Origin of the sequence: Methylocystis silviterrae, from assembly GCF_013350005.1 — a bacterium.
GTDB lineage: Bacteria > Pseudomonadota > Alphaproteobacteria > Rhizobiales > Beijerinckiaceae > Methylocystis > Methylocystis silviterrae.
The window spans coordinates 111477-167551 of sequence record NZ_JABVWW010000005.1 but is presented as its reverse complement, the minus strand read 5'-3'; the positions used below and the strand labels follow the sequence as shown (position 1 = coordinate 167551).

Annotated in this window: 55 protein-coding genes, 1 tRNA gene and 1 pseudogene (2 of these 57 cut by a window edge); 39 read left to right on the top strand and 18 right to left on the bottom strand. The window is 61.7% G+C overall.

Features of this window, described 5'->3' with window-relative positions:
- Positions 1–573, bottom strand: the 5' portion of a protein-coding gene (locus HUN39_RS07790; RefSeq protein ID WP_175093898.1) for a S24 family peptidase. It extends 72 nt beyond the left edge of the window; only the first 573 of its 645 coding nucleotides appear in the window; it begins with the start codon at positions 571–573; the stop codon falls past the left edge of the window.
- A gap of 168 nt (positions 574–741) precedes the next feature.
- Here HUN39_RS07790 and HUN39_RS07785 point away from each other — a divergent pair, with 168 nt between their 5' ends.
- Positions 742–2124, top strand: a complete 1383-nt coding sequence (locus HUN39_RS07785) for an anion transporter (RefSeq protein WP_175093897.1) — start codon at positions 742–744, stop codon at positions 2122–2124.
- A 21-nt stretch (positions 2125–2145) separates the two neighbouring features.
- Here HUN39_RS07785 and HUN39_RS07780 read toward each other — a convergent pair whose 3' ends face one another.
- The 4 genes from HUN39_RS07780 to HUN39_RS07765 form a co-directional block, all read right to left on the bottom strand.
- Entirely contained in the window at positions 2146–3090 is a 945-nt protein-coding gene (locus HUN39_RS07780; RefSeq protein ID WP_175093896.1) for a lysozyme inhibitor LprI family protein, read from the bottom strand.
- Between the two features lie 41 nt (positions 3091–3131).
- Complete coding sequence (locus HUN39_RS07775; protein WP_175093895.1) at positions 3132–4178, bottom strand: hypothetical protein; 1047 nt, start codon at positions 4176–4178, stop codon at positions 3132–3134.
- A gap of 109 nt (positions 4179–4287) precedes the next feature.
- Positions 4288–6144, bottom strand: coding sequence for a cation:proton antiporter domain-containing protein (locus HUN39_RS07770; protein ID WP_175093894.1), 1857 nt, complete (start codon positions 6142–6144; stop codon positions 4288–4290).
- Positions 6145–6456: 312 nt separating this feature from the next.
- Positions 6457–7659 (bottom strand): glycosyltransferase family 4 protein, encoded by a 1203-nt coding sequence (locus tag HUN39_RS07765; RefSeq protein ID WP_175093893.1) that lies wholly within the window; start codon positions 7657–7659, stop codon positions 6457–6459.
- Between the two features lie 127 nt (positions 7660–7786).
- Between HUN39_RS07765 and HUN39_RS07760 the strand changes: the two genes are divergently transcribed.
- Both HUN39_RS07760 and HUN39_RS07755 read left to right on the top strand, forming a co-directional pair.
- A complete protein-coding gene (locus HUN39_RS07760) occupies positions 7787–8605 on the top strand; it encodes an alpha/beta hydrolase (protein ID WP_175093892.1) in 819 nt (272 codons plus the stop codon).
- A gap of 10 nt (positions 8606–8615) precedes the next feature.
- Positions 8616–8990, top strand: coding sequence for a recombinase family protein (locus HUN39_RS07755; protein WP_210266884.1), 375 nt, complete (start codon positions 8616–8618; stop codon positions 8988–8990).
- Here HUN39_RS07755 and HUN39_RS07750 read toward each other — a convergent pair.
- From HUN39_RS07750 to HUN39_RS07740, 3 genes are read right to left on the bottom strand one after another with little or no spacing between them, the layout of a single operon-like run.
- The gene (locus HUN39_RS07750; protein WP_175093891.1) at positions 8875–9123 is read right to left on the bottom strand and encodes a DUF2188 domain-containing protein; all 249 of its coding nucleotides are present in this window, start codon (positions 9121–9123) and stop codon (positions 8875–8877) included. The genes HUN39_RS07755 and HUN39_RS07750 overlap by 116 nt on opposite strands.
- Positions 9124–9125: 2 nt before the next feature.
- Positions 9126–11399 carry a S8 family peptidase gene (locus HUN39_RS07745; RefSeq protein ID WP_175093890.1) on the bottom strand — a complete coding sequence of 758 codons (2274 nt, stop codon included), beginning with the start codon at positions 11397–11399 and terminating at the stop codon, positions 9126–9128.
- On the bottom strand, positions 11392–12321 hold the full coding sequence (locus tag HUN39_RS07740) for an AAA family ATPase (RefSeq protein WP_232365975.1): 930 nt from the start codon (positions 12319–12321) through the stop codon (positions 11392–11394). Before HUN39_RS07740 ends, HUN39_RS07745 begins: the two co-directional genes overlap by 8 nt.
- A 639-nt stretch (positions 12322–12960) precedes the next feature.
- Between HUN39_RS07740 and metX the strand changes: the two genes are divergently transcribed.
- From metX to HUN39_RS07705, 7 genes are all read left to right on the top strand, one after another.
- Positions 12961–14133 carry a homoserine O-acetyltransferase MetX gene (gene metX / locus HUN39_RS07735; protein WP_175094022.1) on the top strand — a complete coding sequence of 391 codons (1173 nt, stop codon included), beginning with the start codon at positions 12961–12963 and terminating at the stop codon, positions 14131–14133.
- Positions 14130–14798: a methionine biosynthesis protein MetW gene (gene metW / locus HUN39_RS07730; RefSeq protein WP_175093888.1), complete on the top strand. Its 669-nt coding sequence runs from the start codon at positions 14130–14132 to the stop codon at positions 14796–14798. The genes metX and metW overlap by 4 nt, the downstream gene beginning before the upstream one ends.
- Positions 14799–14980: 182 nt before the next feature.
- The gene (locus tag HUN39_RS07725) at positions 14981–15796 is read left to right on the top strand and encodes a Crp/Fnr family transcriptional regulator (protein WP_232365974.1); all 816 of its coding nucleotides are present in this window, start codon (positions 14981–14983) and stop codon (positions 15794–15796) included.
- A 29-nt stretch (positions 15797–15825) separates the two neighbouring features.
- Positions 15826–16563 (top strand): M15 family metallopeptidase, encoded by a 738-nt coding sequence (locus HUN39_RS07720; protein ID WP_175093887.1) that lies wholly within the window; start codon positions 15826–15828, stop codon positions 16561–16563.
- Positions 16564–16617: 54 nt separating this feature from the next.
- Positions 16618–16908: a YARHG domain-containing protein gene (locus tag HUN39_RS07715; protein WP_175093886.1), complete on the top strand. Its 291-nt coding sequence runs from the start codon at positions 16618–16620 to the stop codon at positions 16906–16908.
- A 197-nt stretch (positions 16909–17105) separates the two neighbouring features.
- Positions 17106–17582 carry a hypothetical protein gene (locus HUN39_RS07710; RefSeq protein WP_175093885.1) on the top strand — a complete coding sequence of 159 codons (477 nt, stop codon included), beginning with the start codon at positions 17106–17108 and terminating at the stop codon, positions 17580–17582.
- 182 nt (positions 17583–17764) lie between these two features.
- Positions 17765–18124 carry a DUF1636 family protein gene (locus HUN39_RS07705; protein WP_175093884.1) on the top strand — a complete coding sequence of 120 codons (360 nt, stop codon included), beginning with the start codon at positions 17765–17767 and terminating at the stop codon, positions 18122–18124.
- A 115-nt stretch (positions 18125–18239) separates the two neighbouring features.
- On the opposite strand, the gene ppa is transcribed toward HUN39_RS07705, so the two are convergent.
- Together ppa and HUN39_RS07695 are read right to left on the bottom strand one after the other, a co-directional pair.
- The gene (gene ppa / locus HUN39_RS07700) at positions 18240–18773 is read right to left on the bottom strand and encodes an inorganic diphosphatase (RefSeq protein ID WP_123174392.1); all 534 of its coding nucleotides are present in this window, start codon (positions 18771–18773) and stop codon (positions 18240–18242) included.
- Positions 18774–18927: 154 nt separating this feature from the next.
- Positions 18928–19449, bottom strand: coding sequence for a GNAT family N-acetyltransferase (locus HUN39_RS07695; protein ID WP_175093883.1), 522 nt, complete (start codon positions 19447–19449; stop codon positions 18928–18930).
- A gap of 445 nt (positions 19450–19894) precedes the next feature.
- On the opposite strand from HUN39_RS07695, the gene HUN39_RS07690 reads away from it, so the two are divergent.
- The 4 genes from HUN39_RS07690 to HUN39_RS07670 all read left to right on the top strand — a co-directional run bounded on the left by HUN39_RS07690 (position 19895) and on the right by HUN39_RS07670 (position 26924).
- A complete protein-coding gene (locus HUN39_RS07690; RefSeq protein WP_175093882.1) occupies positions 19895–21472 on the top strand; it encodes a 2-isopropylmalate synthase in 1578 nt (525 codons plus the stop codon).
- Positions 21473–21664: 192 nt separating this feature from the next.
- Complete coding sequence (locus HUN39_RS19215) at positions 21665–23575, top strand: alpha/beta hydrolase fold domain-containing protein (RefSeq protein WP_232365973.1); 1911 nt, start codon at positions 21665–21667, stop codon at positions 23573–23575.
- 154 nt (positions 23576–23729) lie between these two features.
- Positions 23730–25772, top strand: a complete 2043-nt coding sequence (locus HUN39_RS07675; RefSeq protein WP_175093880.1) for a L,D-transpeptidase family protein — start codon at positions 23730–23732, stop codon at positions 25770–25772.
- Between the two features lie 105 nt (positions 25773–25877).
- Entirely contained in the window at positions 25878–26924 is a 1047-nt protein-coding gene (locus HUN39_RS07670; protein ID WP_175093879.1) for a class I SAM-dependent methyltransferase, read from the top strand.
- A 59-nt stretch (positions 26925–26983) separates the two neighbouring features.
- On the opposite strand, the gene HUN39_RS07665 is transcribed toward HUN39_RS07670, so the two are convergent.
- The 4 genes from HUN39_RS07665 to HUN39_RS07650 all read right to left on the bottom strand — a co-directional run bounded on the left by HUN39_RS07665 (position 26984) and on the right by HUN39_RS07650 (position 30846).
- On the bottom strand, positions 26984–27430 hold the full coding sequence (locus HUN39_RS07665; protein WP_175093878.1) for a cupin domain-containing protein: 447 nt from the start codon (positions 27428–27430) through the stop codon (positions 26984–26986).
- Positions 27431–27487: 57 nt separating this feature from the next.
- Positions 27488–28189, bottom strand: coding sequence for a VIT1/CCC1 transporter family protein (locus HUN39_RS07660; RefSeq protein WP_175093877.1), 702 nt, complete (start codon positions 28187–28189; stop codon positions 27488–27490).
- Positions 28186–29304 carry an SbmA/BacA-like family transporter gene (locus HUN39_RS07655; protein ID WP_175093876.1) on the bottom strand — a complete coding sequence of 373 codons (1119 nt, stop codon included), beginning with the start codon at positions 29302–29304 and terminating at the stop codon, positions 28186–28188. The genes HUN39_RS07660 and HUN39_RS07655 overlap by 4 nt, the downstream gene beginning before the upstream one ends.
- A gap of 417 nt (positions 29305–29721) precedes the next feature.
- Positions 29722–30846, bottom strand: a complete 1125-nt coding sequence (locus HUN39_RS07650; protein ID WP_175093875.1) for an NAD(P)/FAD-dependent oxidoreductase — start codon at positions 30844–30846, stop codon at positions 29722–29724.
- Positions 30847–31222: 376 nt separating this feature from the next.
- On the opposite strand from HUN39_RS07650, the gene HUN39_RS07645 reads away from it, so the two are divergent.
- The 20 genes and pseudogenes from HUN39_RS07645 (at position 31223) to HUN39_RS07550 (ending at position 48913) form a co-directional block, all read left to right on the top strand.
- Positions 31223–31786 carry an SIS domain-containing protein gene (locus HUN39_RS07645; RefSeq protein ID WP_175093874.1) on the top strand — a complete coding sequence of 188 codons (564 nt, stop codon included), beginning with the start codon at positions 31223–31225 and terminating at the stop codon, positions 31784–31786.
- Positions 31787–31795: 9 nt separating this feature from the next.
- Positions 31796–32341 carry a D-glycero-alpha-D-manno-heptose-1,7-bisphosphate 7-phosphatase gene (locus tag HUN39_RS07640; RefSeq protein WP_175093873.1) on the top strand — a complete coding sequence of 182 codons (546 nt, stop codon included), beginning with the start codon at positions 31796–31798 and terminating at the stop codon, positions 32339–32341.
- 9 nt (positions 32342–32350) lie between these two features.
- Positions 32351–33124, top strand: a complete 774-nt coding sequence (locus tag HUN39_RS07635) for a transaldolase (protein ID WP_175093872.1) — start codon at positions 32351–32353, stop codon at positions 33122–33124.
- Positions 33121–34134: an NAD-dependent epimerase/dehydratase family protein gene (locus tag HUN39_RS07630; RefSeq protein WP_175093871.1), complete on the top strand. Its 1014-nt coding sequence runs from the start codon at positions 33121–33123 to the stop codon at positions 34132–34134. Before HUN39_RS07635 ends, HUN39_RS07630 begins: the two co-directional genes overlap by 4 nt.
- Positions 34131–35141 (top strand): NAD-dependent epimerase/dehydratase family protein, encoded by a 1011-nt coding sequence (locus HUN39_RS07625; RefSeq protein ID WP_175093870.1) that lies wholly within the window; start codon positions 34131–34133, stop codon positions 35139–35141. The genes HUN39_RS07630 and HUN39_RS07625 overlap by 4 nt, the downstream gene beginning before the upstream one ends.
- Positions 35142–35238: 97 nt before the next feature.
- Entirely contained in the window at positions 35239–36792 is a 1554-nt protein-coding gene (locus HUN39_RS07620; protein WP_175093869.1) for a PfkB family carbohydrate kinase, read from the top strand.
- Between the two features lie 4 nt (positions 36793–36796).
- A complete protein-coding gene (locus HUN39_RS07615; protein WP_175093868.1) occupies positions 36797–37747 on the top strand; it encodes a Gfo/Idh/MocA family protein in 951 nt (316 codons plus the stop codon).
- A complete protein-coding gene (locus HUN39_RS07610) occupies positions 37744–39060 on the top strand; it encodes a nucleotide sugar dehydrogenase (RefSeq protein ID WP_175093867.1) in 1317 nt (438 codons plus the stop codon). Before HUN39_RS07615 ends, HUN39_RS07610 begins: the two co-directional genes overlap by 4 nt.
- The gene (locus HUN39_RS07605) at positions 39060–39941 is read left to right on the top strand and encodes an NAD-dependent epimerase/dehydratase family protein (RefSeq protein WP_123174418.1); all 882 of its coding nucleotides are present in this window, start codon (positions 39060–39062) and stop codon (positions 39939–39941) included. The genes HUN39_RS07610 and HUN39_RS07605 overlap by 1 nt, the downstream gene beginning before the upstream one ends.
- A gap of 3 nt (positions 39942–39944) precedes the next feature.
- Positions 39945–40601: a class I SAM-dependent methyltransferase gene (locus tag HUN39_RS07600; RefSeq protein ID WP_175093866.1), complete on the top strand. Its 657-nt coding sequence runs from the start codon at positions 39945–39947 to the stop codon at positions 40599–40601.
- A gap of 33 nt (positions 40602–40634) precedes the next feature.
- Positions 40635–41630 carry a GDP-mannose 4,6-dehydratase gene (locus HUN39_RS07595; RefSeq protein WP_175093865.1) on the top strand — a complete coding sequence of 332 codons (996 nt, stop codon included), beginning with the start codon at positions 40635–40637 and terminating at the stop codon, positions 41628–41630.
- Positions 41631–41660: 30 nt separating this feature from the next.
- Positions 41661–42527 (top strand): transketolase, encoded by an 867-nt coding sequence (locus HUN39_RS07590; protein WP_175093864.1) that lies wholly within the window; start codon positions 41661–41663, stop codon positions 42525–42527.
- Positions 42524–43444: a transketolase family protein gene (locus HUN39_RS07585; protein WP_175093863.1), complete on the top strand. Its 921-nt coding sequence runs from the start codon at positions 42524–42526 to the stop codon at positions 43442–43444. The genes HUN39_RS07590 and HUN39_RS07585 overlap by 4 nt, the downstream gene beginning before the upstream one ends.
- On the top strand, positions 43437–43967 hold the full coding sequence (locus HUN39_RS07580) for an NUDIX domain-containing protein (protein ID WP_332310733.1): 531 nt from the start codon (positions 43437–43439) through the stop codon (positions 43965–43967). Before HUN39_RS07585 ends, HUN39_RS07580 begins: the two co-directional genes overlap by 8 nt.
- Positions 43964–45127 (top strand): class I SAM-dependent methyltransferase, encoded by a 1164-nt coding sequence (locus HUN39_RS07575; protein ID WP_175093862.1) that lies wholly within the window; start codon positions 43964–43966, stop codon positions 45125–45127. The genes HUN39_RS07580 and HUN39_RS07575 overlap by 4 nt, the downstream gene beginning before the upstream one ends.
- Complete coding sequence (locus HUN39_RS07570) at positions 45124–46056, top strand: SDR family oxidoreductase (protein ID WP_269750309.1); 933 nt, start codon at positions 45124–45126, stop codon at positions 46054–46056. The genes HUN39_RS07575 and HUN39_RS07570 overlap by 4 nt, the downstream gene beginning before the upstream one ends.
- Before the next feature lie 4 nt (positions 46057–46060).
- Complete coding sequence (locus tag HUN39_RS07565) at positions 46061–46756, top strand: class I SAM-dependent methyltransferase (RefSeq protein ID WP_175093860.1); 696 nt, start codon at positions 46061–46063, stop codon at positions 46754–46756.
- A gap of 108 nt (positions 46757–46864) precedes the next feature.
- Positions 46865–48094 carry a TIGR04372 family glycosyltransferase gene (locus tag HUN39_RS07560; protein ID WP_175093859.1) on the top strand — a complete coding sequence of 410 codons (1230 nt, stop codon included), beginning with the start codon at positions 46865–46867 and terminating at the stop codon, positions 48092–48094.
- Positions 48095–48105: 11 nt separating this feature from the next.
- Positions 48106–48222 (top strand): annotated as a pseudogene (locus tag HUN39_RS07555) (IS110 family transposase); the annotation flags it as partial.
- Positions 48223–48733: 511 nt separating this feature from the next.
- Entirely contained in the window at positions 48734–48913 is a 180-nt protein-coding gene (locus tag HUN39_RS07550; RefSeq protein WP_175093858.1) for a hypothetical protein, read from the top strand.
- A 163-nt stretch (positions 48914–49076) separates the two neighbouring features.
- Here the strand turns inward: HUN39_RS07550 and HUN39_RS07545 are convergent, their stop codons facing one another.
- On the bottom strand, positions 49077–49220 hold the full coding sequence (locus tag HUN39_RS07545; RefSeq protein WP_175093857.1) for a hypothetical protein: 144 nt from the start codon (positions 49218–49220) through the stop codon (positions 49077–49079).
- A 1071-nt stretch (positions 49221–50291) separates the two neighbouring features.
- A tRNA-Ser gene (locus HUN39_RS07540) sits at positions 50292–50381 on the bottom strand.
- A gap of 125 nt (positions 50382–50506) precedes the next feature.
- Here HUN39_RS07540 and HUN39_RS07535 point away from each other — a divergent pair.
- Positions 50507–50824, top strand: a complete 318-nt coding sequence (locus HUN39_RS07535; RefSeq protein WP_175093856.1) for a hypothetical protein — start codon at positions 50507–50509, stop codon at positions 50822–50824.
- A 32-nt stretch (positions 50825–50856) separates the two neighbouring features.
- Complete coding sequence (gene msrA, locus HUN39_RS07530) at positions 50857–51504, top strand: peptide-methionine (S)-S-oxide reductase MsrA (protein WP_175093855.1); 648 nt, start codon at positions 50857–50859, stop codon at positions 51502–51504.
- A 3-nt stretch (positions 51505–51507) separates the two neighbouring features.
- On the opposite strand, the gene mepA is transcribed toward msrA, so the two are convergent.
- On the bottom strand, positions 51508–52458 hold the full coding sequence (gene mepA / locus HUN39_RS07525; RefSeq protein WP_175093854.1) for a penicillin-insensitive murein endopeptidase: 951 nt from the start codon (positions 52456–52458) through the stop codon (positions 51508–51510).
- Between the two features lie 158 nt (positions 52459–52616).
- Between mepA and HUN39_RS07520 the strand changes: the two genes are divergently transcribed.
- The 3 genes from HUN39_RS07520 (at position 52617) to HUN39_RS07510 (ending at position 55340) form a co-directional block, all read left to right on the top strand.
- The gene (locus HUN39_RS07520) at positions 52617–53168 is read left to right on the top strand and encodes a L,D-transpeptidase (RefSeq protein WP_175093853.1); all 552 of its coding nucleotides are present in this window, start codon (positions 52617–52619) and stop codon (positions 53166–53168) included.
- Between the two features lie 247 nt (positions 53169–53415).
- Entirely contained in the window at positions 53416–54396 is a 981-nt protein-coding gene (locus HUN39_RS07515) for a hypothetical protein (protein ID WP_210266883.1), read from the top strand.
- Positions 54393–55340 (top strand): heparan-alpha-glucosaminide N-acetyltransferase, encoded by a 948-nt coding sequence (locus tag HUN39_RS07510; RefSeq protein WP_175093852.1) that lies wholly within the window; start codon positions 54393–54395, stop codon positions 55338–55340. Before HUN39_RS07515 ends, HUN39_RS07510 begins: the two co-directional genes overlap by 4 nt.
- A 125-nt stretch (positions 55341–55465) precedes the next feature.
- Here the strand turns inward: HUN39_RS07510 and trpB are convergent, their stop codons facing one another.
- On the bottom strand, positions 55466–56075 hold the end of the coding sequence (gene trpB, locus HUN39_RS07505) for a tryptophan synthase subunit beta (RefSeq protein WP_175093851.1). The gene runs 629 nt beyond the window's last position; only the last 610 of its 1239 coding nucleotides appear in the window; its start codon lies beyond the right edge, outside the window; the stop codon is at positions 55466–55468.

Sequence of the window (56075 nt, the reverse complement as noted above, 5' to 3'; positions counted from 1 at the left end):
GGGGTTGACCGAACGCAGTTCGATCGTTCGCGCCGTCTCGCGCTTCAGCTCCTTGGCCATGATCTCGCCCGAGGTGGTCTTCACCACCACCCGGTCGCCGCGCCGCACCGGCGCGGCCGGCGAGACGATCACCACATCGCCGTCGCGATACAGCGGCGCCATGGAGTCGCCTGAGATCTCCAGCGCGTAGGAATGTTCGTCGGCCTCGGCCAATACGTCGATTTCGTCCCAGCCGGCGCCGGTGGCGAAGCCCGCGTCGTCGAAAAAGCCGCCGACCCCCGCCTGCGCCAGGCCGATCAGCGGCCGCGTATGGCGCAACCGGCCGGCGGCGCTATTCGCCATGACCAAGGACATGAATTCGTCGAGCCCGGCGCCGGTCGCCTGCAACACTTTGGCGATCGATTCGGTCGACGGCCAGCGCTGGCGCCCGCTCGCCGTTTCGCGCTTCGAGCGATTGAAGGTCGTGGGATCGAGGCCGGCCTTGCGCGCCAGGCCCGACGGCGTCATGCCATATCGCTCTCCGAGAGCGTCGATCGCCGCCCAGATCTGAGCATGGGTGAGAATGTCGGACATGGCTGACCGCGGCTCGGAAGAGTTTCCTATTGGATAGGAATATATCTATTAACCATGCCGCACAATAGGAAATCGGCGCTACCGGCTTGGCCCGAACGAGGCCAGGCGCCATAACCTCCTCCTCCCTGCGTAGTCTTCCACGCCGCGCGCTCTAACTTGCCGGGTTGCATGCCCTCCTCGCCCGAGCCCGCGCCAAATCGCCTGCGCCACCCTTTCCTCACACTCTGGCTTGGGATTCTCGTGGCCATCATTGTCGCGGGGAGCGCGGCCTTGGCCGCTGTCGCGATCCTGGGGCTCGGCGAATTTCTGTCCCTCGTCAGCCGCCTGCCGACGCCGACGCCGCAGACGGCGGCCGTCGCAGCGATCTTCGCGGCGACCTATCTCGTGCTCGCGATCGGCAAGCTGCCCTATTATCGGCTCGACCGCGCCGGCGCCGCGCTGCTCGGCGCGAGCCTGATGATCGGCGTTGGCGCTCTGAGCCTCGACGAGGCCTACCGGGCCATCGATTTCGACGCCATCACTTTGCTGCTCGGCATGATGATCGTCGTCGCCAATCTGCGCCTTTCCGGCTTTTTCCGACGGGCCGCCGATTGGCTCGCGGACGTCGCCCGCCGCCCGATCTTCCTGCTCATCGCGGTCGCGGTGGCCACGGGGCTGTTTTCCGCCTTTCTCGTCAATGACGCGATCTGTCTGGTCATGCCGCCGCTGGTCATCGACTTGGCGCAGCGGCTGAAGCGCGATCCGACGCCCTATGTGCTGTCGATCCCGCTCGCCTCCAATGTCGGCAGCGTCGCGACGATCACCGGCAATCCGCAAAATATGATTATCACGACCGCCTCGGGCATTTCCTACGGCGACTTCGCTCAAGCGCTCTGGCCCATCGCACTCGTCGGCGTCGCGCTCACGATCCTTTTTGTGGCGCTCGCTTTTCCGCGCGAATTTTTTTCGCGCGAGAGACTGACGCCGATCGTCTCGGCGCCGCGTGCTTTTCATCGCGCGTTCGCCTCTAAAGCGCTGCTGATCACCGCGGCGATGATCGGGTTCTTTTTCGCCGGCGTTCCGCCCGCCAAAGCGGCGATCGTCGCCGGCGGGCTGCTGCTGCTCACGCGGCGCATAGGCTCGAAGAAAATCTACAACGAAATCGACTGGCCGCTGCTTTTGATGTTCGCCGGACTCTTCATCGTCGTCGGCGCCTTCGACAAGGTCGTGCTGACGCCAGGAGAGATCGCGGACGTCGGGCGGCTCCATCTCGATGACGCATCGACGCTCGCGCTCGTCTCCGCCGTGCTGTCCAATATCGTCAGCAATGTGCCGGCCGTCCTCGCGCTAAAGCCGTTCATCATCGGACTGAGCGATCCGAGGCGCGCCTGGCTGATCGTGGCGATGGCCTCGACGCTCGCCGGCAATTTCACGCTTATCGGCTCGATCGCCAATCTCATCGTCGTCGAGCGGGCGCGAGCGCTAGGTGTGACGATCGGCTTCTGGACCTATTTCAAGGTCGGCGCGCCGCTGACGCTGGCGACGATCGCGCTAGGGCTGTGGAGGCTGTAGAGGCGCGCCCGTTAGCGAGTGTTATATGGAACCCTCTTCCCTCTCCAACCACCATTGCAAACCTGCAATTCGGGTCCGCGTTAGTTCGGTCATCTGGATCGCCCACACCACTGGCTGCATTGAGCCGCCACCCACTAACGATGCGCGTAAGTTCGCGTCGGCCTCAGCGTAGTCGGCCCAGGCATCTTGGCTCGCTTTGAGAAGATCAATATCCGCCTCGCCCCTCTGTCGAATTTCGACGAGCAGTCGCTCCATGGCCACCGTCTCTGAATTTAGCTCTTCGCCGGCAAGGATATTCATGGATGCTTGTGTCTGCGGCACATCCCCCCGTAACTCTCCCGTCAAAAACCAGTCCGTCGCCGACAGGAATTTTCCTGCCGACGCCAAAAAATCAGGGATGTCTTCTGTCGAATAAGGCGCGCTGGACGGCATCTCATGCGTCACAATATGCCGAACCTGAAAGAGTCGCTTAATGCACGCCAAAACATGTTCCACGTCGTCAAGAATGGGGTCACTTGGACCTTGGTCACGATCTTCAATCCAGCGCTCATGCACAGTCGGGAGCGCGCTTCGGTAACCTGGCAAAAGAGTTTCGTATCCGCTGATTATGTGTTCGAGATCGCTAACCGAGATCGAATGAGCGACAATGTCCCCCATCGTCACTCGTCTCCCGTGAAGTTGCTTGGCGAGCAGGAAATCGAATTTCGCGTTCTTTAAAAGGGGCTCCGCTCTATCGAGGTAGGTTGGCGACGAATCAACTACCTCTCGAACAGTTTCGCGCACATAGACCTCGATAATTGTGCACAATCTGACTGGTACGAAGTCGGCGAACCCCTCGTCAGGGTCAATTTTTTCCCATGCGCGAGCTAACTCTTCAACTTTCGATAGAATCTCGCCGCTAAAACTTGAGCGCCCTCGTCTCGCTTTCCACTCAAGAATTTTTTCAGTGGTCGGTTGCTTCGCCATCTAATTCTCGCGGGGGCTGGACGGACGGGCGACGAGTTAGCCTATGTAGGCTCGGGAGTTTCGTCGATCATCCCTATGTCGCCTACAGTCTCTATGATGCTCGTTAGGTAAGCGTGACGGGATTTGATAAGGGCCAACTTCAATGGCTCGCGCAATTCGACATATTTATCGTGGAGCATCGACGCCTGATCGAGAAACAACTTTTCCTTAGCCAGGTATTCGGCAGCTGCTGCTCGAGCAGGTTCCCAATTCTCATCTGGGTCCACCTCCACGTCTGTGAACTCGGTCGTGATTCGTTTGACTTTCTCTTCTAGAAAAGGGAGTTCCTGCTCAAGTCGTTGCCACTCGCAAGCCGGGTAGCCATCGGAATCCAAAACATTGGGGAAGCCGGCCGGCATTTTTGTCGAAACGGAGTCTTCTAAAGCGCGCATCGTTCGCTGTACTAGTTCACCTATGCGGATCGCCTCCGCTGGGTCCCAACATTCGCGGACATTCCAATGGCCAACACGTTCAATTCCGATCTCATGCACGAGGGCGTTGCGGAATGCATAGAGATTTTTTAGCTCATCAATCTCATGCTCTTCGACCCACGGCTTTCCTGTGTCGATGCGCTTAGCCTTGATAACCTTGAAGCCATCTAAGTTGGGATCGATAACCGAAAATAGTCTTGAAAAGACTCCTATATAATCTTCAAAACGAGATATGTTTGTAGCTGCGCCGACGATGGATGCAACCGTTACATTGGTAGCCAGCATTTCGAGAATTACTTTGTCTTTGACGACCCTGAGATCATCCGATTTAGCAGCAGAGGGCTTAAATGTTAGAAGGTCGACCAATCTGGAACGGGCGTGCCACTCTAGGCAAGTTACAAACCCCACCGAAAAATATGAGATAATCTCTGCGCCGAACCATGGGCGCCAGCGGGTTTTGTCCGGCATAGACGTATCAAAGTCGTCCTTGAGGGCTTTAGCATCTTCGATCAGTGCATCCAGTCGCGTAATCGCTGTCCATGCATTCAGGAAATCGCTCGTTGGCGAACCGTAGCGCGTGGCAAATTGCACGGCATGGTGTGGTTCTCCTGTCGACAACCGCCTCTCCTATCCGTTCGCATCGTTGCCGGAATTCACCTGATCGCGGACCACTATATTGCTCGTCAAGCATCCGCAGCAAACCTCCGCCAGGAGAGCGAAAACGCCCCTACGCCTCCTCCTCGCTTTCTTCCGTGGCGCGTCCCGATATGCGCCGGCGCGTATGCTCGCGCCTGATCTTTCGATTGCGCTCCGCATGCCGCGCGCGCGTCTTGTCGTCGGACGGCTGCAGCAGCTTGCGAAACTCGTCGCGTTTCTCATGGATCGAGGCGATGACGAAGCCCATCGGCACGCCGATATCGACGAGCACGGTTTCGGCGAGCTGCAGGCTGGCTTCGACCGTTTCGGGAATCGCGTCGGTTGCGCCAAGCTTGTAGAGTTCGGTGGCGTGGTCGGCGTCGCGCGCCCGCGCGACGATGGTGAGATCGCCGCGGATGTCATGCGCCAGACGGACGATCTCTCCAGCCGCGTGGACATTTTCGATGGTCACGACGAGCGCGCGGGCCTGCGCCACGCCGCAGCGCATCAGAAACTCGCGCCGCGTCGCGTTGCCCCAGTAGATTTCGACGCCGTCCTCGCGCCCCGCGGTCACCAGCGACACGACGTTTTCGATGGCGACGAACGGGATGTCGTGGCGCCTCAGCATTTCGCCGACAAGGCTGCCGATTCTGCCATACCCGACGATCACGACGCGGTCCTCGGCGACTTCGGCCGCCGGCGCGAGATCCGCATAAAGCAGTTCGTCCTCGGCTTCCGTCGCCGGCGGGACAAGAACGGCGCCGATCCGGCCAAGAAGGGGAATGGCGAAAATGCTGATCGTGACGACGATCATCGCGTCGGCGCCATAGTGACCCGGCAGCACGCCGACGGCCATCGCCGAGGTCAGCAGCGCGAAGGCGAATTCGCCGCCCGGCGCCAGCAGCAGCGACGCCTCGGCTGAGGGGCTCCATTCGACGCCAAAGAGCCGCGCGAGAACGAAGATGATCGCGCCCTTAACCGCCATCAGCCCGGCGGCGTATATGAAAATCTGAAAGGGATCCGCGGCGACGGCGCCCATGTCGAGACCGGCGCCGACCGAAACGAAGAAGAGCCCGAGCAACAGGCCCTTGAACGGTTCGATCGTCACCTCGACCTCCCGCCGGAACTCCGTCTCCGCCAGCAGCAGCCCGGCGATGAAGGCGCCAAGGCCCATGGAGAATCCGGCGGCCGCCGAAAGCGCCGCCTCGCCGATGACCACGAGAAGGCAGGCCGCCATGAATAGTTCGGTCAGCTGCACGGCCGCGACCATGCGAAACAGCGGACGCAGCAGCAGCCGTCCGATGAAGATCAGCGCGCCCATGGCGAGGAAGGCGCGCCCAAACGCCCACGCCGCCTGTTCGCCCGTGAAGCCGCCGTTCTTGGTTTCGGCGAGCGCGGAAACGAGGAAAAGCGCCGGCGCAACGGCAAGGTCCTGAAACAGCAACACCGAGAACGCCACGCGCCCGGAGGTCTTGTTCAGCCGCCGCGCCTCGGCGAGCACCGGCAGCACCACCGCCGTCGACGACATGGCGAGGGCGATGCCCATCAACATCGATGGGCCGAATTCGACGTTAAAATGATAGTAGCCGACCGCCGCGAGCACGCTTGCGCACACCACGACCTGCGCAAGCCCCAGTCCGAAGACAAGCCGCCGCAGGCGGGCAAGACGCTCCCAAGACAGTTCGAGGCCGATCATGAACAGCAGGAAGACCAGCCCGAATTCAGCGAGATTGGAGACGCCCTCGACATTGGTGATGGTGAAATTGCGCGCCCATTCATGGTCGCTCGCCAAGCGGCCGAGACCGAACGGCCCGAGCGCAGCGCCGGCGAAGAGAAAGCCCAGCACCGGCGAAATCTTGATGCGATGAAACAGCGGGACGACGACCCCCGCCGTGGCGAGAAAGACCAGCGCCTCGCGATAGGATTCAAGATGGATGGAGCTCGTCATGCCGCCTCGTTGCTCGCGCGCTGGTCCTTAGCGAAGGATAAATGGGTCACGCGGCGATTGGCGATGAAGACAGCAAGAGTCGCGCCGCCGGACCGCGCAGGAGCGCGAGCCCGACGGATGCGACGCGCTGCGCGCGAAATCAATCCGATTGACGGCTGAATTCTATCCGATTCGCCTTTGGACGCGGCGCTTTTCTTCAGCCGCCGCGCTTGAGCCAGGGCCTAGCCGCCTCTGGCCGCAACCAGACCCCGTAAGGCTCGCTTGCGGCAGCTGACGCGTGCGCGTCAGCATGAACGGAGCTGATGACTTCGGCTAAAGCCCAAGCAGACGCTCATAGACCTGCAGCGTGGCGCGCTGCATCTCCTCGACGGAGAAGCGCTCCTGCGCGTTTCGGCGCGCCCGAAGCGCCAGGTCGTCATGCGCCGAGGCCTGCAGGCTTAGCGCCTCGGCGATCGCGTCGGCCAAGGCGACCGGATCGCCGGGCGGGGTCCGCCAGCCTGTCGAAAGATGGCGCGGGGTCTGCGGCGGCGCCAGGACGATCTCCGGCGCGGCGCCGATATCGGAGATGATCACCGGCGCCCCCATCGCCTGCGCTTCGACGGCGATCCGCCCGAACGCCTCCGGCGCCGTCGCCGGTGCGACAATGACGGCGGCGGCCATATAGGCGGCGGGCATGTCTTCGCAGTAGCCGGCGTTGCGAATGACGTCGCCCAGGCCGGCGTGCTCGATCTGCGTTTCGAGGGCGCGGCGCGTGGAATCGCTGTGCGGGTCGCCGACAAAAACAACGCGCAGATCGCAGACGCCTTGCTTGATCAGCCGCTTGGTCGCCTCGACCAGAACCGCATGGCCTTTGCGCGCCGAAAGCCGCGACGGCAGCAGCACGACGCGATCATGCGCCGCGACGCCCCACGCCGCCCGCAGGCGCTCGACGCGGCGCCGGTCGACGGCGGCGGGCGAGAAGGCGCGCAGATCCGCGCCGCGCGGGATGACGACGATGCGATCCGCGCTTTCCGGATGCAATTCCCGGATGCGCTGGGCGGCGAATTCCGAAATGGCGATCACCGCGTCGCCCGCCGACATGATGGCGTTGTAGCGCTGCTTGATCGGCGACGCGCCGCTATAGGCGCTGTGATAGGTCGTGACCAGCTTTGCGCCGGTCTGTCGCGCCGCGTAATAGGCGACCCAGGCGGGCGCGCGCGAGCGCGCATGCACGATGTCGACGCCTTCGTCGCGGATGATTCGCGCAAGCCGCACCGAATTCAGCGCCATCGCGAAGGGATTTTTCGTCGCCGCCGGAAACGGCGCCCAGACGCCGCCTTTCGACTGCAGCTCGCTGACCATGCGGCCGCCGCGTGACGCCACAAGACAGCGGGCGCCGACCCGGCTTAACGCCTCGGCCACGTCCACCGTCGCGCGCTCCGCCCCGCCCGACTGGAGATCGGGCACGATCTGCAGGATCGTTCGTCCGGCGAGTCGCTGGCCGGGGGCGGCGATCATGGCGGGTTGTTGCGACATCGCTGGGCTAACGCGAGCCCCGGACAGAATCGTCCGGCTGCAGCATTCTGTTGCGAGATCCTTTACCAACTATGAGCAAACCGCCTATTTTCAATCGCGACGCCTCTTCGATCCTTAGTGAAACTTCTTGTCGGACACGCTCGACTTCCTCGACATTCCAAATCCCGCGGGCGGCGTCTGGCGCATCGCGCGGCGATGGCGCGCCGCGACGGCCGAGGCCGGCAACGCGCCGGGCCTCGTCTGGCTTGGAGGCTTCGCCTCCGATATGGACGGAACCAAGGCGGGCGCCCTTGACGCATGGGCGCAAGCGCGGGGGCGCGCCTTTCTGCGCTTCGACTATTCGGGCCACGGCCGCTCGTCCGGCAAATTCGAGGAAGGCGCCATCGGCGACTGGCTGGAGCAGAGTCTCGCCGTTTTCGAGCGCTCGACGCAAGGGCCGCAGATCGTCATCGGCAGCTCGATGGGGGGCTGGATCGCGCTGCTGCTGGCGCGGCGGCTGGCCGCGAGAGGCGAGAGCGCCCGGCTCGCGGGACTGATCCTGCTCGCGCCGGCGGTGGACTTCACCGAGGCGCTGATGTGGGAAGGCTTCGACGAAGCGACGCGCCGCGAACTCTTGGAAAAGGGCGTCCTGCCCGCCAAGGAGCCGGATCACGGGCCGGTCACGCGAAGGCTGATCGAAGAGGGGCGCAATCATCTGCTGCTCGGCGGTCTCATGCGCGCCCATGCGCGCGTGCATATTCTGCAGGGCATGCGCGATGACGCCGTGCCCTGGCGCCATGCGCTGACGATCGTCGAGCATCTGAACGCCGATCCCGTCACGCTGACCTTCATCGCCGACGGCGATCATCGGCTGTCCCGCCCCGAAGACCTCGCGCAGCTCGCCGCCGCCGTCGAGACGATGAGCGCCCCGCCGCCGGGCGAGCCGCCGCCGACGCTTTTCGATTGAGGGGGTCGGTTTGAGGGGGTCGGCTACCACGCACGGGCGCTCGCTGCTAACCTTCTTGGGCGGCATTGCCGAATTCGAGCGCGACCTCATACGCGCAAGAACGAGCGAAGGTGCGCGCGCCAAGGCGCGAGGCGTTCATATGTGCCGTCCCTCTGCCTCAAGCCTCGCCAGCGCGAGGAAGTCTTGCGCGACCTCGCCAAGGGCGAGGCGACGCAGGCCGACATCGCGCGGCAGTTCAATGCGAGCAGAAGTACGATTTCGTGGCTTGCTCAATGTTCTCGGTCGCGCGGAGGCATCGGATCATTGCCGCCGCCAAGCGTGTCTTTGCTGCGAATTTTTCCGTCACGACCCTTCACTGTTAACTCACCGCCACCAGCGTTTATGAGTTTTTCGCGGCCAGAGGCAATCGCTTCGGCCTGGGTGTCGAAGGTGAAGCCACGTTCTGCATCATTGCGCTTGTCCACCCACTTGTTATCGGAGGGACGGCGGTAGATGGTTCTGTCCTTATCGCTGGTCATATTTAGCTCCTTCCGTTATCGATGTTGATGTCGCTCTCGATGACTGCTGTCTCGACAAATGGCCCGAGCTGATCGCGCAGCTCGTTATAGACATCGTCGTTTTCATCGCCCGTGCCGAGAGACAGCACGAACACCGTTTCCATTTCAGGGACCTCGTCCGCCGCCGTGTATCCATAGAGATAGAGATCGCGGACATACACCCGAGCGTAAATGCGCAACGTGTCGCCATCAAACCCGACGTTCTGGAAGTCGTGTCTATGATGGCGGATCGGACTCCATTTGTGGTCGATCACCCGAGCGTCTTGTTCGGTTATCTTCTCTGTATCGAGCGACCCGAGAAGATTATGAAATTTCGGCGCGCCTTTCTTTGTCTTCCCCCGCGAATGTTGCAGCGCAGTCGCGAGCCGGACGCTGAAATAATTGGGGCCGGCATAGTCAGTCACCATGGGGTGCGGATTGAGGATGGCCGTCAGCGCGCCCATTCCCCGCAACTTGCCGGTCTGGCGAAGAGAATGTGGAATCGGCAGTTCCCAGTAGAAAGCCGCGCCCGGCCGCAGTTTCGCAGTCCACTGCAAGGTCACGAAACCAGGACGACACTCCCATGGCAGTGAGGCGACCGCTGGCGTGCCGAAGCCGAGCGACGGGTCGAATGTCTCCCCATCGGCATTGTGCAGCAACAGCGCCTTGACGAGGTCTGGCGACGCTTGCCGCACTCGCTGCATCGTGTGAGCAGCCAATGGAGAGGTGAGCGCCGTCGAGAAGCTCGACCCCGCAATAACCGCCCCGCCAAGTGCGCGCACATGCGAGAAATGCGACAGGTCCGGTTTCAACATACTGGACGGTCCCGGCCCGCAAAGGCTGATCGGGCATTCCCCGGCCGGCGCGCCATTGTCGCCGTGCAGGCGGCCGCCGACCGTCACAGCGGCTTCGCAGTCGGCGGGAGGCTGGAGGCGATCGCCCGGCTTGTTCCCGACCGAAATCACCGGCAGCACGCGATGCTTGCGCGCCAACAACGCAATGTCGTGACCCAGCGCACTGACGGAATCGAGCGGGCACGCTTGCCGCTGGTTCAACGAAAAATTCCAAACCCGCGTGTCGGGATTGGCCGCCATCACCCCGTCGAGATAGCCGATGAAATCCTGGGGGTCGACAAAGGCCGGAACACCTTGCCGCGCGACGGCCTGCACCGTGCCGACTTGGCAGTAGAGCGGTGGCAGGGTGAGGTTGTTATTCCAGTCGTGGCCTTGAACGATCAGCGAGGCAACGCGATTGCCGTGCAGAGTGTCTGCGGCTCCGTCGCGGACAAGCGGCGGCGAGCGCCACGCCTCCGCGTGGCGATAAGAGGCCGCCGACATGCCGCCATCGACAACGCCGACGATCGGGAGGGAGGCCATGTCCGCTGGCAAGGGGCGATCCGGTTCCCGCCCCCGCCCCGGAGAGGTAGAATATATCGTTTGAACAGGCTCGATGCGGAATATCGTGCCCGATGCAACGAGCCGCTGAAACGCAGCTGGCGTCGGTATCATGACGGTTGTCCGGGCGCGTCGTCGCACACGATATTCGCGCACGGCAAGACTGAAACGGTCGCCCGCTGTTGCGATCGATCGCAAGCTGCGGCGCATGACTGCTGGCACCTTGGCGTCCAGTTCAGCTGCAATCGTATCGAGAAGCGGTGTTGGTGGCGTGATCCCGCTGTCGCGCAAGGCCGCAAAGGCCTGGATCAATTGCTCGGCGGCGTCGCGGCCATGCAGCGGCATCAGCCAAACGACGAAAGCGCGTCCCCTTTCGGTCTCTGGAGCTGCCTGCCAGATCGCGTCCAGCGAGGAAGTTCCGGCAATATCTTCACCCGAAAAGAAGCGGACGGATTCGACGCGGGAAATATCCACCTCGTCTTTAGTAAGGTCGGTACGTCGCACCAGTTGCGCGAACGCGGCGAGCCGCTTTGCGGCAATTTCGACAAGGTAGCCGGTGCGGTGAGGCGTAACGAGCCGCGCATCCCGCGTCGCTTGGAAGAGGTCGGAGGGCGTCCATGTTGGCGCGAGCGAATCCTCGAACATGGCCGCATAGAGAACGACGCGACCGTCGAAACGGGGCCGCTGCGCCGCTTCCTCTGCAAGCTTCGTGAATTGCGCGGCCAGCGCGCGGCGTTGCCCTCGCAGCCGTTCCGCCTTGATGCCGTGAGCATTTTTGCCGCCGGCTGTAATGCCTTCCGGTCTGGGGTCTTTGGTGAACCGCAGGACAGGATTCAAAAGGGGATTGCGCGGCGTTTCAGCCATCGCTGGCCTCCTTCAGGTAGCGATGGACCATTTGTCGACTGACGCCGACGACGTTGGCGATCTCGGCTTGGCGGATGCCACCCTTTTCATGGAGGAAGCGCGTCAGCGCTTTCTTGTCCGTCGTATCGAGTTCCCGATTATCGAGGAGGCGCGGATTGCCGGCGTGTGAAGCGTGCACCGCGAGTAGGATTTGCGCGAGGCTCGGTTCTTGGTTGCCGAGAATGGAGCGCCGACGGGCGGCCAAGGCAATGTTTTCGATATCCGCCCCGTTCAGGCCGTCCGATACGCGCGCGAGCAGATCAGCTTCTTCCTTGTGCGCGGCAACGTTTTGAAAAAGGAAGTGCAGCCACAGACTGGCTCGCACCTCTTCGTCAGGAAGAGCCAGCTCGACCTTATAGGGGAAGCGTCGCCAGATCGCAGGATCGAGCAGATGCGGATGATTGGTCGCCCCGATGGTGACCACATCATCCGTCAGGGAGTCGAGGCCCTGCAAGACCGTGTTGACGACGCGCTTCAGCTCGCCCAGCTCATGCCGGTCGTCGCGGAGTTTTGCGATTGCATCCATTTCATCGAAAAATAGAACCGCGTTTCGGGCCGGCACAAACTCAAAGACCCCACGGATATTTTTTGCGGTTTCTCCAAGGCGCGAGGATATCAGCGAGTCGAGCCGCGCAATGTAGAAAGGGAGTTTGAGAGAGGCCGCGATGTGACCGGCGAGAAGCGTTTTTCCCGTGCCCGGCGGGCCATAGAGAAGCAGGCCGAGGCGCGCGGACACGCCCTTTTCCGCCAGCAGGCTTATGTGCTTGGCGTCCTCGATAAATTGGGAAATCCTATGCCCCGCCTCGCCGCCGAGGATGATCGGAGTCGTCGGCCATTGGCCTTCCTCGATAAGCGGCAGCCGCGATCCGGCGTCGCGCGGCAATGCTTCGGCATATCCGGACGCCTGTAGCGGCACGCCGCGCTTACGAAGCAGGTTCTGAAGCGCCTTTGCGCCTTCGAGGTCGCCTTGCTCAGCTAAACGCATCGCAATCTGGCCGCCAATGCGGCGAACGGCCGTGTAATCCGCAGATATTGCGGCTGAAATCAGCGTCGAAAGAAGCGATGCGTCAATCTCCATTCGGAGAATGTCCCACAAATAGCATGTATACGTCAACCTAAAAATCAAATATGTAAACATCTTTCAGGTTTTTGGTTGCAAAAGGCAGAGCTCCTGCAAGACGGCGAATCACCGCCCCGCTCGCTCTCAACAAGCTGCAGCGCGGTCGCCATTGGCAGAAACATCCGCCGGATTCGTCGGGAATGGAGGCGAAGCCGTTCGCTGCATAAGGGGACATTGCGGAACGCGCGGAGACGGCATGTTCGGCTCATGGTCTCACATTTATCGCGTCATCGCGTGGATGGCCGCGACAAGCGCGGCCATGACGCGGGAGATAACGTCTCGTTAATCTGGATTCGAAGCCTTGTGCGCCGCCGCGCGGCGCTTGACACCTCCGCCGGCCCCATCGATGTTGCCGAACGAATTGTTCGGCATATCGAACGCTAGGAAGATCGCTTGTCCGTATTGTCAGAAGCGCGGCCGGCCTGCAGCGAGGGCTTCGCGCCGAAAACCGTCGTTTTTCCCCCGGACCGACCGCTTCTGACGGACGGCGGCGGCCGCATCGCGCCGCTCGCGATTGCTTACGAGACATACGGGCAGCTCAACGCCGCGCGCAGCAACGCCATTCTGCTCTGCCATGCGCTCACCGGCGACCAATACGCCGCGGGCGTAAATCCCGTCACCGGCAAGTCCGGCTGGTGGGAGGCGATGGTCGGGCCCGGCAAGCCTTTCGACACCGACCGCTATTTCCTGATCTGCTCGAATGTCGTCGGCGGCTGCATGGGCACGACCGGCCCGGCGTCGATCAATCCGACGACTGGCAAGCCCTATGGCGTCGACTTCCCCGTCGTCACCATCCGCGACATGGTGCGGGCGCAGGCGATGCTCATCGATCATCTTGGCGTCGAGACGCTGTTTTGCGTCGCCGGCGGCTCGATGGGCGGCATGCAGGTGCTGCAATGGGCGGCGAGCTATCCGGAGCGGGTCTTTTCGGCCATGCCGATCGCCACCGCCGCCAAACATTCGGCGCAGAACATCGCCTTTCACGAAGTCGGCCGACAGGCGGTGATGGCCGATCCGGACTGGCGCTCGGGGCGCTATCAGGAGCAAGGCGTGCGGCCTGAGAAGGGGCTCGCGGTGGCGCGCATGTCGGCGCACATCACCTATCTCTCGGAAGCGGCGCTGCAGCGTAAGTTCGGCCGCAAGCTGCAGGACCGCAGCGCGCCGACCTTCTCCTTCGACGCGGATTTTCAGGTCGAGAACTATCTGCGCTACCAGGGCCTCGCCTTCGTCGAGCGCTTCGACGCCAATTCCTATCTCTTCGTCACCCGCGCCTGCGACTACTTTGATCTTGCCGCCGACTATGGCGGTTCGCTGGCCATGGCGTTCAAGGACACCAAGACGCGCTTTTGCGTCGTTTCCTTCACGTCGGACTGGCTCTATCCCACCTCGGACTCGCGCGCCATCGTTCACGCGCTCAACGCCGGCGGCGCGTCGGTGTCCTTCGTCGAAATCGAATCCGACAAGGGGCACGACGCTTTCCTGCTGCACGAGCCGATGTTCATTGCGACGACGCGCGGCTTTCTCGATTCAGCCGCAGACGCGCGCGGCCTCGCGCCTGACGGAACCTCGAAATGACCTTCACGCCTGCGGCCGACGCGCCTGAGCGGCCCGCGCAGCCGCTCGAGCAACCGCGTCTCGATCTCGCGGTCATCGCCGAGATGGTCGCGCCCGGCGCGCGCGTTCTCGACGTCGGCTGCGGCGACGGCGCCTTGCTGAAGCTCCTGGCGCAGAAGAAGGGCGTCGACGGCCGCGGCGTCGAACTCTCGCAGCGCGGCGTCAACGAATGCGTGGCGAAAGGACTTTCCGTCATTCAGGGCGACGCCGATACCGACCTCTCCGATTATCCGGACGACGGATTCGACTATGTCATTCTTTCCCAGACGCTGCAGGCGACCCGGCGCCCGCGCGCGGCGCTCGCCAATATGCTGCGCATCGGTCGGCGCGCCATCATCTCATTTCCCAATTTCGGCTATTGGCGCGTACGCGCGCAGCTCGCCTTTAGCGGCCGCATGCCGGTCACCGGGCGCCTTGACTATCACTGGCATGACACGCCGAACATTCATCTTTGCACCATCCGTGACTTCGTCGAGATCGTCGACGAACTCGGCGCGCACATCGAGCGCGGCGTCGCCTTTGATCGCGCCGGCGCGCCGATCCGCTTCAGCGCGCCTTGGTGGGTTTGGAATTTCTTCGGCGAACAGGCTGTGTTTCTGCTGGAGCGTGGCGGCCGACGACGCTAACCCGTGCGACGGTTTGTCCCGCGTGCGTCGCCTTTCGCGGGTTGACGGTTCGCGTTAGCCTTCCCGTTGGCGGCATTAAGAGGAACATGCGCGGGAGGGAGCGGCGGCGCCTCCGCTTCATGCGTCGTGTCATCCCTTGGATGACACGCGTGATTCCGCGCGCTTCGGGAGGAGGCGCGAGCTTGACAGTCGACACCGGCCCCGCCATGCGAAGCTATGACAGCGCCTCGCAAAAGAGACGCGCCGGTCCGTGCGCGCCGCAGCCGGCGGGCCCGGGGGAGCTGCGCAGAGCGCTGCTCTTCACCGGGGTCGACGAAGCGACATTGTCGCGTCTGTCGGCGGACGCTAGGATCGAGTCCCTCCAGGACGGCGATGTGCTTTTCCATCAAGGCTCTGTGGTCACAGACCTCGCATTCGTTTTGAGCGGCTATGTGAAGCTGCTGCGCCTTTCGTCTTCGGGACGCCAAACGCTCATCGGCATTCGCTCGGACGGCGAAATGATCGGCGAGGCGCCGACCGACGCCGATGAGCTTCACACGCTCTCCGCCAAGGCGGTGGGCGCGACGCGCGCGCTCAAGCTGCCGGCGGCGCGCTTCGCTCGGCTTCTCCAAGAGTCGCCGTCGCTCTGCGCCGCGGTGATACAGGACTCCAAGGAGAGCGTCGCGCGCCTCATTGGCGAGGTCGAGTCGCTAAAAAGCCAGAACGCCGATCAGCGCCTCGCCCATTTCCTACTTGGCCTCTGCCCGCCGGGCGAAGACCGGTGCCGCTTCCGCTTGCCCTATGACAAGCGCCTGATCGCCGCGCGGCTCGGCGTAAAGCAGGAGACGCTGTCGCGCGCTTTCGCCAAACTCCGCGCCCATGGCGTCCGCACGGAGACGCGCAACGTGCATGTCGAAAGCGTTTTGCATCTCGCGAACCAGTGCGACCGGCTCGGTCGGCCGCCGCGCCTGTCTTTTTTGGGACGACGCAAGATCGAGACGCAGTGCGACGCCGCTTAGAGCGCGGCTCGCTCCTCGCGGGCTTCGCGATGCTTTTCTTTTCCATCGCCGCTCGTGGGCAGGCGATTTCGCCCGACGCGTTGACGCACGCCTATCCTGACCAAATAAGCGGTCGCGATGACGCCGGGATCATATTCCGCGACGGAACAAGACAAAATCTCTCTGACGGCAGGACCGACAAGAGCTTCGACGAGAAACTGAAAAACGCCTCTCTCCTAGATCAGCTGAGCCTTCCCTATCCCAAGGGCGCGCTGACGAAGCCTCCCGGACCGCAGGACGATCCGGGGCGCTTCCGCAACGCCGCCTTCTTCGACAAGATGTATGGGGATTGCGACAAGCGCGAAACGCAAAAGCATTTGACCGATATTCCCTGGTTCACTGGCAAGGTGCGAGTCACCACGATCAATGGCGTCGCCGAAAAGCTGCGCGCGGTCGCCGCGGAAATCGATCGTCTGCCGCAGGACATTAAGCGTTACGCTTATCCGAGCGCCGGCGCCTTCAATTGCCGCGTTGTGAAGGACACTGGCAAACGCAGCATGCACGCCTATGGCGCGGCGATTGATCTCAACACCGCCTTCTCTGATTATTGGCTCTGGCGCAAAGGCGGTTACCGCAATCGGATTCCTTACGAGATCGTGGAGATTTTCGAACGCCATGGGTTCATCTGGGGCGGCAAATGGGGGCATTTCGACACGATGCATTTCGAATACCGGCCCGAATTTTTTGACGCGCCGCCGGGCAGCGAAGGGAAAAATACAACACGGTGATTGAAAAGAATGGCGTGGATCGTAAGTAACCCCAATTACAGGAGGGGATTTCCGATGAGAACACAGAAGATTTTCACGGCGCTTGGCCTTATCGGCGCGATAGGCGTGGGATTGATCGTTGCTGCGCCGACCCCGGCGGCGGCGCGGGATCCGGCTTATATGTCTTGCGAGGAACTCTGGTACGCACGCAACCGGATATACGCGCGTAACGGCTATTGCTTCAATACCGACCGGGCGCGGGCCGTGTTCGGAGCTGGCTGTTTTCCACCTTACGGGCGGCTGAGCGGGTGGGAGAAAAGCCGCGTCAATCAGCTTCAAATGTGGGAGCGCCGTAAGGGGTGCTGAGCCGCGGTGCGGTAGTTCAATCCCAGTTGCCTCGAATGGCCTCGACGGTCCGCCCTCGCCTCTATTTTTTAAAGAGCGCGCATTCACGCTCGCGCAAAATGGCGGATAGACTTGCCGCCGTCGACTGAACGCCCGCGCCGCACTTTCGTCAGGAGCTCGTCGTCAATTGCGCAGTTCTATTTATCGGAGGATTCGCCATGATTGCATACAAGACGGTTGGATTGGTCTTCTTGTCCGCCCTCGCGCCGGCGGCAGTTCAAGCGGGCGCGAGCAGCGGCTCGAGCGCGCTGGCGCTTTCGGCGATCGTCGGCGAATTGTCGCCTCAAACGAGCGCCGCCGACAAGAAGCTTCTCGCGGCCTATTTCGCCGGACGCGCCGAAGCGCCGCATGCCAAGGGCCAGCGCGTCGCGGTGAAGGCCGACGCCATCGACTGCCGCGCCGGCAATGTCGACATCACGTCGCGCGCCTGCGAACTGACCTTCGGCGCGAAGAAGATCGAATTGAGCGGCCGCAAGGCGAATGAACTCTACGCGACCTTGATCGAGAATGGCGTCGCGGCGGAAGGCGCGGCAGGCTCTTCGCATGCGTCGATTACGGCGCTCGACTGCATCGTCGACGCCGATGAAGTCGCGGAGAAGGCCGGCGGCGGCGCGCGCTGCGCCTTTACGCCTTAGAGCGCGCTGCGAAAAAGTGGGAACCGGTTTTTCGCATAGAGCGCGCTCTAAACTTTCAGAATCGATCAATTTATCTGCATTTGGGCGATTCCGCCCAAATGCAGCGTGATCTGAGAGGCGGACGCCCTTGTTTTTGGCGCGGCTTTGGTCGAGAAGGCGCGTCCATAGACAGGAGTTCCGAAATGGCTGCGCCGGGCGTCACGGTCTTTGTTTGCGTCTCCTGCCGCGACGGCGGCGACGCCGACATGCGTCCTGGCGCGCTTTTGCTGGAGGCGCTGCGCGCGCGGCTTGACGAGCGCAATCTCGAAATCGCCGTCGAACCGGTGGAATGCCTCGCGGTGTGCAAGCGCCCCGCGACGGTCGCCTTCGCCGGCGACGGCAAATGGACGTATGTGATCGGCGATCTTGAAGGCGTCCATCTCGACGAACTGATCGACTCGGCGCAAAGCTTCGCTGCGACCGACAACGGCATCGTCGCCTGGAAGGACAGGCCGGCCTGTTTCAAGAAGGGCGTGGTGTCGCGCACGCCGCCGCTTCGCTAGGGCGCTTCCCGATCACATGGAATCATGTGATCGATAAGGAATCGCTCAAAACCAAAATGCTAGAGTAGGTTCTCATCGAAAAAGTCTGTCAACTTTTTCGGAACCTGCTCTGACGCTATTTCGCCGCTCGCGCCCGTTCAATCGCCTCGCTGATCAGCGCGCGCGCGTCGGCGGCGTCGCCCCAGCCCGCGATCTTGGCCCATTTGCCGGGCTCGAGATCTTTATAATGCACGAAGAAATGCTCGATCCGACGCCAGGTCATCTCCTGCAGGTCGGTGTAATTCTTCACGTCGATATAGCGTTGCGTGAGCCGCGCCGACGGCACGGCGACGATCTTTTCGTCGCCGCCGGCCTCATCCGTCATGCGCAGCACGCCAATCGGCCTGACCGCGATAACCGCGCCCGGCGCCACAGGCCGGGTGTTGGCGACGAGCACGTCGCAAGGATCGCCGTCGTCCGAAAGCGTATGCGGAATGAAGCCGTAATTGCCGGGATAGCGCATCGCCGTATAGAGGAATCGATCGACAAACAGCGTGCCGGAGGCCTTGTCGAGCTCATATTTGATCGGCTCGCCGCCAAGCGGCACCTCGACGATGACATTGACTTCGTGCGGCGGGTTCGCGCCGATAGGAATGGCGTCGAGACGCATTCAAGTGCTCCGATTGCGATAGATGGCGCAGCCTGAACGGCCGGCGCAGTCGTGGGTTGTGTTGAGGAAGGTCGCGCAACAAACCTGGCGAGGATCGCGGCGCTGCGCGGTCTGTATCCTCACATAGCTTCGCGTTTATGTCGCCAAATATGATTTACCGCACGGGCGCCGAAACGAAACCGAAGGCGACGCGCGTCAGCATGTCCGCGCCGAACCGCTCCTCGGCGCGGCGGACGGTCTGTCCGCCGAGGCTGCGATAGAAGGCAAGCGCCTTCTCATTGTCGGCCAGCGCCCAGACGATGGTGGAGAGATAGCCGTGCTCGGCGAGTTCGCGCCGGGTGGCGTTGAACAGCCGACGTCCCAAGCCAAGCCCCTGCTGCTCTGGCGCCAGATAGATCTCAAAGATCTCGCCGGAATAGGGCATGGATGGAACGCGGTTGCGCCCATAGGTCGAGTAGCCGACGATATCGTCGTCGAAGTCCAGCACGAGAAGACCGGTGCCGCGCACAATCGCCGAATGCCACCAGTTGGGGCCGCGGCGGGCGATCATCCGCTCAAGCTCGGCGCCGGGTATGACGCCGCGATAGGCGTAGCGCCACGAGGCGTCGTGAACGCGCGTGATCTGCTCTGCGTCTCCGGGACGCGCATGGCGGATGGAGAAGGCGGTTTTGACCATAGCTGAATGTTAGGTCCCATCGGTTCGTTTCGGCAAGAGCCATAAGCGTTTCAGCCGCAAAAATTCTCCTCGTCGAGACGCCTAGGCGTTTGGCGTCCTTGTCTGTTTCACTTTATGACGGCCCGCGAGCCGCGCGCGATGGCAGACGCCGATGCGGCGCTTGCGGCGCAGCAGGGTCTTGCGCTATTCTGATGCCGATTGCGGCCAACGCCGCCGGAACGGGACGAGATCGTTGCCCAACGCAACCGCCTTTGCGAATGACCACGCGACGCCGGCGCGCGCGCGCGGATTCGCTCGGCCGCGTTCCCTGCCGCTTTTCGGCCTGCTGCTTCTTAGTCGCCCCTGAGCGCCCGACGGGCTCGCGCCCAGGCCTTCAGGGGACATGTCATGCAGTCAGACGACAAGAGCCCCTCAGCGGGCGCGGCACAGCAGGATTTCAAAACCGATGAGCAACACGTCACAGCCCGGCGCCGTCGCAGATAACGACGCGCGCGTCCTGATTTTCGACACCACCCTGCGCGACGGCGAGCAATCGCCCGGCGCCTCGATGACCCTGGAAGAGAAGCTCGAGGTCGCCGATCTCCTCGACCAATTGGGCGTCGATATTATCGAGGCCGGCTTTCCCATCGCCAGTCCCGGCGATTTCGAGAGCGTCAGCGAAGTGGCGCGGCGGGTCAAGAACGCCTCCGTCGCCGGATTGGCGCGCGCTTCCGAGAAAGACATCGACCGCTGCGCCGAAGCGTTGCGGGAGGCCCAGCGCCCGCGCATCCACACCTTCATCTCCACCTCGCCGGTGCATATGAAATACAAGCTCCAGCTGGAGCCGGAGCGCGTCTTGGAGATGGTCTCCACGTCGGTGACGCGCGCGCGCAATCACGTCGCCGACGTCGAATGGTCGGCGGAGGACGGCACGCGCACGGAGTTCGATTTTCTCTGCCGCTGCGTGGAGGCCGCGATCACGGCGGGCGCGACCACGATCAACATTCCCGACACCGTCGGCTACATCACGCCGGCGGAATATGAGCAGCTGTTCCGCGCCGTGCGCGAGCGGGTGCCCAATTCCGACAAGGCGATCTTCTCGGTGCACTGTCACGACGATCTGGGACTGGCCGTCGCCAATTCGCTCGCGGGCGTGCGCGGCGGCGCGCGGCAGGTGGAATGCACGATCAACGGCATCGGCGAGCGGGCCGGCAACGCCGCGCTCGAAGAAATCGTGATGTCGATGAAGACGCGCGCCGACGCGCTGCCCTTCTTCACCGATATCGACGCCAAGCTCCTGACGCGCGCGTCGAAGCTCGTCTCGGCGGTGACGTCGTTCCCCGTGCAATACAACAAGGCGATCGTTGGGCGGAACGCTTTCGCGCATGAGAGCGGCATCCACCAGGACGGCATGCTCAAGAATGCGCACACCTATGAGATCATGACGCCGGAAAGCGTTGGGGTCTCCAAGACCTCGCTCGTCATGGGCAAGCATTCGGGCCGCCACGCGTTTCGCGAAAAGCTGAAGGAACTCGGCTATGATCTCGGCGAGAATGCGCTGCAGGACGCCTTCAACCGCTTCAAGGATTTGGCCGACCGCAAGAAGTTCGTCTATGACGAAGATCTGGTCGCGCTGGTCGACGACGAGATCGTCAACGCTCACGACCATATCAAGGTCGAGGCGTTGATGGTGATGGCCGGCACGCATGGTCCGCAGTCGGCGGCGCTTACGCTCGACATTGACGGACAGAAGCTGACGCATCAGGCGACCGGCAACGGACCCGTCGACGCGATCTTCAACGCCATCAAGGCGCTCGCGCCGCATGAGGCCACTCTGGAGCTGTTCCAGGTCCACGCCGTCACCGAAGGCACCGACGCGCAGGCGGAGGTCTCCGTGCGCCTGAGCGAGAACGGCAAGTCGGTGACCGGCCGCGGCGCCGATCCCGACACGCTCGTCGCTTCGGCGCGCGCCTATGTCTCGGCGCTCAACCGGCTGATGGCGAAACGCGCGCGAGGCAAGCCCGAAGCCATGCAGGCGATCTAGGCGGCGCGGCGACGCCTGACGCATACGGTGGCCGCGAGCGGATTTGACGATCCCGCTCGCGGCGCCAATCGGCGGTCCTGGAATCGATACGCAGCGAACCCAAGATGTCGCGACGCCTCACGAGGATGAGCCTATTGTAATATGGCGCCGAACTCACACAGGCGCGGCGAATAGTAAAGGGTCCGTCTTCCGATGACGGCGAACCGGTCATCCGCCGCCCCGTTGCGCATCGCAGGCGCCATCCACACGGATGTCGGATGCGTCAGGCAGCTCAACGAAGACTCCGTCGCCTTCATCGCGAGCGCCAGCCCCTCGCAGGCTTGCGATTTTGGCGCGCTGGCGCTTGTCGCGGACGGCATGGGCGGCCACGCCGCCGGCGAAGTTGCGAGCGCGCTCGCGCTGGAAGTCGTGCGGCGCGTCTATTATTCGCTCGACAAGATCCCGTCCGAGGCGCTGCGCGCCGCTTTTGACGCCGCCAATCGGGCGATATTCGCCTATGCCGCCAAACATCCCGACTGCGCCGGCATGGGGACGACCTGCACGGCGCTCGGCGTCAGGGATGGTCTTCTGTGGCTCGCGCATGTCGGCGACAGCCGCGCCTATCTGATGCGCGACGGACGGCTGACCCAACTTTCCGACGATCAGACGCTGCACGCGCAATTGGTGCGCGACGGCGTCATGTCGCCGGAGGATGCAGGCAAAGGCGCCGGAAGCAATGTCATTCTGCAAGCGCTCGGCACGCGTCTCGACGTCGAGCCGACAATCTGGACGGAAGGCCTGCCGCTGCGACAGGGCGACATCGTGGTCTTGTGCTCCGACGGTTTGACCAATCTCGTCTCCGACGCAAGGATCGCCGAAGTGGTCTCAAAAAACCCGCCGCCGGAGGCCTGCCGGCTATTGATCGACGCCGCGCGCCGCGGCGGCGGACACGACAATATTTCGGTGGGCGTCTTCGTGGTGGAAACGGATGGCGCCGGTCGGATGGCAGATCAAAGCGGCGACGAGGCGGATCAACATCGCCGACCCGCCGATCTGAAAGCGCAGAGTTTTGGAGAAGAGTTGATGGGCGACATCGAAAATCGCGGCGCCGCCTCGTCCGACTTTGTCGACGAGCGCACGGACGGACCAGGAGTCGTCAGCGTCGCCGAAAATGATCCGGCCGCGCCCTTCTATCGATTGCTGTCGAAACTGCGCGCGCCCCTCGCGATGCGAGACATGATGATGGCGCCCGTGCGCGCCTGCTACAGAGGCGAGGGGCTGGCGATCGACCCGGCGGAACTGCCGCCGAGCGCCGCGCAGCTCTATCCGCAGGTCTTCGTCACGACCCTCGCCGTTTCGTCGGACGCAGGTCCGATCCGCTGCGAATGTTTCACGCCGCCTGGCGACGGACCAATGCCGATGATGCTGTATGTGCATGGCGGCGGCTTTGTCGTCGGACGATCCGAGGACACGGCCTATGTCACCAGCCGCATCGCCGCCGAAAACAACGTCATCGTGGTTAGCGTCAATTATCGCTGGGCGCCAGAATGGCCCTTTCCAGCCGGCCTCGACGATTGCATGGCGGTTTTGCGCTGGATGCGCGATAGAGGCGCCGACATCGGCGGCGACGCATCGCGCATATTGGTCTGCGGCGATTCCGCCGGAGGCAACCTCGCGGCCGCATTGCCGATAAGAGGGCGCGAGGAACGCATCTCCATTCTGGCGACCGTGCTGTTATGCCCAGTCACGGATTTTCACTTCGAAAAATTTGCGTCCTACGAGCGGCTTGCCCCGACGGGCGTCGTGATCGACGCGTCCTTCATGGGATTTGCGCGGGGCGCCTATCTTACGAAATCGCAGCAGTGGCGGGATCCCTGGGCGAGCCCGGCGCTCGGCGATTTGAACGGCTATCCGCGAACTCTGCTCATCAGCGGAACCGTCGATCCGCTTATCGACGACAATCGCGCCTTTGCCGAGAAATTGACGGCGGTGGGCGTGAAGGTCACGCATTTCATCGGCGAGGCCATGCCGCACGGCTTCTATTTCTTCCCCGGCGTCTTGAAGGAGACCGACGCCGCCTTCGCGACGATCACGAGATTCATCGCCATTGCGCTGCAAAGTTAAGTCAAAACAATCCTCTCTTCGCCGCGCGAAGCAAAGCTCAAGCATTGGATCTTGATCTTGGTTGCTGTTTGGCCACGTATTAGCCATTCATTATCGTTTAAATAAGAGATTCGCCTTAGTACCGAAGGTGCTCAACCGCAGTTTGGAGCGGCACATGCGCTTACGAACGCGCTCTCGCGCCCGGCTTTTTTCGAAGGTGGCGGTGACCGCCGCCGCGGCGCTCGGCTTTGCGCGGACGCCCGTCATGGCGCAGGGCTTTTATTTCTGGGGCGACCACGAGCCTCTCATCAATGCGGTTCCAGAGATCGCTCGCCCGCAACGCCCGGCCGCGCGAAAAAAAATCTCCCGCCCGGCGAGCGACAAAAGCGGCGCGGCGTCTTTGCGCGACGCCAAGCCCGAGGTCGCGCCGCTCGATCGGCCGCTCTTCCTCATCGCCTCCATCGCTGACCAGCAGGTGTCGATCTACAACCATAGCGGCCTCGTCGCCCGTTCGGCGATCTCGACAGGCGTCGCCGGACATCCGACGCCGAAAGGCATTTTCACCATCATTGGCCGCGAACGGTTCCACCGATCCAACATCTATTCCAGCGCACCGATGCCGTTCATGCAGCGGATCACCTGGTCCGGCATCGCCATGCATCTTGGGGTCGTGCCAGGGCATCCGGCCTCGCACGGCTGCATCCGGCTGCCCGCCGCATTCGCGGCGAAGATCTGGGGCATGACCAGAATCGGCGAGCGGGTCGTGATCTCGCCCCATGACGTGTTTCCCGCCGAATTCGAACACCCGTTGCTGCCCGCGCCTAAGATGCGCGCGTCCGCAGAAACAGAAAAAGGCGCGCCAGCGGCTGACTCTCAACAGCCTCTCCACGTCGCAGCGGATCGCCCCGCGATCGCTCCGCAGCAGCCGGCGGAGCAGCCCAAAGCCGACGCCGGCGGCGAAACGGCTGGAGCCGCCTCGCCGACCGCCGATCTGCAACAACCCTCCGCCGTCGAGGCCGACGCGCCCGCCGCGAGTTCGGCGCAGGAAGCCGAGAAGCCCAAGGTGGAAGCCGACGCTGAGGTCGCTTCGGTCGACGCAGCCGCGCCCGCTGCAGACTCGCAGCAGCCAGCGCTCGACTCGGCCGAAACGCCTGCCATCAAGGTCCAGCACAATGCGGACCAGCCGAAAGGCGAAGCCTCGGCTGACAGACCCGCGTCCTCGGTTCCCGCGAGCCAAGCCGCCGCCGCCGAACGGCTGACGGTGAATCCGCGCCAATATGCCCAGCAGCTCAAGGCCAAGGCCGTGGCTGAAGCCGCCGCCGCCAACAGAGCCGTCAAGGCTTTGTCAGCCGAAGTGGCGCTCAAGCAAAAAGAGGCCGTGCGCGCCACGGCGGAACTCCGCGCCGCAGAAGCCGCGCAGGCCTCGGCCCGCGTCAGAGCGGACGCGACCGCTGCATTATCCGGCGCTGCAACGGCGGCGGCCGACAGCCAGCAGGAGCCGGCCGTCACGGCGGAACGCAGCGCGTCGGCAGGCGATGCGCTGGCGAAAGCCAATGCCGACCGCCTGACGAGAGCCTATGGAAAAGCGCTCTTCATTCAGGACGCGGCGCTGCAGGCGAAGATCAACGCCGACTCCACGCTTGCGGAAGCCACGGCAAAGCTCGAACAGGCGAGAACGGCCGTCGCGGCCAGTGACTCGGATCGGGCGGACGCCGACCGGCGTTTGGAGGAGGCGAGAACGACCGCCGCCGCCGCCGCAACCGCTCAAAGAGAAGCCGAGCGGCGCGTAGCGCCCATCTCGGTGCTGATCAGCAAGAAGGATCGGCGGATCTATGTTCGCCAGGCCCTGTCGCCGCTTTTCGATGCGCCAATCGAGATCCGCGATCCGGACGCGCCGCTCGGCTCGCATCTTTATATTGCGACGGCGGCCAAGGAGGACGGGAGTTCGCTCGAATGGTCGGTCGTGTCGATGCCGGAGGCGCAGACGGTGCGCAGGAAGAATGTGGCGTCGGCCGATGCTAAAGCCGACATATCCTGGGATTGGCGCCCCGCCGGCGCGAGCCCGTCCGAAGCGCTGGAGCGCGTCGACATCCCAAAAGACGTTCGCGAGCGGATCGCGGAGCGGCTGTGGACCGGGGCGTCGCTCATCATCTCGGACCAGCCGGTCAGCGGCGAGACCGGAAACGACGGCACGGATCTGACGATCAAATTGCGTTAGGCCGCAGTCTCGGTTCGCAGCGACCAAGTCGAGCGACACAGCGCGCTGCCGGCGCGCGATAGCCAAAGGCGCATCCCGCCGGCCATCCACAATGAGAGGTGAGCGATGAACCTGGACACGAACAAGCTCGACTCGCTGCTCGGAACGGTCGTCAATGAACTTGGAGCGGCTTCCAATGCGGCTCTGGTGATCATCGGAGACAAGCTCGGTCTGTTTCGCGCGCTCTCGCAAGGCGCCGCGACCTCCGCCGAACTCGCCGACAAGACCGGCACGCATGAACGCTACGTGCGCGAATGGCTCTCCGCGCAAGCGGCCTCCGGCTTCGTCGATTATGACGCCGAGGCGCGCACCTTTTCGATGTCTCCCGAGCAGACGGCGGTGTTTGCGGCAGAGGACAGCCCCGCCTTCATGGTGGGAGGCTTCAGCCTGATGTCGGCGATTTTTCACGACGAACCCAAACTCGCCGAGGCCTTCAAGAGCGGAAAGGGCATGCATTGGGGCGACCATTGCAATTGTCTGTTCTGCGGCGTGGAGCGCTTCTTCCGGCCGGGCTACCGGACGCATCTCGTCGCCGAATGGCTGCCGGCGCTTGACGGCGTCACCGCCAAGCTCGAGCGCGGCGCGAAAGTCGCCGACGTTGGCTGCGGCCATGGCGTCTCGACCTTGCTCATGGCCGACGCCTTTCCGAATTCGGAATTTGTCGGGATCGACTACCACGAGGGTTCGATCGCTCATGCAAGGGAGAAGGCGAACGGTCGCAAGAACGTGCGCTTCGAAGTGGCGCGGGCGCAGGATTTCGCCAGCGAACGCTACGACCTGGTGACGATGTTCGATTCACTGCACGACATGGGCGATCCCGTCGGCGCCGTGGCGCATATTCGCGACGTCTTGGCGGAAGACGGAACGCTGATGCTGATCGAGCCGGCGGCCGGCGACAGCCTCGCGGACAATTTAAACCCTGTTGGGCGGGTCTATTACGCCGGTTCGACCCACATCTGCGTGCCGACGTCGCTCAATCAGGACGTCGGGCTCGCGCTCGGCGCCCAGGCCGGCGCAAAGCGCATCGGCGAGGTCGTGCGCGAAGGCGGCTTCTCCCATTTCCGCAAGGCGGCGGCGACGCCGTTCAACATGATCCTCGAGGCGCGGCTCTAGCGCGACACGTAAACGCTTCGCGGATGTCTAACGGACGGGCGGTCGTGTTCTGACTGCCGTTATGGCGCCGTTGGCCGATTGACCGTGACGTCACCGCCTGGCGGCGACTGATCGATCACCAGCAATTTGACCGGAACGGCCCCGACCGTCGCGCCGAAATGCCAGCGGTCGACGCTTTCAATGACGAATTCTCCAGCGTGATAGACGCGCGAGGAGGAATCGGCCTGCTGGACCATCAGTTCGCCTTGAAGAATATAGGCATAGCGCTGATACGGATGCTTATGTTCCGGCAATTTGACGCCGGGCGCCAGAGTGTAAATCGAAGCCACGACCTCCAAGGGCCCCTGCGGAAGTGTGATCGGCTGCCCCGTGGCGGTTCTTGTCGCCCTGGCGATTTCTGTCACCACTTCGGCTGGCGCAGGCTCCTTCGCAATGGCCGCGCCGACTGTGCTGAAAGCGACGCTCAGGATCGCGACAAACCCCAGGCGAATCATCTGCTGTTCCATTCGCAATCCATTCCTTGCATTCGCCCTATAGAACCGTTTCCGCAATCGCCGGTTCATTTAAACGGCCATGCCGAAAATCTTGCCGACGCCCGCCGTCAGCGCCAGCGCCAATGCGCCCCAGAACGTCACACGCACCGCGGCGCGCAGGACGCCGGCGCCGCCGGCTTTCGCGCCGATTGCGCCGAGAAGGGCCAGGCACCCCAAAGATGCGGCCGAGACGATGGGGATGATCGCGTCTCGCGGCGCGATCCCGACGACGAGGAGCGGCAGCACGGCTCCAGCGGCAAAGGTGACGGCCGACGTTAGCGCCGCCTGCACCGGCCGCGCGCTGGCGATATCCGAGATGCCCAATTCGTCGCGCGCATGCGCGGTCAGGGCGTCCTTCTCCATCAATTGCGAAGCGACCTGCCGCGCCAGCTCAAGGTCGACGCCGCGCTCGACGTAAATATGCGCAAGCTCCTCCCTTTCGAGTTCGATTTGCTCGCTCAATTCCTTGCGTTCGCGCGCGAGGTCGGCCTTTTCGGTATCGGATTGGGAGCTGACCGAAACATATTCGCCCGCGGCCATCGACATGGCGCCGGCCACTAACCCCGCCACGCCGGCGATCAGCACCTCACTGCGCGGCGCGGCCGCAGCGGCGACGCCGACGATCAGGCTCGCCGTCGACACGATGCCGTCATTGGCGCCGAGCACCGCCGCCCGCAGCCAGCCGATGCGCTGAACGAGATGACTCTCCCTGTGCATGCGAAGCCGGCTCATGTCGCCTCACGCGTCGTATCAATCGCTAAGTCAAGGGCCGCGACGCGCCGCGCCGACGCCGACCAGTTGGCGATGCTCAGGGCGTTGTCGGCAAGCCAATTGAGGGAAAGTTGCACCTGCAAAAAGGCTGCGGCGGCCTGCATCAGATCTCCAAGCGTAAGATCGCCGGCAAGATATTTCGGCGCGCCAAGCAACAGGGGAACGGCGGGAGCCAGTAGATTGTTCGCATGCGTTAAAAAAACGATCTTTGTCTGCCCCTGGATGACGCGCCCCCAGGTCGTTGCGAGCAGAAAGAGAAATCTGTCGAAGGGATTCCTGGTCTGGACGTCGATCTCGGGCAGCCGATCGGGAATGATCGGAACCCCCTTAACGACAGGGTGACGCAGGTAATCGCCAATATCGCGATCGATGTCCTCGTCGACTTCCACCACCGCTCTGGATTCGAACTCATGACGGGCGCGGGTGAGCGCATAGCGGAAGTTCCCCTCCGCCGCGGCCTTTGCTTCGACGCTTGCCACCAGCGGTCGTCCCAGCACCCACATGCAAAACGAAGTCACCACCGAATAGACGAAGACCGCGAGCACCAGATAGCCGGGTATGACCACGCCGAAAAACTCGTAGGATCCCCCGACTTGCCAGAGAACGAGGATGAAGGCGGCCGACACCAAAAAAATATTGAAGACGCCTCCGGCGAGATCGACAAAAAGCTCGATCGCCAGCCGGCCGTCATCCGCGATGCGGGCTTCAGGATTATCGATTGCGGGGGATATGGCGCATGCTTGGCGCGATTCGTTGACGAGCCATTTCTCGATGAGCGAGGCGGTGAGCCACAATCGCCAGTTGACCTGAAGTCTCATACGAAACTGCGTTGTCGCGATTGAGGCAAGACCGACGCCGACGGCCAGAATGGCGAGTTGAAGAATTCCCCCGGTCACTTCATCGACTTTATGCGTTTGAAGCGCGTCGAAGAAACTCTTGCTCCAGCGATTCACGGCCAGAGCCATGTAAGTGTTCACAACCAGGCAGATGAGAAATCCAACCGAGAGAATCCACGCCGGGCGTTGCGTCTGGCCTTTCCAATAGCCCATCGCTAGCCAGAGGAACCGCTGAATCACGTCATTCCCTTTGTGCGAGATTTGTCAGATCGACTTGAGTGCTGCTCGCAGCCAGCCACCTGAGGCGCGCGACAATTCTCATGTCATTGGGCCGAGTTTTTGGGGCGGCGCAAAAGATCGACGCCTAGCGCTCACACTTTCTCACTTCTGGCCTCATCCCACCAGCCACCCAATCTGCCCATTGCGTGAGGGCTGCACCATTGCGCCGCGCAAATCGCGGCGAACGCGATGGCGACACGAGCAGGCGGCGCCTCACCGAGGAAGAAAGCAGACTGCTTGAGGCGCGTCGCGCGTCGCATGTCCAACGATGAGACTGTTATGAGTCTGGACCCTAAAGCCTCTTTTCGTTCTCCAGCCACAAGCGCCACAAGCCATATCGACGACTGGACTTGCGGGCGTCGCGTTGTGAGTTCCACATCAAGGCGCCTCACTGAGGCGATCGCGGACCAGCTCGGCGAGAGCGAGTGAGGCCGTCAGTCCCGGGCTTTCAATTCCGAACAGATTGACGAGGCCCTCGACGCCGTGTTGGCGTGGCCCGTCGACGCGAAAATCTGCGGCAGGTTTCCCCCGCCCCGAGATTTTCGGTCGAATGCCGGCGTAGCCGGGAAGCAGGGCCCCGTCTAGAACGCCGGGCCAGTAGCGACGAATTTCGTCATAGAAGGCCTCGGCGCGCCGCGGGTCCACGTTGTAATCGATTTCATCGATCCATTCGATATCTGGGCCAAACCGCGCCTGTCCGGCGCGGTCGAGCGTAAGATGAACGCCCAGAGCGCCGTCCACAGGAACGGGATAGATGAGCCTGGAAAAAGGCGCGCGCCCGGAGAGCGTGAAATAGCAACCGCGCGCGAGATAAAGCTGCGGCGTCATGGAGGCCGGAAATCCGTCGATGGCTCGGGAGAGCGTCGTCGCGCCGAGCCCGGCGGCGTTCACGAAAGCCCTCGTCTCAAGCGAGGAGACGTCGTCGCTGGCGCGGTCGCGAATATGGAGCGTAATCCCGCTTTGCGTCACCGCGCCGCCCACGACTTTGGCGTTGAAAGCGAAAGTCGCGCCACACTCTTCAGCGTCGCCCTGCAGCGCCAACATCAACCCATGACTGTCGACAATGCCGGTCGACGGAGACAGGATCGCGCCGCAACAGGCAAGGCTCGGCTCGAGCTTGCGCGCCTCCGCCGCTTCGAGGCGAATGAGGTCTCGAACGCCGCTCGCGAGCGCGTTCGAAGCGATCTGATCGAGTTTGGCCTTCTGATCGGGCTGCGTCGCCACGATCAGCTTTCCGAGCCGCTGGAATCCAACGTCGCGATCGAAGCAATATTGGTAGAGCAACTCGGCGCCTCGCCGACATAGTCGCGCCTTCAGACTGTCGGGCGTATAGTACAGACCAGCGTGAATGACTTCGGAATTGCGTGAGCTGACGCCCGAACCAATCGTCGGAGCGCTTTCGGTAACCAGAACTTTGTATCCCGTCTCGCCGAGCGCGCGGGCCACGGCGAGACCGACAACGCCTGCGCCCGCTATGACAACGTCAAAATTCGCACCGCTCATCTTTGCTCACCCGCTTCGCGTTCTTGTGCGCCCCGCGCCTCGGTTTGTTGGTTTTCGTCGTCCAGTCGAGCGCGATCTGTGGATTAAATCTCAGCTCAACCATTTATAGGACGCATGTTGTATTTTCGGGGCGAAAGACAGATTAGCATTTCGGTGGCGCCAAGTCGCCAATGACCTGGTTGACCCGCTCGACATAGGCCGCATTCGGGCGTCGGCTTTCCCTGGTTTGCTCTTGCAGCAAGTGATTGCGTGGTTAAAATCAAGTTCAGTCGCTACCGATTCGACGCGTCGCGTGGATTGACTCTCACAGGGCGATATTCTAACCAGCTTTTGCTTGTTAAACTGGAGCGCTGCCCTGTCGCATGTCATCAATTTTATGGAGCAGGTGCGAGAGGTTGCAGGACTTCTTGACACCGGCGTGGTCGAGCGGCTCGCTCAAGAGTTGAGTCAATTGCGTGAGCGCGATGGACGGTTGTTTCTATTGGGCGTCGGGGGCAGCGCGGGAAATTGTGGTCATGCGGCGAATGATTTTCGAAAATTGTGCGGGATCGAAGCCTATGCGCCGACCGATAATGTTTCGGAGCTGACGGCTCGGGCCAATGATGAGGGATGGGATACAATCTTCACAGGATGGCTTGAGGTCAGCCGGCTATCCAGCGGCGACGCAATCCTCGTCTTTTCAGTGGGTGGCGGGAACGCGGCCCGCAATGTCAGCGTCAATCTTGTGAAGGCCATCGATCTTGCAAAGCAGCGTGGCGCCCGCGTTTTTGCGATCGTGGGTCGCGCCGACGGCCACGCCAGCGCCCATGGCGACGTGGCGGTCGTGATTCCGCAGGTCGACGCCGGCCGCGTGACGCCGCTTTCCGAAGCGTTTCAGGCAGTCGTCTGGCATTGCCTCGTGTCTCATCCAGCTCTTCAGTCGCGTGGGACGAAGTGGTAGGAGCCAAGGATGTTCGGGCCGCGACGCGCCGTTTTTTTGGATCGTGACGGCGTTCTCGTGGTGCCGCAGTTTCGCGAAGGCCGCAGTTTCGCACCGACGACTCTCGAGGAATTCGCCATTTATCCGGACGCGCCGAGGTGCGTTGCGAGGTTGAAGGAAGCGGGCTTCTTCACCGTCGTCGTTTCAAACCAGCCAGATGTGGGGGCGGGCCGAATTGCGCGTGAGATCGTCGACGAAATGAGCCTCCGACTTCGCCACGCAATGCCTCTTGATGCGATAAAGATCTGCTGCCATACGAGCCAGTGCGCCTGCCGCAAGCCGCAGCCTGGAATGCTGTTGGAAGCTGCGCGCGAAATCAAGCTCGATCTCAAGGAGAGCTTCATGGTAGGCGATCGAGCGAGCGACATAGAAGCCGGCGCTGCGGCTGGGTGCCGCACCGTGTTCATAGATCTTGGCTATACGGCGGAACAGCCCCCCGAACGCCCGGATAGAATTGTCGGCTCGTTCTGCGAGGCCGCCGACTGGATCCTATCATTGTCACAAGCAGACAGCTGAAAGTCGCTCATGCCGAAAATTTTCATTAAGCTCTTTGCCGACGGCGCCGATCTTGGGGAAATGATTTCCATGTATCGCGATCCGAGGATCGTCGGCTTCACGACGAATCCGACGCTGATGCGCCAAGCCGGCGTGGCCGATTACGAAAAATTCGCGCGCAAGGTGCTCGAGGCGATTCCGGATCGTCCCGTCTCATTCGAAGTATTCGCCGACGACCTCTCCGAGATGGCGCGCCAGGCGCGCGTCATTGCCGGTTGGGGCCCAAACGTCAACGTGAAGATTCCAGTTGTTAATACGAAGGGCGAGTTTACCGGCCCTATTCTGAGCGCGCTTTCCAACGAAGGCGTGACGCTCAACGTCACCGCGATCATGACCGTGCAGCAGGTTCGCGACGTCGCCGCGGCGCTCGCGCCCGAAACGCCGGCGATTATTTCGGTCTTTGCCGGGAGAATCGCCGATACCGGCGTTGATCCTGTTCCTCACATGAAGGCCTGCCGCGCGGCGCTTGCGTCGCGCCCGCGAGCGGAGCTGCTTTGGGCGAGCCCGCGCGAGTTGCTAAACGTTTTTCACGCGCAGGAGGCGGGCTGCCATATCATCACCGCCACGCCCGGCATTCTTTCCAAGCTAGAGTTGGTTGGAAAGGATCTCACGCAGTTTTCTCTCGAGACGGTACAAATGTTCTATCGCGACGCGACGGCTTCGGGATTCGAAATCGACGTTGCGCAGCGAAAATTGGCCGCCGAGGTCGGCGGCGTAAGCGACATACGCGAGGATGTTCGATGACGCGACTGTTCGAACGTGTTTTCATTACGGGCGGCGCCGGCTATTGCGGGAGCCGCCTCGTTCCACAGCTCCTTCGCTCTGGTTACAAGGTGACCGTGTATGACGTCATGTATTTCGGTTGCGAATTCCTGCCGAAAGACGACCCAAACCTAACGGTGGTTCAGGGTGACATACGCGACAGAGCAAAGCTCGCCGCTGCGGTCGCCGGCCACGATGCTTTCTTGAGCCTCGCCTGCATCTCCAATGACGCCAGCTTCGAACTCGATGAACGACTCTCGACCTCGGTGAATTTGGAGGCCTTCGAGCCAATGGTGCTCACGGCCAAGAACGCGGGCGTCAAGCGCTTCATCTATGCGTCTTCATCTTCGGTTTATGGCGTTTCCGACCAACCCGAGGTGACGGAAGACCATCCGCTCGTGCCCCTGACGCTTTACAACAAATACAAGGGAATGTGCGAGCCGCTGCTCAACAGACACATAGATGACGGTTTCACGGGCGTCACCTTCCGTCCGGCGACCGTGTGCGGCTACGCGCCGCGCCAGCGACTGGATCTCTCCGTAAACATTCTCACCAATCACGCCGTGAACAAGAACAGGATCACGGTTTTCGGCGGCTCACAATTACGACCAAACCTGCATATTCAGGACTATGTCGACGCGGCGCAGATGTTTCTTCAGGCGCCTGCGGAAAAGATCCAAGGCGAGATCTTCAACGTCGGATATCAAAATCTCTCTCTGATGCAAATCGCCGAACTGGTTCGCAAGGTCGTGCTCGAAGAATATCCCGAACGAGGCGATCTCGAAATTGTGACGACGCCGAGCGACGATCTGCGCTCGTATCACATCAATTCGGGCAAGATCGCGCGCGCGCTGGGCTTTCAGCCGCGGCGCACGATCGAGGACGCGGTGCGCGAACTCTGCGTCGCATTCCGAGAAAATCGCTTGCCGAACAGTTTCGACGACGACTCCTATTTCAACGTCAAGCGGCTGCAAAGATTGAAAGCAGCATGAACGGCAAACCTATTGCTGTGGTGACAGGCGGCGCGGGCTTCATCGGGAGCCATATGGTCGACCTGCTGCTGGATCGCGGATTTTGCGTTCGCGTGATCGACGACTTGTCGGGCGGGCGCGAAGCGAATCTTGCGCATCATGCGCAGAACTCGGACCTCGCCTGTCATTGGAGAGATATACGCACGCTGGCGCCCGGTGATCCGATCTTCTCGGATTGCCGCTATGTTTTTCATTTTGCAGGCATTGGCGACATCGTTCCGTCAATCGAGCGCCCGATCGATTACATGGACATCAATGTCCAGGGAACGGTCCGTACGCTCGAATGCGCGCGCGCCGCAAAGGTGAAAAAATTCGTCTATGCGGCATCTTCATCCTGCTATGGCCTCGCCGCGACGCCGACGCGGGAGGATCACCCGATCGCGCCGCAATATCCTTACGCTCTCTCAAAATATCAGGGCGAGCAAGCGGTGTTTCACTGGGGAAACGTCTACCGGCTCCCTGTCAATTCGATTTGCATATTTAACGCATACGGCTTGCGCGTGCGCACCACGGGCGCATATGGCGCCGTCTTTGGCGTCTTCTTTCGCCAGAAACTCGCGGGCAAGCCGTACACTGTGGTCGGCGACGGGTCGCAATCACGCGACTTCATTTACGCAACGGACGTAGCCGAAGCGTTTCTTGCCGCCGCCGAAACGGATATCGTCGGCGAGCGCTTTAATGTCGGCGCCGGCGCTCCGAAATCAATCAATCAACTCGTGTCCCTGCTCGGCGGGGACGTGGTCTATGTGCCTAAGCGGCCGGGCGAGCCCGATTGCACCTGGGCGGACATAACGAAGATTTCTACGCTTCTCGATTGGCGGCCGAAAGTTCCGTTTGAAGAGGGGGCGCCGAGGATGATGCAGCAGATACATCTTTGGAAGGACGCTCCGCTTTGGGATCCCGAGTCGATCGCAAAGGCGACGAAGACGTGGTTCGAATTTCTCGGAGGCGACGCGGCTCGGATATGAGTCCGCACGCGCAGTAGTTTGATACAAGACTCGCGACGAGTAGGGACCCAACCGAAGCCTTCACTCCAACCGAGGACGCTTTCTCGCAGAGTTGCTCATGCCCAATAGCTCACTCAATCGACTCTATGGCCGCAAAATCAAGACGCCGGAAGAGTTGCGCACAATCCTCGGTCCTATGCCGCGCGAAAAGCGCGCAATAATGTGCCACGGCGTTTTCGATGTGGTTCATCCGGGCCACATTCGGCATCTCGCTTACGCCAAGGGCAAAGCCGATATTCTGATTACGAGCATAACAGCCGACGCGCACATCACTAAGGGGCTTCATCGGCCGCATGTGCCGCAGGACTTGCGCGCGCTCAATCTCGCCGCTCTCGAGATGGTCGACTATGTGGTCGTGGACATCAATGCGACGCCGCTCGCCAATCTGAAACTCATTCAGCCTGACCTCTTCGCAAAAGGATATGAATACACAACAACCGGGATGCGTCCGAAGACCGAGGAGGAAGCGGAAGCCGTGCGCGCCTATGGCGGCGAGATCGTCTTCACGCCCGGCGACATCGTTTATTCCTCTTCGAAGCTCATTGAACTCGAAGCTCCCAAGCTTCGCTTCGAAAAACTCCAAATCATCATGGAGAGAAAAGGAATTTCCTTCGAAGACCTGCGCCGCGCGATAAATGCGCTTTCCGCCTATCGCGTTCATGTGGTCGGCGACACGATCGTCGACAGCTACACCAATTGCGTCATGATCGGAGGCCAGACCAAGACCCCGACCTTGTCTGTTCTGTTTGAGTCGAAAACGGACTATGCAGGAGGAGCGGCGATCGTCGCCAAGCACTGCCGCGCCGCCGGCGCGGACGTTTCTTTTTGCACCGTGTTGGGCGATGACGCCTACGCCGAATTTGTTGTCAACGACCTTCAGCAGGCCGGCGTCAGTGTCTCTGTCGTGACGGAGCGCGGTCGTCCCACCGTAAACAAGAACGCAATCGTCGTCGGCGGCTATCGGCTTTTGAAAGTCGACACGCTCGACAACAACTCAATTACGGACGCCATGTGCAACAAGATGACCGATACGGTGCGCAACAGCGGCGCTGATGCGGTTATCTATGCCGATTTCCGTCACGGTATCTTCAATCGCCGCACGATACCCGATTTCATCGAGGCGATTCCGGCAAACGCGTATCGCGTCGCCGACAGCCAGGTCGCGAGCCGCTGGGGAAACATCACTGAATTTCGCGGTTTCGATCTGATTACGCCGAATGAGCGCGAGGCGCGATTTGCGCTGGCCGATCAGGACTCAGGCATTCGACCTCTGGCCTCCGCGATATTCGATGAGGCGCAATGTAAATTGCTGATCCTTAAGCTCGGGCAGCGCGGGGTGCTCGTCTGCCAAAGCACAGATCACGAATCGCTGGATAGCTTTTTCGTGCTCGACAGTTTTGTCGAGAATCTCGTCGACCCCGTCGGCGCCGGCGATGCGCTCCTCGCATATTCGACGCTCGCCATGCTCGCCACGAAGGATCCGACGCAGGCGACCATCATCGGTCTGCTCGCGGCCGCTTGCGAATGCGAATGCGACGGCAACGCGCCCATCGCGCCCAAGCAAATTTTGAAAAAGCTTGATGCGGTGGAAAAACAAACGAATTACGTGTAGCGCCATGAGAGTGATCGTAGTCGGCCTCGGGGTGCAGGGACATAAAAGGCATGCGTTCGCCGGCGAAGACTTCGTCGCGACTGTCGACCCTTACAATGCCTCCGCGGATTATCGAGACATAAAAGACATCCCGCTCGATAGCTTCGATGCGGCGCTGTGCTGCATACCAGACGAGCCGAAATTCGAAATTCTTGAATATCTGCTCGCGAATGGGAAGCACGCGTTGGTCGAAAAGCCGCTATGGACGCGTACGGGCTCGGAACTTGACGAACTCGGGCGCCTCGCGCGCGCCGCGAACGTCGTTTGCTACACGGCCTACAATCATCGCTTCGAACCGCATTTCGTGCGCATGCGCGACCTCATTGCGTCGGGCGAACTGGGGCGGATCTATTCCTGTCGCATGTTCTATGGCAATGGAACGGCGCGCCTCGTACGAAATTCGGAATGGCGCGATAGCGGGGCCGGCGTGCTTCCGGATCTTGGCTCGCACCTTCTGGACACATGCCGATTCTGGTTCGGCGACATCGATGCGAGATTTAAACTGCTCGCCGTCAACTGCTTTGAGAACAAGTCGCCCGATCACGTCATTATCGGCAATGAAGACGGCGCCTGTCGCATCGAGCTCGAAATGACGCTGCTGTCTTGGCGCAATCACTTCGCTTGCGATATCATTGCAGAAAACGGCAGCGCTCACATTGAATCGCTGTGTAAATGGGGTCCGTCAACTTTTACGATACGACGGCGAATTCTTCCGTCGGGGCGCCCGCCGGAGCAGGCGGTCACGCTCGTGCAGGACGATCCGACTTGGAAGCTCGAATACGAGCATTTCAAGGGCATGTGCCAATCTCGAGCAAAGACCGACCTCTCAAACGACATATGGCTGCGAGACGTGTTGGCGCAACTCGAGGAAGTGGTTCTCGAACATTCGCGGCGACGCCGCAGGCAAGACGCATGACTTCTGCAATCAAGCACGCTTCGGATATCATCGTCGGCTTCGCCGGCATGACCCACCTTGGGATCGTCTCCGCGACCTCCGTCGCGGCGAAAGGTTTTAAGACGATCGGCTATGATTCCGATTCTCAACTTATCGAGCGGCTTTCGGCGGGCCAGCCTCCGATCGAGGAGCCGGATCTCGATGATCTGCTGCGCGCCAATGGCGCTCGGCAAGCCTTCACCAACGATCTTTCGCGGCTCGCGGAATGCGACATCGTCTATATTTCATACGACGTGCCGACCGACGATAGGGGCCAAAGCGATCTTAGCCCGATCGTCGGCATTATCGAGGCGGTGGCGAAGGCGCTACGCCCCGATGGGATTCTCGTCATTCTTTGCCAGGTTCCGCCGGGTTTTACGCGCGGCGTGCGCGCGGTTCCGCCGGAGCGGCTTTACTACCAGGTCGAAACGCTCGTGTTTGGCCGCGCCATGGCGCGCGCGCTGCATCCGGAGCGAACGATTATCGGATGCGCGGATTCCGATGCGCCGCTGGAGCCGCGCTACGAGACGTTGCTCTCTGCATTCGGATGTCCGTTGATCCCGATGAGTTACGAGAGCGCCGAACTCTGCAAGATCGCGATTAACTGCTGCCTAGTGTCTTCGATCAGCGTCGCCAACACGCTGGCGGAACTTTGTGAAAATATAGGGGCCGAGTGGTCCGAGATCGTTCCCGCGTTGAAGCTCGACGCCCGCATCGGCCCAAGCGCCTATCTCGCGCCGGGATTGGGGATCGCAGGCGGGAATCTCGAGCGTGACCTTGCGACGGTCATTGCTTTGTCCGAGCGTTTCGAAACGGATGCGGGCATCGTCCGCGCATGGATCGATAACAGCCGGCGGCGCCGCGATTGGGTGCGTCGCACGATCACGACCGCTCTGCTTCGTGAAAAGCCCGAGGCGACGATCGCCGTTTGGGGCCTCGCCTACAAGGAAAACACGCATTCGATCAAAAATTCGCCGTCCGTCGCGACGATCATGGGTCTGCCAGAAACTCGATTCTTCGCGCATGATCCCGTCGTGCAAGCAAGCGCAATTTCTCACGCGCGACTGACGGGCGTCGACTCGCCGCTCGCGGCGCTAGAAGGCGCCGACGCCTTGATGATCTTGACGCCCTGGCCTGCTTATCGTCGAGTTGGAGTTGAGGAAATAGCTCGGACGATGCGGGGTCGCATTGTCATTGATCCCTATCGCCTACTCGATCCACGCGCCGCCGCGGCGGCCGGCCTCGATTACTACACGCTCGGGGCTCGCCATAACCCGAGCGCGGGAATCCTCTAATGCTACGCCATCTCGCTCCCGCTCCGATGGCTCCCGCTCGCGTTGTTGTCATCGGAGGGAGTGGATTTGTCGGCGGCGCGCTCTGTCGCCGCATCGCGCGCGCGCAAATTCCCGTGTTGGCGATCACTCGCCAGCAGATCGATCTTCTTGCCGACGGCGCCGAGAAGCAATTGCGCGCGATTTTGCAGCCCGGCGATGCGGTCGTGGCGGCCGCGGCGCGCGCGCCTTGCCGCTCTCTCGACATGCTTGTCGAGAATGTCAAAATGACGCGCGCGATGGTCGCGGCGTTAAAGGATGCGGCTCCATCGCATGTGATCAACATCAGCTCGGACGCCGTCTACGCCGACGAGCCGGTTCCGATTGACGAAGAGACGCCCACGGCGCCTGGAACGCTGCACGGCGCCATGCACCTTGCTCGGGAAATCGCATTTCGCTCGGATATCTCGGCGCCGTTGACGATCGTGCGTCCGACTCTTCTCTATGGTCTTGAGGATCCGCACAACGGCTATGGCCCCAATCGTTTTCGTCGCCTAGCGGCGGCCGGTGAGAATATCGCGGTTTTCGGCGCGGGTGAGGAGCGACGCGACCATGTTTGGATTGACGATCTCGCCGAGATCCTTTTCCGGATATTGACGCGGCGCTCGATCGGCGTGCTCAATGTAGCGACCGGCGAGGTGCATTCGTTCCGCGCGCTCGCGGAAGCGGTAGCCGGCGCCTCGCGGCGTAAAGTAGCGGTCGAAGAGACGCCGCGCGTTGGACCTATGCCGCATAACGGCTATCGTCCGTTTGACATCGAAGCGACGCGCGCCGCATTCCCTGATTTTGCCTACGCGCCGACCATAGCGACCGTCGCGAAGCTACAAACTTTCGCGGAGCAATAGGCCATGGCGGAAGTCGATCTGTTACGCGCGCTGCCAAAATCCCGGCGCAACGTCACGCAGCGAGGCGAAGCGAAGACGCCCGAGATCATTGCGCTTTCGCGAGAATATGGGGAGCTCTATTTCGACGGGCCGCGAGAATATGGCTATGGCGGCTATCGCTACGACGGGCGCTGGCGACCGGTCGCGAAGGATATCATCGCTCATTTCGGTCTCGCGGCGGGCGCGCGAATTCTCGATGTCGGATGCGCCAAGGGCTTTCTCGTCAAAGACCTGATGCTCGCGGAGCCGGGGCTGGAGGCCTTCGGTCTCGACATATCGCGTTACGCCCTCATGCACTGCGAACCGGAGGTCGTGGGCCGTCTGCACCTCGGCTCCGCCGACGCGCTGCCATTCCCCGACAAGAGCTTCGATTGCGTCGTGAGCATCAACACGATTCACAATTTCGACCGCGCCGGCGCATTGAGGGCGTTGCGTGAGATCCAGCGCGTGTCTCGCCAAAGCTCATTCGTCCAGGTCGATTCGTATCGTACGCCCGAGCAAAAGAGTCTTTTCGAAAGTTGGGTGCTGACGGCGAAATTCCACGATTATCCGCAGGGCTGGATCGAAGTCTTTGCCGAAGCCGGCTATACGGGCGACTATTATTGGACGATCGTCGAGTGACGTGACGCTCTCTTAAGAAGCGAAGGCGAACACATGTCGAATAAGACCTATGCAATCCTTGGCGGCGGAGGCAGCTTCGGCATTCACGCCGCGCTCTGGCTGCTCGATCACGCGAACCCGCGAAAAGTGATCGGCATCGGTCGCAATCCGCTGCGCGAGCGCGCGTTCTCGCTGGATATCGATCAGCGCGAAGGTTACGAATATCATGCCCGTCACGTGACTTACGAAATCGATCTGCTGCTCGAACTGCTCGATCGCGAAAAGCCGGAGATCATTGTCAATTTCGCAGCGCAGGGAGAGGGCGCCGTCTCCTGGAAGCACTCCTGGCGCTTTTTTGAGACGAATTCGATGGCGTTGGCGCGCCTTACGGAAGAGTTGATGAAACGGGATTGGTTGGAGCGTTTCATTCAGATCGGGACGTCGGAAATGTACGGGTCCGTCGATCGCCCCGTGACCGAGGACGAGCCGATCAAGCCGTCGAGCCCTTACGCCGCCTCCAAGGTCGCTTTCGACATGCATCTTCTGTCGATATCGCGATTCCTCAAGTTCCCGATGAATATTTTGAGGCCGTCGAACGCCTATTGTCCCGGGCAGCTTTTGCATCGCGTCGTGCCCAAGGCGATCGTCTCGGGGCTGCTCGGCGAGAAACTGCCCTTGCATGGCGGCGGCAAGGCGGAAAAGTCCTATATTCATGCGCGGGATCTCGGCCGGGCGATCCAGCTCGTTGCCGAAGGCGCGCCGCTCGGCGCCGTCTATAACGTCGGTCCGAGCGAGCCAACTTCGATTCGGCGCGTCGTCGAGCTTTGCGCGGAGGCTGTCGGCGTTCCGTTCGAACAATTGTGCGAGGTCAGCGGCGATCGACTCGGGCAGGACTCTCGCTACTGGCTCGACTCTTCAGCGATCAAGCGCGACGTGGGTTGGGAGCCCCGCATTGATTGGGCGGAGGGCTTGTCGGAAATGGTCGACTGGGCGCGTGCAAATCTTCCCGCTTTGAAACGCGCGCCTCGCGATTACACTTTGCGGGCATGATCGACCGCAACGAGTTGGGCGGAATGTGAAATGACCAACGGACTCATGCTATGTCAGCGCGACGAGCGACGGCGCAACAATTTCGACGCCGCTGCGGCAAAGGAACGCTGCCGCAGCTACCGCCGGCGCATTCTGGACATCTCGCGACAAGTTTCCGCGCTGCATGTAGCGCCGGCTTTTTCCTGCGTCGAGATCGTCGACGCGCTGTATAACGGCGCGATGCGGCGGGACGCGAACGGTGCGTATTGCGACATCTTTCTGATGTCCAAAGGTCACGGCTGCATGATCCAATATGTCGTGCTCGAGGAGCAAGGCGTATTGTCGCGCGCCGACCTCGACGCCTATTGCAAGCCCGGCGGGCGGCTCGGCGCGCATCCCGATTACGGCACGCCGGGGATTGCGGCTTCGACCGGATCATTGGGACATGGGTTGGGAATCGCGGTCGGACAGGCGTTCGCTGAGAAGCTGAAGGGGAGCGACGCGCGGGTCTATTGCGTCCTATCGGATGGCGAATTTCAGGAGGGCTCGACCTGGGAGGCGATGATGGCCGCCGCAAATCTCGGTCTTTCCAATCTTGTCGCGCTGATGGACAACAATGATTTTTCTGGTCTCGAACGTATAAGCGAGGGTCACAAGGCCTTTTACCCCCTACTCGACAAAGCGCGCGCTTTTGGATTTAGCACGGCCGAAGTAGCTGGACATGACAGCGCGGAGATTTTCGCGGCGCTCGACAACGACTGTTCGAATGACGCAACCCCTCGCCCGAGGTTGATCGTTTGTCGCACGACGAAGGGCAAAGGCGTTTCGTTCATGGAGAGCGTTCCGATCTGGCATTACCGTTCGCCCAATTCGGAGGAATATGCGCAGGCGTTGAACGAAATCGAGAACGCCCCATGAGGAATAGATTTGCGGATACATTCTATGAATTGGGCAGGGAGGACGAGCGCCTGTGCCTTGTCGTAGCGGACATTTCTCCTGCCGGCAGCATCGAGAAGTTTCGCACGAAATTTCCGCAGCGCTTCGTGAATACCGGAGTCGCCGAGCAGATCATGATCGGCATGACCGCCGGAATGGCGCAGCGTGGTCTGCGGCCCTTCGCCTACACGATTGCGACCTTCTCGCTCTACCGCCCGTTTGAAATGGTGCGAGACGATCTGTGCTACCAAAATCTATGCGTCACCGTGGTCGGCATCGGCGGCGGCCTCACCTATTCGACGCTCGGCGCGACGCATCACGCGCAAGAAGACGTAGCGATCGCCTGCGCGATTCCTAACCTCACAGTTATCGCGCCTTGCGACCCGGCCGAAACCGAAGCGGCGACGCGCTGGTGCGCCACGCAGGAGCATGGGCCGGTCTATCTGCGCCTCGGCAAGGCAGGAGAGCCGGACTTCACCAGCAACGCGCCACAACCCTGGACCTTCGGCAAGCTGCGGCAAATTCGTCCGGGCGCGGACGTTTGCATTCTTACTTACGGTCCGATCATGAAACGCGCGTGGGCCGTGGCCGAGCGGCTCGAGGCGGCCGGCCGCAGCGTGGCGATCAATTCGGTTCACACATTGAAGCCGCTCGACGTCAGCGGAGTCGCCGACGCGCTGACGCGATTTTCCTCTGTCGTCGTTATCGAGGAATGTGCGCCAACCGGCGGTCTTGCAATGCAAGTCAAAGCAATCGCCTTCGATATCGGGGCGCGAACAAGGCTCTTTTCATTCACGCTTAAGGATGAGTTCATTCACTGCTACGGAAGCCATGACGACATCCTCGACGCGCACGGGCTTTCGATCGAGGATATGACGCGGCGAATTCTCAGTGAGTGACCGCGCCCCAGACTATTTCCTCAACGAAGGACCGCTGACGCCGGGCGATGCGGCGGTTGCGCTGCTTGTCCTAGACGACGGTCGTTATCTCATGCAGCTTAGGGATGAGAAGCCCGGCATTTTTTTTCCGGGCCATTGGGGCCTCTTCGGCGGCGGCCTCGAACCCGGCGAAGGGCCCGAGGCGGCGTTGCGGCGCGAACTGCGGGAAGAACTGGGATACGACGCCCCGACCATGGTCTGGTTTTCGACGATGACGCTCGATTTTACCGCATTGGGCGGCGGCCCCGTCGAGCGCCATTTCTTCGAGACGCCGCTCGCTGCCGCACAGATGGAGAGGCTTGTCCTCGGAGAGGGGCGCGCGATGCGCGCGTTCGAGGGCCCCGATCTGCTTGCGAGGGAACGCGTGACGCCATACGACGCATTTGCGCTCTGGATGCATCTGACGCGCGCGAGCCATGAACGCGCGCGGCGCTCCGTGGAATTGAATGAAGAAGCGCGGCGGCTCCAGGAATTTCCTCGATGACCTTAGTGCTGTCGTCGGGCAATTCTTGTCAGGTTTGCGGATCGGAGAGATTGCGCGAACTCGTGTCGTTTCGCGAGTTGCCGCGTGTCACCTCTGACGCTCGACCGTGGCCAGCAGGCGGAAGGCTTGCGTGTTGCGAAGAGTGTGGCGCCGCTCAAAAAATCGTGGACGACGCCTGGCGCGCGGAGATCGCGCAGATCTACCGGAATTACGAATTATACCACCAGTCTCAGGGCGACGAGCAACCGATCTTTTCGGGTCAATCGACCGGGCCGCAACCTCGCTCCGCCTTGATAATAGACTATCTCGATGGCGCGCTCACGCTTCGCGAGGACGCGCGCGTCCTCGATTTCGGATGCGGAACCGGCTCGGCGTTGAAGACCTTTTCAGGTCGCCATCCTCGCTGGCGCCTTTACGGCGCCGAAATCCGCGACGACGCGCGCGAGCGTCTTGTGCAACTGCCGAATTTCGTCGAGCTCTATACCTGCGATCTCGACGCAATCGACGCACGCTTCGACCTCGTCACCCTGATCCACTCGCTCGAGCATCTCATCTCGCCGGTCGACACATTGATCGAGCTGCGGCGTCTCATCGGCGACGACGGACGCGTCTTCGTGCAGGTTCCGGATTGCGCAATCACGCCATTCGATTTCGTCATCGTCGATCATCTCACGCACTTCACTGTCGAGTCGCTCCGCCGCCTGGGCGAACGCGCGGGCTACGAGACTGTCGCAGCCCACGACGCTTTGCTCCCCAAGGAATTGAGCTGGATCGGTAAGGCCGTCGCATCCCGCGACCGACCCGCGGCGACGCCTCACAAGGGCATGGATGAAATCCGCGCTCAGGTCGATTGGCTGAACGCGCAAGTGCGCAACTCGCGAGAGCTTGCGCGTTCGAGCGCGAATTTCGGTATTTTTGGCACCTCCATCTCCGGAACGTGGCTCGCAGGCGCGGTCGATGAAGAGGTCGACTTTTTCGTGGACGAAGATCCTCGGCGCATCGGGCGAGAGCACATGGGCAGGCCCGTCATCGCTCCTGACAACGTCGCCGAGAATTCCGATGTCTTCGTTCCGCTAATTCCGAAGGTCGCCGCCGCAGTAAAATCTCGCTTGGCGAGACAGGGCGTGCGTTACCACGCTCCCGCGGAAATCGTCAGATGAACGCCGGAAGCAGCCCGCGATATTGCGTCATCGGGGGAAGCGGAGCCATCGGCTCCGCTTTGATGAAAAGCTTGAGCGCGCAACGAATAGAAGCGATCGCGTCGACCAGGCGTCAGCCGGTCGATCGACAAAACGAATTTTATCTCGACCTCGGCGCCGATCTGCCCGAGCTTTCATTCTCGGCGCGCGACGTGGTCATCCTTGCGGCGTCGATGACACGACTGGCGGAATGTCGACTGGAGCCGGAGCTCGCTCGAAAAGTGAACGTCGACGCGCAGGTTCTTATTGCGGAGCGGGCGGTGAAGAACGGCGCTTTCGTCGTTTTTCTTTCGACAAACCAAGTGTTCGACGGAACCAAGAGCGGCGTCGGTCCCGAGGAGCCGCGCTCGCCTCGATCAGTCTACGGAAAGCTGAAGGCCGAGGCGGAATCGGCATTGTCGCGCTTGGGCGATTCTGTCGCGATCGTCCGCCTGAGCAAAGTCGTTGGACCGCATCTCGATTTATTCCTGCGATGGCGTCGCGAATTGTCGCGGGGCGAAGCCATCGAGGCCTTCGACGATCTGCTTTTGGCGCCAATCGCGATGGCGAAAGTCGTGGCAGGGGTCGAACTTATCGGTTGTCGGCGCCTGGGCGGCGTCTGGCATCTGGGCGGTTCTGAGGAAATCAGCTATCTGCAAGCAGGACGCCACCTTGCTTGCCGCCTTGGCGCGGACGCGCGATTGGTGGTCTCGGCCAGCGCCGCGATGGCGGGAATTCCTGTCGAGGAGCGGCCGCTGCGGGTCTCCCTGGCGCCGGGTAACCTTGAAACCGCTATTGGCGTTCGAATCGGCGATGCCCTAGAGGAGCTCGACGTCGGGCTGGGCTTTGCCGATTGGGCGCGAACCGATATTTGTTCCCAGAGTGATATGATCATACCCCAGGCGACGTAGAATCATGGGGGACCAGGTGGAGCGCGAAGGCGAAAAGCAATATGCGGAATTTGTAGCCGAGATTCGCAAGCACGGCCATCAGCGCATGGGTCTGATGACGAGTTGGGCCTATCTCGACGATCCCAAGCGCCTCGCTTTCATGATGGCGCGTTACAAATTCGTGGCGAAGATGCTCGAAGGCGCCGACCATGTTCTCGAGGTCGGCTGCGGCGACGGATTTGGAACGAGGATAGTGGCCCAGGCGGTCAGTAAAGTGACGGCCATTGATTTCGACCCGGAGTTTATAGAGGACGCTCGAGCTGTCGCCGGCGATCGTTACTCCATCTCGTTTCACCGCCACGACATGGTTGCGACCCCTTTTCCCGACCGTTTTTCGGGCGCATATAGTCTCGATGTTCTTGAACATATCGATCGCTCCAACGAACACCGCTTTATTTCAAATATCGTAGCGTCACTGACGCAAGACGGCGTTTGCGTCATCGGCGCGCCATCGCTCGAATCACAGGCCTATGCGTCGCGGATGTCTCGTTTGGGTCATGTGAACTGCAAGACCCAGGCTGAGCTGAAAGACACCATGCTTCGCCACTTTCGAAACGTCTTCATGTTCGGCATGAACGACGAAGTTCTTCATACGGGTTACGCAAAGATGACGCATTACAACATCGCATTATGCGCCGGGCCGATCGCGGCGAAGAGTTAGTGCCCGAGACGGATGCCCCGGCTCGTCGCTCGCGCGATAGGGTCTCCTAAATTCATTGGAGCGAACGCTGTTATTCGCTCGCAAACTTAAAGGACGGGATCAATTGGAATGAATGACGATCGAACAGGCCTCACCGAACAAATGTTGGGGCGTCACGGTCTTTTCTTTTACCCAATTTACGCCCTTTTGGCGCGAATCCTCAGCCGCTTGGGGTATCGCTTTCTGCACACGCATATCTGGCTGATCGAGGATTTCGGCCAGCTTGCGATGGATCTAGACGTTTATCTAAAGCGGCAAATACTCTCGGGACGAAAGGTCAAACCAATCCTCCTGGTTGACGGTCGTACGCCCGCCAATGAGGCGCTTCTGGCGCATTGGACGCGCTATATTCATGTCGTGCGCTCACGCGCGATGAATGTCCTGCTGCGGCCATTCTTGCAGTTTCCGGAGGTCGTCGATGTTATTCCGGCCTATTCCATTGCGCAGGGGGGCGCGTCGCATAATCATGAAATTCAGCGGCTCTGGGGTGACCGGCCGCCGCTTTTACAGCTTTCCGAAGCGGAAATCGCCAAGGGCGAGGAGCAGCTGCGGGCCTGGGGGATGCCGGAAGGGGCCTGGTTCGTCTGCGTGCATTCGCGTGAAGGCGGCTTCAAGCCCGTCCACGACTGGGCGCATAGTTTTCGAAATTCACGGATCGACGGTTACAGAGAGGCCATGCGGGAAATCGTCGCTCGCGGCGGCTGGTGCATCAGGGTCGGCGACGCGACGATGGAGCCGCTGGCGCCGGCCCCAGGGATTGTCGACTATGCGCGTTCGCCTGCGAAAAGCGCGTGGATGGATATTTTTCTCCTCGCGCGATGCCGCTTTGTGCTCGGCAATACCTCTGGCGTTTTCATAATCTCGGGAATTTTTGGCAAGCGGTCGGCGCTCGCCAATATGGCTCCGATTGGAGCGGCCTATTCACTTTTTCCGGGCGATATAACAATTCCCAAATTGCTTCAGGACGCGAGCGGACGCACTTTGTCTTTTGGCGAGGCGCTGGCGGACATCTCGTCCGAATACTACCTAACCACGGAGTTCGCCGAACAAGGCTTGCGGCATATTGACAATACGCCGCATGATATCGCCGAACTTGGCGTGGAAATGATGGATCGGCTCGAAGGAAAATTCGTCGAAGATCCAGACGACGCCGAATTGCAGGCGCGGTTTCGCGCCTTGATGCGCCCGGAGCATTATTCGTGGCATTCCGCAGGTCGAATTGGGGCCGCTTTCCTGCGTCGTCATCGTCATCTGCTCGACGCACTGGCGCCCCTTGAGAAAGGGCATCACGGCTCCTAGGCCGTCGGGCTGCGCAGCAGGCGCGCGCCATGCTGCTTCGCGCCCGCGATCTTCTGGCGCGCCAGCGCGCGCAACTGATCAACGCGCTGCGCGGTCAATTAGCCGAGCATGGCGTTGTCGCCCCCCAAAGGGCTGCTTGTGAAACAACCCCGGTTGAAGGAAATCGGCACGCGCGCTTTCAATGGCAGCGGGCAGATTCGGCGACTGGGATGGCGTGACCTCAATGTGACGCGTGTGTGGGCGCCTCGCCTCTGGGCCGTCGAGCGAGAATTTGAGGGCGCCAACAGCCTGGGACTCGATCGCGTCAGCAGTGACGGGCTCATCGATCGCTTCGTGTGGCTGAAGCAACCGGAGAGACGCAGAGCGCGTCACGGTGAACTTGAGATAATCCAATTCCATTGGAACGTGGCCTGCGTCCTTCTCGCCGCCGCCCTGATTAGAGCTATCGGCGCGCAACGCTCCGATGCCCGCTGTCTAGATGGGGCGGCGGACTCGAGCCTTCGGTCCTGCCACCCATGGTGGGCCCGCGTTCTTTTGAACCCAAGCGACCGCGTCGAAAAGGCGCGGGCAGCTCCTTCGCTGATTGGGAACCGTTAGCGCCCGTCAAGAATTATATCCTCGAAAGTGGAGGATCTGATTGTGTTGATGGTCAAAATGAACGGGGGGCAGCGTTTGTCCGACTCTACGAAGGTCGCGACGATATCTGACTACTTGCGTGCGATCTTTGCAGGCGTCGCCGCCGAGCCTTTGCCAGCCGCAATGGAGAAGCTCCTGCGGCAAATTGAGCAGCGCGTTCGATTGCAGGAAATCGGGGCTTGACGAAGGGCGAAGCGACCCAAATTTATTCGTCAGACGACCTTCCTACGTCACTCTTCTTCTAGCCTCGCTGGCGGCCCTGCTTTCGACCGAGAGCAGGGCCGCCTTTTCGCTTGAAGGCGTCGGCAAATCGACCCAAGGCTCGACGGGTGGCTCGCTTGAAGCGTTACGCCGCTGCGATCTTCTTAATCAAGCTCGCGTCGTCATCGCCGATATCGAACTTATTCACGCGCGCGGCGACACAACCCATTCCGAGCGCATACTCGCCACCCACCATCTGCGCGCCCTTCAAATTAATCCCGAGCGCCATAGTTCTCTCCATCAGAAGAATGGGAGGACGCTATGCGCAAAACTCTAAAGCTTGGCGCAATTCTAGCAGCCGCAACGTTGTGGGTGTCGTTCGCGCACGCCGGCACATTTCACCACGGCCGGTATTTGCCAGACTATGGAGGTCACGGCCGCCATCAGCACAGGGATTGGAGCGATCACTATGGTTACGGTGGAGGCGGACACGTTCACGGTCCTTGTTGGGTGTGGGATCAAGGCCATTGGGTGTGGAATTGCCGGTGAGGCCTAGCCGCTCGCACGAAGCGACGCCCGCCAGATATGGCGGGCGTTCGCATCCGGGTCGGCGCGATGCCAGCGGATGAACCATAAAAGGCCCGCGACGGTGAAGCCGCGGGAGAGGTGATTGGAACGTCGCTACGTGTGGCGACGCCGGCCAAATAGCGCCGGGGCGCGCTGAGGCAAGCGAGACAGTCGGATGATAAGGGTCACTCTCGGCCATTGATGGCGCCACCCCATAATTATCGAACGGGGGCATATCGCTTGCGCAGTGCGCGCACATGGGAGCGAATATGCTGAACCAATCCGATTTTCGCGCAATCCTTCAGGAAGCGCGGTTTGACGCCGACGCTGCAGATCGAGCGTGAACGACCCCCTGAAACACGAGCGACGAACCGCGACGCACTGCTTGGTTCAGGAATTGTGCGCGAGATCGAGCGCGAGCTTTCGCTGTGGGACGCTTCGGAGGCTCGTGGAGATTCCAGCACCCATCGCATTCGATCGCAATCGCGACTTCCGAGCCGACGGCATCGCGGCCCTAAAGCATGCCTTCAACGACCCGTCTCGAAACGCGCCGCAGCTGACCGGTTTCCTCAAGGAGATATTCGCGGGTCGACAATCCCATGTTTAATCCAGACATCTAGGAAATTGCCGGAAGCTTACACTGGGCGGGCGCACGTCACATCAATGTTAGGACGCAGGCGCTTCCAGACGGAGGGGAGGCCCAAACAGCGCCGAAGTGTAATACGATTTGTAACCCCGCTTACGCTGTAAAATGATTATATCAAAAATAAATCATATGCTTACATCTTTATGATGGCGGAGGGGGCGGGATTCGAACCCGCGATACGGTTTCCCGCATACACACTTTCCAGGCGTGCGCCTTCAACCACTCGGCCACCCCTCCGCGAAGCGCGCACTATATTCACGCGCGACCGGAACGCAACGCCAAGCATGGACAGACGCGGCCGCGGCGCCTATTCTCCCCACGCTTTTTCGCCATCGCAACATTTACGTTCGCACGAAGAGACCATGCTGCGACTCCTCATCCGACTGATCGGCCTTCTCTTGCTCGCTGGCGGCTTCATCGCCCTCATCGTCGACGGCACGCGCTCGATCGCCGCCGGCCGCGTCATGGTGACGAGCATCAGCAGGGGAACGTCAGCAGTGTTTCCTAGCCTCTATCAGTCGCTGCAGTCGAGCGTCGAGAATGTATCTGGCTTCCTGTGGGACCCGGTTCTAACCACGCTGATGCTGGCGCCGGTCAGCGTCGCCTTCGGCGGCGTCGGGGCCTTGCTGATCCTGCTCAGCCACCGGCGCTCGGCGCCTCTCTATTACGCCCGCCGCTAGTTTCCCTCGAGCCGCCACACTATATCGGCGCCATGACGATCTTCGACGAACTCGGTCTTTCCAAACTGCTCGGGCCCATTCCCGACCGCGAAACGCCGGTGGCGCATGGGACGCGCCATTTCGTCAACGGGCGGCCGCTCGATCCGCCGTTTCCGCTGGGGTCCGAACAGGTCCTCTTCGGCATGGGCTGCTTTTGGGGCGCGGAGCGCAAATTCTGGCAGGCCGGCGACGGCGTCTATGTGACGGCGGTCGGCTACGCCGGCGGCGTGACGAAAAATCCCACCTATGAGGACGTCTGCAGCGGCCGCACCGGCCATGCGGAGGTGGTGCGCGTCGTCTACCAGCCGCCGGCGATGACCTTCGAACAGCTGTTGCGCATCTTCTGGGAGGGCCATGACCCGACGCAGGGCATGCGCCAGGGCAATGACGCCGGCACGCAATATCGCTCGGCCATCTATGTCTCGACGCCGGAACAGCTCGCCGCCGCGAAGGAGTCGCTCGCCATGTATCAACGCGTATTGACGCAGGCGGGCCTGGGCGTGATCACGACGGAAATCCGAGAGAACCCGCCGTTTTATTACGCCGAAGAGCATCACCAGCAGTATCTCGCCAAAAATCCCGGCGGCTACTGCGGACTGGGCGGAACCGGCATCGCCTGCCCGCTCGGCTCATGCGACTGAGGCCTATTGCGCGCGCAAAACCTCGCGGCAGGCTGACGGCAATCCCGCCATGGTCATCGGGGGCCAGCTCTTGCCGCCCGGCGTTCTCGGGCGCAGAACCTCATCCTTAAACCACCAGGCGAGCGAGGCGTCGCAGCCGTCGCCGGCGGGAGTCGGGTCCTGATCGCGGCAGTTGGAGCCGTTCGGGCAGTGAAGCCGGATGTGGAAATGGTAGTTGTGGCCCCACATCGGCCGCACCTTGTGCATCCAGCTTTCGCCCTGCGCCGAGCGGCATAACGCGCGTTTGATCGCGGCGTTGACGAAGATGCGCTGCACGGCCGGCTCCATCGCCGCCGCGCGGATCACGGCGATGTGGCCCGCGCTCCAGACCTCGGGGCGGACGTCGAGCCGATCGTCGCGCACCACGTCCGTCGACATCAGCTCTTCGCGCTCCTCGCGCGTTAATTCGCGATTGGGCATCGGCGTGAACCAGATGTCGGCGTCGAGCCCGATCTGATGCGACGCGTGGCCAGAGAGCATCGGCCCGCCGCGCGGTTGCGACAGATCGCCGACGAGCAGGCCCGGCCAGCCCGATTCGCGCGCCGCTTTCGACGAGAAATGCTTCAAGAAGGCGATGAGATTGGGATGTCCCCAATTGCGGTTGCGCGACAGCCGCATGACCTGCCAGTGGGCGCCGTTGATCGGCAGCGGCTCGCCGCCCGCGAGACAGCCGCGCGAATAGAAGCCGATCGGATCGGGATGGAGCGGCGCCGCGGCGTGCGCGCGGCCAAACAGCTCTCGCGCCGGCGTCACCGGACTGGAGGGATTGGCGAGCGGCGGCAGCGGCTTTGGATCGAGCGTGCCCCTATCCTGCGCCAGAGCGCCATCTGTCGTCGCCAGCGCCGTCAAGGACGCCAAGCCTGCTAAGGCGAACAGCGCCACGCGCAGCGCGCGCAATATCGAATTTGTCGTCATGGGCGTTTCGCCCCCATTCGCGAAGTGCGCGTCTCCGGCGCAAAGGTTTGCGATTCATCCTTGCCGGGAAAGCTTACCGCTTCATTTAGTTTTATGGAGCGCCAAGCCACAGCAGAAACGCCGGCGAGGCCGCTTGTGCGTTAGGTTAGGAGTCCGTCATGCGTATTCCCGTCATCCTTCCTTTCATTCTTTGTCCGTTTGCGTGGGCGAGCGCGGCGAACGCCGCCGCCCACATCCACATCAATCTTTCGACGCAGACCATGCATGTGCAGTCTTCGTCGGGCAGCTATTCGTGGCCGGTGTCGACGGCCCGCGCGGGCTATTCTACACCGCGCGGCTCGTTTGCGCCGACCGGCTTGCAGCCCATGCATTATTCGCGAAAGTATCACATGTCGCCCATGCCCCACTCGATCTTTTTCCGCGGCGGCTATGCGATTCACGGGTCTTATGCGACTGGGATGCTCGGCCGGCCAGCTTCGCATGGCTGCGTGCGCCTGTCGCCCGGCCACGCGGCGATGCTGTATCAAATGGTGCGGAATGAAGGCGGCCGCATTTCGATCACCGGCTCGCCGCCACACGGCCAATACTACGCCAGCGCGCGGCGGGGCGGCAGGGTCGCCTATGCGGCGTCGCGCGGGCGTCATTCCTATGGCGATGGATACGCAGTCGCCGATCCCTTCGCCGCCCTCTTTGGCGGCGGCCTGTTCTGAACGCCTAGAGAGCGCTTCCCGATCACATCGAATCATGTGACCGATAAGGAATCGCTCAAAATCAAAATGTTGGAGCAGGTTCTCATCGAAAAAGTCCGTCAACTTTTTCGGAGCCTGCTCTAAGCCTGTCCGAGCCGGGCGGGCCCACTCCTTGTTTTCGCCTTTTGCGGCCCGTTAATGGATCGCGACGCTTGCCGCGCTTCCTTTGCGCGCGATAAGGACCTCAAAAGCAACAGGGAATCTCCGCTTGACGATATTCGATCGCCGCCGCTTTCTTTTGGGAGCCGGCGGCTTGGCCTTCGCCGGCTCAGCCTCGGCGGAGCTTCCCGAACCAGCCGAAGAGTTGCAAGTTCGCGTCGAGAACAATTCGGCGCCGGAGCTCTGCGCCGAGAAGGACAATGTCGAGCTCGACTTCATCTCGCCGCGCGTGCGCAGTCTGCAAATCCAGGCGGTGCACCCCTCCTACATCAACACCATCGCCTCGGATCGCTGGGCGCCCGACTGGTCGAGCTGCGATTTCACCGTGGACCCCAAGGCGTTTTCGCAAGCGCGCCGCAAGACCTTTTGGGAGACGCCGGAATTCTGGCTGACGGGTTACACCTTTCCCTCCTTCTGGCGCCCCAACGACGTGCCGATCCGCGTCGGCGATTCCGTCGAGCACGGCTTCCATCTGATCCAGCTCTGGATGTGGCGCCGCGAGCGCGCGGAAGAGATCATGGTGCTCTACCCGCCCGACGGCTATTGGCGGGCGCGGCCGCTGCCCTTCGACGACATGCGCTGGACGGCTTACGGCTCGTCCTTTCTCGTCGGGCCGGTCGAGACGCAGGAGCGGCCGATCGTCGATATTGAGGAAATCGTCTTCGAGCCTCAATCGCGCAGCCTGATCCTCAAATTCAGGCGCGGCGGCGAAGGCCGCCTCTCGATCAAGAGCGTCGATCAGGACCGGATAACGCTTGACGTCTCCTTCAGTCAGGCGATGCCGAATGGATCGCCCTTCGCGGCGCTGCGGTCGATGTACGCCATGGAGACGATGAGCGACGCCGCCATCGTCGCCTGGCGCAGCAAGCGCGGGAAGAGTTGGGAGGAAGCGCCCGTCATTCGCTTTCCTGGCGCAAGCGCGGCAGAAGTGTGGGTCGGCCGCCATCTGCCGTCGCGCCATAATCTTTCGGCGCCCGACATGGTGTTCGGCAAATTCCAGGGCGCGCCGCCGGCGTCCGCGCGCCGATGAGTCAGGGCCGATGGTGGGCGCTCGACGCGGCGCGCGGGATCGCCGTCCTGGCGATGGTGGTTTTTCACGTCATCTGGGATCTCGCGCATTTCGGCTATGCGCCGGCCAATCTCCCCTGGTCGGCGCCCGTCAAAATATTCGGCCATTCGATCGCCTTCGCCTTTCTCTTCATCGCCGGCGTGGCGCTGGTCCTGGCGAATCGCGATTCAATGCGCTGGCCGGCCTTTTGGCGCCGCTTCGCGCTCATCGGCGCCGCGGCGGCGCTGGTGACGGCCGGCACCTATGCGCTCTTTCCCAACGCTTTTGTGTTCTTCGGCATTCTGCATTGCATCGCGGTCGCCAGTCTGATCGCCGTACCGTTTCTTTTCGCGCCATGGCCAGCAGCATTCGCTTGCGGCGCCTTTTTCCTGATAGGCGGGGAGTTCTTCGCGTCGTCCGCCTTCAACGCCGATTGGCTGCAATGGATCGGGCTTTCGACCAGCGAGCCGATGACCCAGGACTGGCGTCCGCTCTTTCCCTGGGCCGGCGCGCTGCTTCTCGGCGTCGCGGCGGGAAAGCTCTCTCTCCCCGTTTACGGCGAGAGGCTTGGCGTGAGCAGCGAGGGCGCTAACCCTCTCCCCACACCAGCTAAGAGGGAATGGCTTCCCTTCCTCGGCCGGCACAGCCTGCTCATCTATCTCGCGCATCAGCCGGCGCTCTTCGCGCTCCTTATGGGCCTCGCCTATTTCATTCCGCCCGCGGTCGAGGCGACGGAATTCATCGCCTCATGCGAAGCGCGCTGCATGAATGAGGGCGGCGAAGGAAAAATATGCCACGACGCCTGTGCGTGCACGGCGCGGGAAGCGATCAGCAGCAAGGCGCTCGCCGGCGTGACCGATGAGGTCGAGCGCGGACGAAGGCTCAACGAGATCGCGCAAAGATGCGTGGCGCGGGGCAATGAATGAGGGCGCGCTTCCCTTCTCCCGCTTGCGGGAGAAGGTGGCCCTCGCGTAGCGAGGGTCGGATGAGGGCCGTCACGCGTTCCGCGTGACACCCTCTCCCGCAAGCGGGAGAGGGTTCCCGCCCCCCTTCACATCCCGCCGAGATGCTCGGCGACGGTGAAAATATCCTTGTCGCCGCGGCCGCACATATTCATCACCATCAGATGATCGCGCGGCTTCTGCGCCGCGAGTTCGAACACTTTCGCCAGCGCGTGAGAGGGCTCGAGCGCCGGGATGATCCCCTCGAGCTTCGAACAGAGCTGAAAAGCGTTCAGCGCCTCCTGATCGGTGGCGTTCAGATATTTCACGCGGCCGATCTCATGCAGCCAGGAATGTTCCGGCCCGATGCCAGGGTAATCCAGCCCCGCCGAAATCGAATGGCCTTCGAGAATCTGGCCGTCGTCGTCCATCAACAGATAAGTGCGGTTGCCATGCAGCACGCCCGGACGCCCGCCGGTCAGCGACGCCGCATGGCCGTTCGGCACATTGACGCCATGGCCCGCAGCCTCGACGCCGAAGATTTCAACGCTGGCGTCGTCGAGAAACGGATGAAACAGGCCGATGGCGTTGGAGCCGCCGCCGATGCAGGCGACGAGCGAATCAGGAAGCCGCCCCTCCATCTCCTGCATCTGCACGCGCGTCTCATTGCCGATGATCGACTGGAAGTCGCGCACCATCGCCGGATAGGGATGCGGCCCC

What these genes read in the sequence shown, in the direction of transcription:
- HUN39_RS07650 (WP_175093875.1), bottom strand. Translation starts at nt 30,846, where the DNA reads ATGAGCGGTGCGAATTTTGACGTTGTCATAGCGGGCGCAGGCGTTGTC.
- HUN39_RS07665 (WP_175093878.1), bottom strand. Translation starts at nt 27,430, where the DNA reads ATGGAACAGCAGATGATTCGCCTGGGGTTTGTCGCGATCCTGAGCGTC.
- HUN39_RS07575 (WP_175093862.1), top strand. Translation starts at nt 43,964, where the DNA reads ATGACCTTAGTGCTGTCGTCGGGCAATTCTTGTCAGGTTTGCGGATCG.
- msrA (WP_175093855.1), top strand. Translation starts at nt 50,857, where the DNA reads ATGACGATCTTCGACGAACTCGGTCTTTCCAAACTGCTCGGGCCCATT.
- HUN39_RS07675 (WP_175093880.1), top strand. Translation starts at nt 23,730, where the DNA reads ATGCGCTTACGAACGCGCTCTCGCGCCCGGCTTTTTTCGAAGGTGGCG.
- HUN39_RS07610 (WP_175093867.1), top strand. Translation starts at nt 37,744, where the DNA reads ATGACTTCTGCAATCAAGCACGCTTCGGATATCATCGTCGGCTTCGCC.
- HUN39_RS07590 (WP_175093864.1), top strand. Translation starts at nt 41,661, where the DNA reads ATGACCAACGGACTCATGCTATGTCAGCGCGACGAGCGACGGCGCAAC.
- HUN39_RS07710 (WP_175093885.1), top strand. Translation starts at nt 17,106, where the DNA reads ATGATTGCATACAAGACGGTTGGATTGGTCTTCTTGTCCGCCCTCGCG.
- HUN39_RS07635 (WP_175093872.1), top strand. Translation starts at nt 32,351, where the DNA reads ATGCCGAAAATTTTCATTAAGCTCTTTGCCGACGGCGCCGATCTTGGG.
- HUN39_RS07780 (WP_175093896.1), bottom strand. Translation starts at nt 3,090, where the DNA reads ATGGCGAAGCAACCGACCACTGAAAAAATTCTTGAGTGGAAAGCGAGA.
- HUN39_RS19215 (WP_232365973.1), top strand. Translation starts at nt 21,665, where the DNA reads ATGACGGCGAACCGGTCATCCGCCGCCCCGTTGCGCATCGCAGGCGCC.
- HUN39_RS07630 (WP_175093871.1), top strand. Translation starts at nt 33,121, where the DNA reads ATGACGCGACTGTTCGAACGTGTTTTCATTACGGGCGGCGCCGGCTAT.
- HUN39_RS07620 (WP_175093869.1), top strand. Translation starts at nt 35,239, where the DNA reads ATGCCCAATAGCTCACTCAATCGACTCTATGGCCGCAAAATCAAGACG.
- HUN39_RS07695 (WP_175093883.1), bottom strand. Translation starts at nt 19,449, where the DNA reads ATGGTCAAAACCGCCTTCTCCATCCGCCATGCGCGTCCCGGAGACGCA.
- HUN39_RS07660 (WP_175093877.1), bottom strand. Translation starts at nt 28,189, where the DNA reads ATGAGCCGGCTTCGCATGCACAGGGAGAGTCATCTCGTTCAGCGCATC.
- HUN39_RS07565 (WP_175093860.1), top strand. Translation starts at nt 46,061, where the DNA reads ATGGGGGACCAGGTGGAGCGCGAAGGCGAAAAGCAATATGCGGAATTT.
- HUN39_RS07785 (WP_175093897.1), top strand. Translation starts at nt 742, where the DNA reads ATGCCCTCCTCGCCCGAGCCCGCGCCAAATCGCCTGCGCCACCCTTTC.
- HUN39_RS07720 (WP_175093887.1), top strand. Translation starts at nt 15,826, where the DNA reads ATGCTTTTCTTTTCCATCGCCGCTCGTGGGCAGGCGATTTCGCCCGAC.
- HUN39_RS07715 (WP_175093886.1), top strand. Translation starts at nt 16,618, where the DNA reads ATGAGAACACAGAAGATTTTCACGGCGCTTGGCCTTATCGGCGCGATA.
- HUN39_RS07705 (WP_175093884.1), top strand. Translation starts at nt 17,765, where the DNA reads ATGGCTGCGCCGGGCGTCACGGTCTTTGTTTGCGTCTCCTGCCGCGAC.
- HUN39_RS07750 (WP_175093891.1), bottom strand. Translation starts at nt 9,123, where the DNA reads ATGACCAGCGATAAGGACAGAACCATCTACCGCCGTCCCTCCGATAAC.
- HUN39_RS07585 (WP_175093863.1), top strand. Translation starts at nt 42,524, where the DNA reads ATGAGGAATAGATTTGCGGATACATTCTATGAATTGGGCAGGGAGGAC.
- HUN39_RS07520 (WP_175093853.1), top strand. Translation starts at nt 52,617, where the DNA reads ATGCGTATTCCCGTCATCCTTCCTTTCATTCTTTGTCCGTTTGCGTGG.
- HUN39_RS07745 (WP_175093890.1), bottom strand. Translation starts at nt 11,399, where the DNA reads ATGGCTGAAACGCCGCGCAATCCCCTTTTGAATCCTGTCCTGCGGTTC.
- HUN39_RS07640 (WP_175093873.1), top strand. Translation starts at nt 31,796, where the DNA reads ATGTTCGGGCCGCGACGCGCCGTTTTTTTGGATCGTGACGGCGTTCTC.
- HUN39_RS07770 (WP_175093894.1), bottom strand. Translation starts at nt 6,144, where the DNA reads ATGACGAGCTCCATCCATCTTGAATCCTATCGCGAGGCGCTGGTCTTT.
- HUN39_RS07595 (WP_175093865.1), top strand. Translation starts at nt 40,635, where the DNA reads ATGTCGAATAAGACCTATGCAATCCTTGGCGGCGGAGGCAGCTTCGGC.
- HUN39_RS07545 (WP_175093857.1), bottom strand. Translation starts at nt 49,220, where the DNA reads ATGGCGCTCGGGATTAATTTGAAGGGCGCGCAGATGGTGGGTGGCGAG.
- HUN39_RS07765 (WP_175093893.1), bottom strand. Translation starts at nt 7,659, where the DNA reads ATGTCGCAACAACCCGCCATGATCGCCGCCCCCGGCCAGCGACTCGCC.
- HUN39_RS07645 (WP_175093874.1), top strand. Translation starts at nt 31,223, where the DNA reads ATGGAGCAGGTGCGAGAGGTTGCAGGACTTCTTGACACCGGCGTGGTC.
- HUN39_RS07535 (WP_175093856.1), top strand. Translation starts at nt 50,507, where the DNA reads ATGCTGCGACTCCTCATCCGACTGATCGGCCTTCTCTTGCTCGCTGGC.
- HUN39_RS07615 (WP_175093868.1), top strand. Translation starts at nt 36,797, where the DNA reads ATGAGAGTGATCGTAGTCGGCCTCGGGGTGCAGGGACATAAAAGGCAT.
- metW (WP_175093888.1), top strand. Translation starts at nt 14,130, where the DNA reads ATGACCTTCACGCCTGCGGCCGACGCGCCTGAGCGGCCCGCGCAGCCG.
- mepA (WP_175093854.1), bottom strand. Translation starts at nt 52,458, where the DNA reads ATGACGACAAATTCGATATTGCGCGCGCTGCGCGTGGCGCTGTTCGCC.
- ppa (WP_123174392.1), bottom strand. Translation starts at nt 18,773, where the DNA reads ATGCGTCTCGACGCCATTCCTATCGGCGCGAACCCGCCGCACGAAGTC.
- HUN39_RS07670 (WP_175093879.1), top strand. Translation starts at nt 25,878, where the DNA reads ATGAACCTGGACACGAACAAGCTCGACTCGCTGCTCGGAACGGTCGTC.
- HUN39_RS07510 (WP_175093852.1), top strand. Translation starts at nt 54,393, where the DNA reads ATGAGTCAGGGCCGATGGTGGGCGCTCGACGCGGCGCGCGGGATCGCC.
- HUN39_RS07560 (WP_175093859.1), top strand. Translation starts at nt 46,865, where the DNA reads ATGAATGACGATCGAACAGGCCTCACCGAACAAATGTTGGGGCGTCAC.
- HUN39_RS07605 (WP_123174418.1), top strand. Translation starts at nt 39,060, where the DNA reads ATGCTACGCCATCTCGCTCCCGCTCCGATGGCTCCCGCTCGCGTTGTT.
- HUN39_RS07600 (WP_175093866.1), top strand. Translation starts at nt 39,945, where the DNA reads ATGGCGGAAGTCGATCTGTTACGCGCGCTGCCAAAATCCCGGCGCAAC.
- HUN39_RS07690 (WP_175093882.1), top strand. Translation starts at nt 19,895, where the DNA reads ATGAGCAACACGTCACAGCCCGGCGCCGTCGCAGATAACGACGCGCGC.
- HUN39_RS07570 (WP_269750309.1), top strand. Translation starts at nt 45,124, where the DNA reads ATGAACGCCGGAAGCAGCCCGCGATATTGCGTCATCGGGGGAAGCGGA.
- HUN39_RS07625 (WP_175093870.1), top strand. Translation starts at nt 34,131, where the DNA reads ATGAACGGCAAACCTATTGCTGTGGTGACAGGCGGCGCGGGCTTCATC.